Source organism: Rhodothermales bacterium (assembly GCA_034439735.1).
In the GTDB taxonomy this organism is placed as follows: domain Bacteria; phylum Bacteroidota; class Rhodothermia; order Rhodothermales; family JAHQVL01; genus JAWKNW01.
In genome coordinates, this window is the sequence record JAWXAX010000067.1 from 1 (window position 1) to 44,200 (window position 44,200).

Sequence of the window (44,200 nt, forward strand, 5' to 3'; positions counted from 1 at the left end):
ATTCGCGCCTCCAGGAGCTCGCCGAAGCCTCCGTCGAGGAACAGATGGTGGGGTTGCAGGCCGTAGTGGATTTTGAGTGGAGCCGCCGGCGCGCCGGCGCGGGACCGTTCAGCATGTCGACCGATGACTACCTGAAGCAGAAAGACTTCGTCCCGTTCAGCAACTTCTGGCGCGCCTTTCCGGATACGCTCCAGAGTTTCGTGCGGGAGTCGGAGTCCTACCGCGACCTCGTCCGCCAGGGCCTCTCCGAAACCGCCGCATTCGACTCGCTCTTCGGGAACGAGGAGTACATGGCGGCCCTCAAGCAGGACAAGTCGCGCCTCGAGGCCGGCATGGTCTCGATCGACCCCCGCAACGGCTACGTCAAAGCCTGGGTGGGCGGCCGCAACCTCGCGGACGACTGGTACGACCACGTGGCCAAGGCCCGCCGGCAGCCGGGTTCGACCTTTAAACCCTTCGTCTACATCGCCGCCATCGACAACGGCTACTCGCCGCAGCATACGTTTAAAGACACGCTGTTCTACTGGTCGGATGGCTTCGGCAACGAATGGAGCCCGACCAACTCGGACGGCGGCTACTCCAACCGATGGATGACGCTCCGCGAGGGGCTCAAGTACTCGCTGAATACGATCACGGGGCAACTCGTCCTCCAGGTGGGCGCCCCGACCGTGGCCGATTACGCCCGCTGGATGGGTATCAAGAGCCCGCTCAACGAAGTGCCCTCCCTGGCCCTGGGCACCAGCAACGTCACCCTCCTCGAGTTGACGACCGCCTACAGCACCCTGGCGAACGGCGGCCTCTACTACGAACCCACCGTCGTCACGCGCATCGAAGACCAGCTCGGCAACGTCCTGTACGAGGCGCGCCCGCAGCCCAACGAGGCGTTGAGCGACCAGACGGCCTACAAGGTGATCGATATGATGCGCGAGGTCGTCCAAACCGGCGGCACGGGCGCGCGTATCCGGTTCCAGTACCAGTTGTACGACTACGACTTCGCCGGCAAAACAGGCACCACGCAGAATAGCGCCGATGGCTGGTTCATGCTCATGCACCCCGAGCTGGTCACCGGCGCCTGGGTCGGCTGGAACGACCAGCGGGTCACCTTTCGGACCAACTGGTGGGGCCAGGGCGCCCATAATGCGCTGTTCCTGGTGGGCAGCTACACCAAACGAGTCGCGGAAGACGGCCGCCTGAGCAAGGAAAAATTCCCGCTGCCGCTCGATTACGGCAGTGGCTCGTCAGGTGATTCCCAACCCCCCCAGCGTGATGATCGACGCGTCATCTGGTGACCCCATCAGCCTGTCAGACAGTGAATCGCGCTTACCGTGAAGCTACTCCATACGGCGGATATTCACTTTGGAAGCAATAGCTTTGGGCGCATCGACCCGGAATCGGGTTTGAACACGCGGCTATTGGATTTCAAACGCTCGTTCGACTTCATGGTCCAGCGCGCCATCGAGGAGAACATCGACCTGTTTCTTTTTTGCGGAGACGCCTACCGAACGGCCGACCCAACGCCCACCCAGCAACGGACGTTCGCCGAGTGCCTCCGCCCCCTGTCCGAGCACGGCATCCCGATCGTCATGATCGTCGGCAATCACGATCACCCGGTGTCGTTCGGGAAGGCTTCCGCGCTGGACATATACCCGTATCTTCAGGGCGACATCCAGGTGTTCCGCCGCGCCGGCTGGTCGACGATCCAGACCAAAGCCGGCCCGCTGCAACTGATCGCCCTACCCTGGCCCATTCGGAGCATGCTGCTCGCCCGCGAGGCGTTCCGCAAAAAATCCCCCACCGAGATTCGCGCCTACATCGAGCAGGTGTATGTCGAGCTGCTCGAAGCGTGCCTCCAGGAGGTCGACCCGGCCCTCCCGACGGTGCTCGCGGCGCACCTGACGGTGCAGGGCGCGGAGATGGCCGGCTCGGAGCAAACGAGCCTGATCGCCCACGAGCCCAAATTCACGGTCAGCCAGCTCGCGCGCCCGCCGATCGACTATGTCGCCCTGGGCCATATCCATCGTTTTCAGGACCGCAACGAAGGCCATACGCCGCCCGTCGTCTACTGCGGCAGCATCGAGTGTATCTCGTTTAAAGAGTGGGACCAGCCAAAAGGCTTCGTACTCGTCGACATCGATTCCGGCCCAAACGGAAAATCGACCCGGTATGCCTACGCCGAGACGCCCTACCGACGCTTCGTCGCCGTGAGCGTCGATGCGCGCGACGAGTTAGATCCAACACGTGTCATCCTCGACGCGATCGAGGCCCAGGCTATCGACGATGCCGTCGTGCGCATCCGGTACCGGGTAGGCGAGGCTAACGCATCTCTGGTGGATATGGACCGGCTGCGCGGCGCCCTGAGCCCGGCCTACGCCATCGCCGCCATCGAGCGTATCGTGGATCCGATCGAGCGCGAACGGCGAACGGTCGTGACACGCGAATCCTCGATTGAGGACGCTATGAGACAGTATATTGCTCAACACACACACCTGTCGGAAATCCAGGACGACCTCCTCGAACGCGGCCTCGCGCTGGAGAACGGCCTGGCGCTTAACCGCCAGAATCACGACTGACCACGCGACGCTGCCGGCGCCCCGTCGCGTCGCACCCAACCAAGCCGGAAGCATCAACCCTCATTTCGACCATGAATCCCGAGGAGATTTTTGTCACTCCCCCCCGAAAAGAAGGTATCGCGGTTGAGGCCGAGACCTTCCCCGTCTGGCCGTTCGTCGAAGCCGCGCTCAGTCTCATTGAAGCTGACGAAGTCACGCGCGATGCCGCGCGGGCCGCGCTCGTCTGCAGCGACGGCTGCGTGGTGCTCGCCAACTACCTGAACAGCGAGGCGAAGCGCGTCCCTAAAATGGACTACCGATTCAAGGTCCCCCTCCTCGTCTATGCCGCAGACATGGGGCGAAAAGACGGGCGGGCCGACTCGTTCTACGACCCGGACGAGGGCGCCCTCTACTTCGAGACCGACGAAAGCCAGTTCTCCTTCCACGTCTTTAAAGACTGGACGGTGGCCTGGGACGAGGTGGCGGACGAGGTGGTGAAGGGGTATGGATGGAGCGGGGTGGAGAACCAGACCTGGGCGCTGGACATCCTGCTGACGTACCTGCAGCTGGACCTTGGCTCCTACAACCCGCCCGCCGACGAGGTGGAATAGCCGGCGCTTACCCGCCCATCGGGTGGCGACCTCCGGGGTCTTCGTTCACGCTGCCACACCAGCCGTGGAAACCGGCCTGTGTCCAACGCGTCGCCGAGATCCGCGCTGCCTCAGCCGATTCGAACACTCCGAAAACAGCCGAGCCCGATCCCGACATGGCGGCGTAGCCGGCGCCATCTTCGCGTAGCCCATCCCGCACGCTTTGCAGGACCGGGTATCGTTCGAAGACAGGCGCCTCGAAATCGTTCACCAGATCGCAACGCCACCGGTCGAGGTCGTTGCTCGCCACGAGGGTGCGGAGGTCCGGCCGAGCCGTCTCATTCGGGACGATCCAGCGGTAGGCGTCGGCCGTGCTTACGGCCACGTCGGGCTTGACGACCACAAACGTGAAAGGGGATCGATACGGCGCGCCGGCCGCATCCACAAGCGGCGCGAGGCGTTCGCCGCGGCCGGTCCCGTAGGCCGCGGTCGGCCCGAGGAAAAACGGTACGTCGGAGCCCAGCCGGGTGGCCAGTGCGTGCAGGGAAGACGCCTCGAGGCCGAGATTCCACAGGGCATCAAGCAGGACCAGCGTCGCCGCGGCGTCACTCGAGCCGCCGCCCAGGCCGGCGCCGTAGGGCACGGTCTTTTCAAGATGGATGGCGGCGCTCGGGAGGAGGCCGGCATGGTCGGCGAGCAGGCGGGCGGCTCGGACGCACAGATTGGATTCGTCGATGGGCAGCGCGGGGTCCGAACACGAAAAGCGCAGCGAATCATCCGGCGACACCTGCAAGACATCCGCCCAGCCGATCCTCAGGAACACCGTTTCGAGGTCGTGGTAGCCGTCGCCGCGCCGGCGAAGCACGTGCAGGCCGAGGTTGATCTTGGCGGGAGCGGAACGGGAGAGCGTCACGGGATCAGGATCAGGAATCTTTGCGCAGTAGAGACCGTTATCGTACCTTCCGCGTTTCAGGTTCCATTTCGCGACGAAGATCCTTCGTAGCCATCCTTACCGTCCCGCTTATACACAGAAGCTACGACTCGGCCGGCCCCACCGCCACAACGGCATGACGCGCCCGCCCTGTATCCCCCTGGATGTAGAACCCGATTCGCATACTGATGTCGAAGCAGAAGGTCTTATTGCCGTTCCTGGCGTTTTTGATGGGAGCCCTCGTTACGATCGGCGAAGCGCGGGCCCAGGGAGTACGCGGAGGCGCCATCACTAACCGGTTGCAGGTACTGGATCGGATCGGCGCGGCGGGCCCTCCCACACGCGCCACACAGTTGCGGGAGCAACTGGGCGGCGGCGGCCTGGCTATGCTGGCGCTCGAAGGAGCCATCGACGAGGCCACGTATATACTGGGGCCCGGCGATCAACTCTCGCTCATCATCGGGGGCGCCGTGCCCATTCAGGTGGCTGTGCCGATCTCGGCGGACGGCTATCTGATTCTGGCCGAGGCCGGCGCCATCCGGGCGGCCGACCGTTCGCTGGTCGATGTACGCGACGAGGCCCTCCGCACCCTGAATACCTATTACCGGAATGTGCCGGTGATGCTCAACTTGCTGGCGCCACGCAGCTTTTACATCCACATCTCCGGCGCCATTCCAGAGCCCGGTCGTTACCTGATGTTACCGCTGGGACGGCTGGACGACGCCGTGCAACTCGCCTATGCCGCCCGGGCCTCGGCGCAGCCGGACCCCGGTGAGAACGGGGCGCTGAAAATCGCCGGCTCGGCGGCCTCGGAGCGGCCCGCGCTCCAATCCACCTTTCGGCCTTCGCTGCGAAATATCGAGATCGTCCATCGCGATGGCGAGATCGAGTCGATCGACCTCCTGCGTTATTATGTCGAGGGCGACATGGCCCACAACCCGCATCTGCGGGATGGCGACATGATCCGCCTGCCGGCGTACGACCGCACCCGCGAAACCATCCGCGTGACGGGCGACATCGCCTCCGACGCCTTCATCGAGTTCCGCGACGGTGACACCGTGATGGACATCCTGCGGCTGGCGGCTGGCGATCTGGAAGGCAATACGCTGGGCGAGGTGCGCCTGACGCGCCGGGCGCCGGACGGCAGCGCCGACACCCGTGTCGTGGATGTGGGCGCGCAGCTTGCCGGCACGCAGGAGGCAATTCTGGTTGAAGCCGGGGATCATGTCAATGTCGTCCCTCGCGAGATCGAACAGGCGGCCATCTACGGCTTTGTCCAGTACCCCGGTACCTACCCGATCCAGAGCGCCAGTACGACGGTGCGCGAGCTGCTGGCGACGGCCGGCGGCCTCAAGCCCGAGGCCAGCGTCCGCGCGGCGTATATCGAGCGCCGGCAGTCGCAAACCTTCAAGGGCGACGGGCAGGCGAGCGACCTCGACTTTTTCGGACGCGCCTACTTCCAGCAGTCGCTCCGCGAAAACCGGCTGTCGATCAGCCTCGAAGACGCCCTCGCACCGGACGCACCGGAGGTGGTGCTGTACACCGGCGACGTGATCGTTTTCCCGAGGGATGAACAGACCGTCTACCTGACGGGTAACGTCGTTCAGCCCGGGTATCTGCCCTTTGTCGAGGGCCAGACGGCGGATTACTACATCGCGCGCGCCGGCGGGCAGGCGCCGCTGTCGACGGGCGTATACGTGTTCGAGGCCGGCACCGGCGAAGTGCATACCACCGGCAGCGTGATCGTGCGCCCGGGCGACACCATTTTTGTGAACCGCGTGCCGACCAGCGACAACCCCGAGGTGCAGGCGCTCATCCTGAGCGACCAGGCGTCGCGCCGGCAGGCCGGCATCGCGCGGACGCAGACCGTGATCACCGGTATCACCGCGCTGGTGAGCGTCATTAACACCTATCTGCTGATCCGCGACCGGCTGAATAACTGAGCGGAGCAAGACAACGCACGGATGGAGACGAAACTCAAAAATACCGTTTTCGAGGACCCCTCGACTCAACCTGGCGAGGAGCGTGCGGTATCGGATGTCGTGTGGCATCTTCTGGGCACGCTGATTCGTTGGCGGCGCACGATCCTCCTGGTCACGATCGGCGTGGCGGTAGCCTCCGTGGCGATAAGCCTCACCCTGCCGAAGTGGTATCTGAGCACCACCCGGTTGTTGGCGCCCGAGTCCGCCAGCGCGAGTCCAATCTCGTCGGCCATGCTGCGCAACCTCTCGTCTGCCGCCGCCACGTTTCTGGGGGGCGGCGAAGGGGGCGATTTCGAGCGCTACATCACGATTATGAGCAGCCGGTCGGTGATGGAAAAAGTGGTCACGGAGTTCGACCTGATCGAGGTGTACGAGACACGCGAGAGTGTCGGCCCGGTTGAAGACGCCCTGGAGTTCCTCGCCGGCAACGTAGTCTTTGGGATCGATGCCGAATTCGGATTCCTATCGGTGAGCGTACTCGACCAGGACCCGCAACGGGCGGCTGACATGGCCAATTTCATCGTGGCCGAGTTGAATCAGATGAATATGATGCTTTCGGCGCAAGATGCGTCGAACTTCCGCCGGTTTGTCGAACGCCGGTACCATGAGACCATCGCCGCGCTGGATTCCTTGAAACACGCGACCCAGGCGTTCCAGGAGCGGTACGGCGTGTACAACATCGAGACCCAGGCCTCGGCGTTTATGGAGCAGATGGCGTCGATTCGGAGCGAGGAGATGCTGTACGACATCCAGTACCAGGCCCTCCTGAGCCAGTATGGCCCGGACAACCCCCAGGTGCAGGTTACGCGCAATTCACTGGAGGCCGCGCGGCGCAAGTGGAGGGAGGCGATGGCCGGCAGCGAGGCCATCCTTCCGATCCCTCAGAGTGAAGTGCCGGACGTCATGCGTCAGTACCTCGAGTTGGAGCAAGAAGGGTATATCCAGAAGAGCATACTCGAAGTGGTAGCGCCGATGTATGACCAGGCGCGTTTCCAGGAAGAGCGTGAGTTTGCCTCGGTGCAGGTGGTGGACCCCGCGGTGCCGGCCGTCCGCAAAGCCAAACCTAAGCGGGCGTCGATTGTGCTAGGCGCCACGTTTTCGGCGTTTCTGATTGTCGCCCTCTTTGCGCTGGTGTACGAATGGTGGCAGACCGCCGCCCCGTCGATTGCGCACAACCTGCGCCGAGCGACCGAACGCAGCTCCGAACGCTCCTAAACTCCTTCCGGCGTTGGCACACGTACCGGCCATCTTCCTTGAACCGCAGGCGTTTCGAACCCGTGGCAATCGTATGTTGATTGCGGGATTCGTAGGTGCGTTACTGCTGCTGCTCGCCGTCGTACGGGTCGCGCCGGAGATGGTCAAGTACACCCCGGCTCTGGTGTTTGGCGCCGTAGCCTTTCTGGCCGCCTGGGTTCAACCATCCGTTCGATTTGCCGTGCTGATAGCCGGCTTCGTCGCCCTGACCGACTATGTGCCGGGTATCCAGCTCGCCGAAGTGGCGTACGGGCTTTTCTTCCTCGCCTATCTGGCGCACTGGGGCTACGCGAAGGTGTTGATCGAGCACCGGAAGATCCTCGAGACGCCGGCGGATTTCGGAGTGCTCACCCTGCTGGTTGTGGTCATCTGCTACGTACCCATATCCCTCCTTTTTGGTGCGAATACCGCGGCGCTCGTGGGCGAGCTTTCGGCTTTTGTGTTGTTTGCGATCTATTTCCCGGCCAAAGACGCCATGGTTCGTTTGCGGTATGGGCCGGCCATCGTACTGGGGTGTGTCCTGTTCATCGGTGTGTTTGTTTCTATCCGGAATATCCTTGAGTACAAGACCTTGCTGCTGCATGCGACGCAGGCATGGCAGGTAGCCAAAGGACGTGTCGTCACAAACGACAACATTCTGATGGTCGTCTGCCTCTACAGTCTCACACTGTTTTCCTTCGCGCGGCACGGCATCGCCCGGCTGGGATTACTCGGGTTGTTTCTGATGTTTTTTGCCGCGTTGATCCTTACGCAGAGCCGTGGATACTGGCTCGGTTTTATGCTTGGCGGCCTCATTTTACTGGTCTGGTTGCCGCCGGCGCAGCGGCGCAGACTCATGTTGCTGGCGTTCGGGGCACTGCTTGCCGGCGGCTCGCTGGCGTTCCTGTTTTTCAGCAATGAAGTGGCTGTTGTTATCGCCGGCTTGCTCGATCGGCTCTTTTCCCTCCTGACGGCTACCTCGACCGATATCTCCCTCGTGAATCGCTTTCGGGAAACGGCCGCCGTGTGGGAAATGATCAAAGTAAATCCCGTCCTCGGGTATGGCATGGGCGTCGCCTATCCGTTCTTCGATATCGCACACATGGCCACCGAGACGGACTCGTTTGTCCACAACGGCTATGTAAGCATGTGGTACCGATACGGTCTGCCGGGACTGGGGCTGGTGTTGTGGATCTGGTTTTCTTCCATCCGAAGCGGCATTCGTGCGTTCCGCTTCCGCCATGCGGCGATGACCACCCGGCTGTGCGGACTCGCGAGTGCCGTGACGTTGAGCGCTTTTCTACTCACCACCAACACCTCGAACCCGTTCTACTTAAACGACACGCTGTTCATCTTCGGGTTCTTGCTTGCCGTCTCGCAAGGCGCGCTTTTACGGATTCGTTCTAACGCAGAGGCCCTATGAGCGTGATGTGCCCCTCGTGCGGAAACGCGGCTGTCACCCTCCGCGGACCCATCAGTCCGAGTTATCTTTTCGCCGGCCAGGAGCTGCCCAAATTACTACCTGGAGGCGGGTTGTACGACTGCGGGGTGTGTGCGTTGGCGTTCCGTTTCCCGACACCCCCAAAGGAAAGGTTGGACGCGTTATACCGCACCTGCTCGATCGCCCAGTGGCAATACGACCCCTCGGGACGGTTTGACTGGGTGCTCACGCACCGGCATCTGGAATCCCGGCTGGGAAGTGGGTCGGTTCTGGATATTGGATGTTTCGACGGTGCGTTCCACGAATACCTGGGGTCGACATGGAAGGGCTACGGGATCGAGATCAATCTGGACGCCCGGGCTCGGGCGGTCGAACGCGGCATCACCCTCCTGGGCGACAACGTGACCGATCTGGAGCACGTCACCGGTGAGTTCGACGCAGTTGTTGCGTTCGATGTGTTGGAGCATGTGGTTGATCCGCGCGCCCTCCTCGGGCAGATGGCCGCCCGTACGCGCCCAGGTGGTACCGTGGCCATCGCCTCCGGCAATACGGATGCGCCTTCCTGGAAACTCATGGGCAGCCGGTACTGGTATTGCACGATCCCCGAGCACATGGCTTTTTTGAGCGAGACCTGGTGTCGCCGCGCCGGCATTCACTTCGGACTCGAACTGGTGACGATGGAGCGGTATTGCCACGAGCGCGTACGGGCGCCCCGGCATGTCGTGCACGAACTGGCGTCGAATCTGCTCTATCGTTTCTTCCCCGGTGTATTCGCGTTCCTGCGCTCGGCCGGCGTTGGCGATAAGGATGCCTCGGCCCATGAAGCGCTCAAACATTACCCGCCGACCTGGACGACCGCCCGCGACCACGTGGTAGCGGTCTATAAAAAACCATGATCGAAAAACGCCGGGTGAACCTCAATGCGGCCGCCTCTGCGCTGCAAGTGCTCATCGGGGGCGTCACGCTCTTTCTACTGTATCGTTATTTGCTCCAGGAACTCGGTGAGGCCAGCGTCGGCGTGTGGTCCCTGGTGTTAGCCACGACGTCCGCCGCCAGCATTGCCAACCTGGGTCTGGCGTCGAGCACTATCAAGTTCGTCTCACAACACCTCGCGCGACAGAACCGGCCGTACGCCGTCTCGATCGTCGAAACGGCTACAGTGACGGTAGCCGGCGTGCTCGCCGTGACCCTACTGGCGGCCTACCCCCTGTTAGTGCGTGTGTTACCGCTCCTCATCGACGACCCGAGTTATCTGGCGGCCGGCATCGATCTGGTGCCGTATGCGTTAATCTCGTTCTGGGTGACGTCGGTAACCGGCGTCCTGCAATCCAGCATCGATGGGTGTCAGCGGGTCGACCTGCGCAGTTACTCGGTGGCCGCCGGCAGCGTGATCTACCTGGCCATGGCGTATGCCCTGGTGCCGGGGAGCGGACTCATCGGCCTGGCATACGCCCAGCTTATACACGCGGCCTGGCTGTGGATCTCGGCCTATGGAATCCTGAGGAGGCTGCTGCCGGAGCTGGCCTGGGTCCGGTGGACCTGGCGAAAGGAGCCTTTCCGTGAGATGCTTTCCTATACGCTAAAATTCCAGGTGATCTCACTTTCCCAGCTGTTGCTCGAGCCCGTGACCAAATCCTTCGTATCGCGATTCGGTGGACTGGAAACGCTCGCCTATGTGGAACTGGCCCATCGCATGGTCTTTCAGTTTCGATCACTCGTCGCCACCGCGCATCGGGCGATCGTCCCGACGATCGCCCATCTGACGGAGACCGCGCCGGCCTATCTGCGCAAACTGTACGTCGCGTCGTTCCGGCTCCTGACGTATATCATCGTCGGCGTGATGCCCCTGCTGATTTCCCTGTCGCCATGGATATCGCGGCTCTGGATCCAGGAGGTAGAGCCCGTATTCGTCATCAGCGCCGGCGTATTGTACGTCGGGTGGTTTTTAAATCTGATGGCCAACCCGGCCTATTTCGCCAATCTGGGCAGCGGGGCCCTGTACTGGAATGTCGTTGCGCACCTTGGCATGGGGGCGTTTAATGTGCTGGCCGGGTATGTTTTGGGATCGATGTACGGCTGGTTGGCCGTCGTAATCGTACTGGCCGTATCGATCATCGGAGGTAGCGCGGTTATTGCGATTGCGTACCAGCGTGAGCAGGGCATCCGTCCGGGCGAGTTGATCGACGGACCGACCCTCTTGCTGATTCTTGCGGCCGCGGCCGGCAGTGCCGCGGCGCTGGGTGTCGACCGCTGGGCTTCGCCCCATGTGGGTTATCTGGGGCAAGGGATCGCGGTCGGAGGGGTGTATGTAGCCATCGTCGCACTGCCCCTGCTTCGACATCCTGTGCTGAAGGACATTCAGCGGTGGTTCCGCCGGAGCGGCCAACCGCCCGCGACGGCATGACCGAGACGAGCCCAATGACGCGTCCCCACCTCATGGTATTCGACGTAGCAACCGGCGGGCATCACGGCATGTTCGTCCAGCACCTGGTGGAAGCCTGGCTGGCGCGAGAACAGGAGCGCCAGCTGGTACTCGTCGTCGCACCCCACTTTCTGGACGTCCACCGCGAGCTGGCCGGAGTGATCGCTCGTGCGCCGGCGCATCTTGTCCGTGTAGAAGCCATCGATGGCCCCATCCCTTCCCCTGGCGTCTCGCCGGCTGATCTGATCAGATACGACCTGTCCCAGGGCGCGATTTTCCGTCGCTTCGTGGACCGCGTACAGCCGAAGTGGTGCCTGTTGATGCAGTTCGATTTCCTGCAGCTACATCTCATCCTGGGCAAGTCCCCGCTTCACCGTCCACGCATAGCCGGCATCTATTTCCGCCCCTCTTTTCACTACGCCGCGCTGACGGGTATGCGGCCTTCGTGGCGGGAGCGGCTGAACGATGCGCGGAAACGCCTGACCCTGAAACGGGCGCTCCACAATCCGTTGTTCGACACGCTCTTCTCCCTGGACCCGTTTGTCGTCCCGGAAATCGATTCCTGGCAAACGGGTACGACGGTGCTGGCTCTACCCGATGGCTATACGCCTCCGGTCCAGGCTCCCGTAGCTGTTTCCCATAGCATCGATTCTGGCCGGCAGATCGTCCTGACCTACGGCTCACTTGCCGAGCGAAAGGGGATATTCTCCGTGCTTGAAGCCCTGCCCCATGTACCCGACACCCTGCAGCGCCGCCTCGCCGTCGTATTCGCCGGCCGGGTCCACGAACCGGACAGCGCGGCATTTCGTGGAGCGATCGCACGGGCCGAACGCACCTCGCACGTACAAATCGTCGTCGATGACCGCTTCTTGCCAGAACCTGAACTGGCGGCCTGGATCGATGCGGCGGCGCTGCTCCTGGTGGCGTATCGTCACCATATCGGCTCCAGTAATGTGCTGATCCGGGCGGCGGCGGCCGGCAAACCCGTGGTTGGATCCGATTATGGCCTTGTAGGCGAGCAGATTCGCCGGCACCGGCTTGGGCTGGCCGTAAACGCCAACGACCCGGCCTCCCTCGCCGCCGCGCTGACCGACATGCTGGAGACGCCAGGTCGTCATTTCGACCCCGCCGAAGCCTCGCGCTTCTCGGAGGCCAATACCGCCACCGCGTTTGCAGAAACCATCCTGAATCGATTAACGTAGCCCCACGCGCAATTATACTCCTGGCCCATGACCGCTTATCCCTTTTATTCGCCGCTTACGGACACTTACTGATGGCTGCTCCGCCCATCTTCTACTTCGCCCGCATGCTCCCGGCCTACCGGCATGCCGTCATGGAGCGCCTGAACGAACGCCTCGACGGCCGGCTCGTGGTGGTCTACGGGCAGCCGCCGGCCGGCAATCCTGTCCTTAGCAAGGAGGTCGAAGGATCGTTCCGGCGCGTGGTGCGGCGTAACCTCTGGTTTCGGGACACCACTCTCCACGCGCAATACTTCAAGGATGTCTTTTCGACCTTCGGCGATCCCGCGGTGGTCATCGCCGAAGAATCCCCCCGATCCATCACCCTGCCGTGGCTGCTGCGGTATGCCCGCCACCGCGGCGCGGCGCGGGTCCTCTGGGGGATGTTTTTTTCGATGAAACGATCCCTCGAAAAACCGAATCTCTTCGACCGCTACCGCCTCACCATGGCCCGAAACGTCGAAGCCTGCATCTGCTACAGCCGGCTCACGCGAGACCACCTCGCGCAGGCCGTCCCCGAAGAGCGGCTCTTCCTGGCGCAAAACACTCTCGACACCGACACGCTCTTCGCGCTCCGACGCACGCTCGAAGCCGAAGGGCGAGACGCCGTCCGACGCCGGCTTGGACTCGACGCAGACCGCCCCGTCTATGTCTACATGGCCCAGCTGATCGCCGACAAGGGCCCCCGCGCCCTGCTCGACATCTTTGCCCGGCTGCGCCGTGACGGGCCGGCGACGCTGTTCGTGATCGGCGGCGGCCCGCAGGAAGCGCCGATGAAACGACAGGCCGAGCGTCTGGGCCTGAAAGACATCTATTTTCTGGGCGCGATGCCCCATTTCGAGGCATCCGCCCCCTATCTTTTTGCGGCGGACGCGTTGTTGATGCCGGGCTATGTCGGCCTCGTCATCAACCACGCCTTCGCGATGGGGCTCCCGATCGTCGCCCCCGAGCCGCCCGAGGATCGGCTCTTCCATGCCCCCGAGATCGAGTCGCTCGTGCACGGTCAAAACGGGATGATGCCCCCCTGGAACGACGTGGACGCCTTTGTCGGCGCGACACGGCATGTCATCGCCCATCGAGCCGATTTTTCGCGGCATGCGATCGACTATGCCGAACGCCACCTTACCCTGGACCAGATGGTCGATGGGATGGTGGACGCGATTCGTTACGCCGAGGCGCATCGCCCATGAACCGAATACAACGACCCATCCATCGCCTCTGTGTGCAGTGGACCCGGCTTGGGCCCTACCATCTCGCACGCCTGGCCGCCTCGCACGCGGCGGGTGAAGCCAGCGGGCGCCGCGTGATCGCGCTCGAAACGGCCGGCGGAGATACCACCTATGCGTGGCAACAAGAACGCGGCGAGACGCCTTACCCTCGCGAAGTGATTTTTCCCGACCGGAACTATGAAGAGCTGGATTCCGCCTCCATCCACCGGGGGGTGACCGTCGCGCTCGATCGTATCGACCCCGACGCCGTCGCCATCACGAGCTACAGCACGCCCGACGCGCGCGCCTGCCTGCTCTGGTGCCGGCGCCACGGCCGGCCGGCCATCCTCATGACCGAAACCAAGGAGGACGACGCCGACCGCATCTCCTGGCGAGAGGTCGTCAAACAATCGCTCGTCGGGCTCTACGACGCCGCGCTCGTGGGTGGCGCGCCGCAGCGCGCGTACCTCGAGAAGCTCGGCATGCCGGCCAAGGCCATTTTCCTCGGCTTCGACGCCGTCGACAACCGCTTTTTCGCCGACGGGGCCGATGCGGCGCGCGCCTCGCCGGAGTCCTGCCGGCACCTGGCCGGCCTCGCGGACCCTTCCCCGTTTTTCCTGGCATCCAACCGCTTTATCCCGCGAAAAAATTTAGGCCGGCTCATCGAGGCCTATGGCCAGTATCGCCGGCAGGAGGCAGCGCCCTGGCGGCTCCTCCTGCTGGGCGATGGACAAGAACGGCCGGCGCTGGAAGCGCTTGTTCGTGCGCTGGGCATCGAAGGCGTCGAATTCTGTGGATTCCAGCAGATAAACGCCTTGCCGGCGTATTACGGGCGTGCCGGCGCCTTCATCCACCCCGCGCTCGTGGAGCAATGGGGCCTTGTCGTCAACGAGGCGATGGCGGCCGGCCTGCCCGTGCTGGTTTCCGAGCGCGCCGGCTGCGCGCCGGACCTGGTCCGCCAGGGGGTCAACGGATTTACGTTCGACCCCCTGAATACCGCCGAACTGGCCCGCCTCCTGGGCGTTATCTCCAGGTCCGCGCACGATCGTGCCGGCTGGGGGGCGGCGTCCCGCGTCATTGTCGCAGAGTGGTCACCCGGGCGGTTCGCGTCCGGGCTCTGGGCGGCCGCCGATGCGGCGGCGCTTCGACGCACGGCGGGAGCGCCCCTCAGCCTTGCGCTCCTCTGGACCATTCAGCGCCTCGGCCGGCGCGTTCACTCGTTCCACTCCCTGCGCGACTGATGCGCCTCCTCGTCCACGACTACGGCGGCTACGCCTTCCCCTACCAGCTCAGCCTGGAGCTCGCCCGACGAGGCCACTTCGTGTGCCACGCCTACTGCGCCGACCTCGTCACCACCCCTCCGGGGGTGCCCGAAGAGGCCGACGAGCCCATCAACCTGTCCGTCGAACCGATCTCCCTCGGCGCGCCCCTCCAGAAATACGACTTCTTCACGCGCTGGCGGCAGGAGCGGGCCTATGGCCGGCTCATCGCCCGACAAGCGCTCGAATTCGGGCCGGACGTGGTGCTCTCCGCCAATACCCCCCTCGATGCCCAGCGCCGCCTCCTGACCGTCTGCGCCCGCGAGGGCGTCCCGTTTGTGTTCTGGCTCCAGGATCTCCTGGGCGTCGCGGCGCACCGTATCCTGCGCGAACGCATCCCCGTGATCGGCGCACTCATCGGAAGCCATTACCTGCGGATGGAGCGCCGGCTGCTGCGCCAGAGCCAGGCCGTCGTCGCCATCACGCCGGCGTTCCAGACGCTCCTGGGCGACTGGGGCATCCCCCGGAAAACGACGCATGTCATCGGAAACTGGGCGCCGCTGGACCGGCTGCCGGTCGGTGAAAAAACGAACGCATGGAGCGAAGAAGCCGGCCTGGAATCGACGTTCAACTTCCTCTACGCCGGCACGCTGGGGATGAAGCACAACCCGGAACGCCTGCTGGAACTCGCCCGCGCGTTCGCCGATCAACCGGAGGTCCGCATCCTCGTTGCCTCCCAGGCGCAGGGCGCCGGCTGGATCCAGGGTCGAGCCGCCGCCGAAGGCCTCGGCAACGTGGTGGTTCTCCCCTACCAGTCGGTTGATGCCCTCCCGGCCATGCTCGCCGCGGCGGATGTACTCGTGGCGCTGCTCGAACCAGACGCCGGCCTGTTTTCGGTGCCGTCGAAGGTCCTGGCCTATCTTTGCGCGGAACGCGCGTTGCTGCTTGCCGTACCCGGCGACAACGCCGCCGCCCGGATCGTGCGAGAGTCCGACGCCGGCCTCGTCGTGGAGCCGTCGGACGCCGCCGGCTTCGTCGATGCCGCGAAGCGCCTCTATGCCGACTCAGCCCTGCGCGTGGAGATGGGCCGGCGCGCCCGCGCCCACGCCGAGAAGGCCTTCTCGATCGATGCTATCGCCACCCGGTTTGAGGAGATCCTCGAGCAATCGAACGCCGCCCCAGCGGCCGGCGCCCCATGACCCGCATCGCTGTCGCCGGATACTTCCCGCCCCCGATCACGGGGCAAACGATGGCCACCGAACGCCTCGCCGCGTTGCTCGAAGACGTGTTTCGGGTGGATCGGATCGCCCTCAACGAGGGGCACGACGAGCAGGTTGAAACGAGGCCAGGGATACGTCTGGGTAAGATCCGCGGCTACCTCCACGCCGGCCGCCAGCTGCGGGCCGCGTTTCGAGCTACTCCTCCGGATGTCCTGCTGTGGCCGGCCGTGTCGCCCAAACTGCTTGGCCATATACGCGACCTCATGGCGGTGATGCCGGCCTTGCCGCTGGCGGCACGCCGATACGGAGTGGTCCACTGGGGCAATTTCGCCACGCTCTTCGAATCCCCCCTCACCCGGTTCACGGCCCGCCGGCTTGTCCGGGCGCTCGACGGCTTCGTCTTTCTGAATCCGTCCCTCGCGGAACGCTGCGCCGCATGGATCCCCGCGCACAAACGATTCGCGATTCCGAACACGATCGACGACACACTCTGTTTCAGCGACGCGGAGATCGCCGGCAAGCAAGAAGACCGCCGGCGCCACGAACGGCCCCTGCGCCTCTTGTTTCTGAGCAACATGATTCCATCGAAGGGGTACGACGACGTGGTCGAAGCCACGGCGCTCCTTCATGCACGCGAAATCCCAGTGGAACTGCGGCTTGCAGGGCGCTGGATCGACGGCGCGGATCGGCGCGCGTTCGAGACGCGCACCGCCGGCGAACTGGCGTCGTGTGTTACGCACCTGGGGCCACTGACCGACCGAAACGCCATACGCGCGCTCCATCAATGGGCGGATGTGTTCGTATTCCCCACCTATTATCCTACCGAGGCCCAGCCGCTGGCGTTGCTCGAAGCCATGAGTGCCGGCACCCCCATCGTCACGACGGCGCACGCCGGCATCCCCGACATGCTGGCGGCCGGCCGCGAGGCGCTTTTTGTCCCGCCCCGCGACCCCGAGGCCATCGCCGGCGCGGTCATGGACGTTCAAGATGCCGAACCATGGCAGCGCCACTCGGAGGCTGTTCGCCGGCGGTTCCTGGCGGATTTCAGCCCGGAGGCCGTCCGCCGACAGTGGACGGCGCTGGTGGCCGGCGCCGCGCCCGACTCCCATTAACACCCCGCAGCCACCATGGCGCAGTTGCTCCAACGCCCCCCCTCCACGCTGACCGCCGCGATCCGCCTCGGCTGGCTGGCGGGCGTGCTCTTGTGGGTCGCGCTTCCTGCCCGTGCGCAGTCGTGGACCTACGAGGCCGGCATCAGCGCCACGGCCGCCACCGAACGGACGCTTCCTTTCTGGCTCGCTACTAATCGGTATGGGACTGTGGATCCCACAAGCGCCAATGCCCTGGCGAGCGGCCGTGTGGGGTACGCCCGCCGTCTGTCCGACCGGGTCGACTACACCGTGGGCGCCCGGGTGCTGGCCCGCGCATCGGACAACGCCGCTTTTTATCTGCATGAGCTCTTCGGGCATGTGCGCTACGCGGACCTCTTGCTGAGCGCCGGCTTGTTCGAAGACCAGTACGGCATGGTCGATACCCGGCTGTCCCTCGGCTCCATGATCTGGAGCCGCAACACCACCCCCATGCCCAAGATCGTCGTGCAGACGAAGGGGTTCATTACCGTCCCCCGAACGCGCGAATTCCTGGCCGTACGCGCGCGGTTTGGGCACGGCTGGTTTCCCCGGAGCGCCTTTGTCGACCGCGCCCTGCTGCACGAGAAGTACCTGTATCTTCGCCTGTTTTCGGAAGAGTCGCCCGTGCGGTTGTTTGGGGGCGTAATCCACAACGTCGTCTGGGGCGGCGTGCACCCCGTCGAGGGAGACCTCGCAACCGGGGCGATCGATTTCGTGCGCGTGGTGATGGCCCGCGCCGGCGACGACCTCCAGTTCGAGGCGGATAATTCGCTGGGCAACACGGTCGCGGCCTACGACACCCGGGCGGAGATCGATCTCGATCGCGTCGATATCGCCGTCTATCGTCAGTTTTATATCGAAACCGGCTCCTCGCTCCTGTTCAGGAACGCGATCGACGGCCTCTGGGGGCTCCGCCTGGATTTTAAGCAGCCCATCGGTCCGTTCGATGCGGTGCTGTGGGAACACGCCAACACAAAAAAGCAGAGCCAGCGAGCCGGCACGACCGACACCCGGGGCCGGGATACCTATTACAATAACGCCCTTTACCGGGATGGCTGGACGTACCGGGGCCGGACGATCGGCCTGCCCCTGTTGCGTACCGATGGTGTCCGCCCGGGCGTCATCAACAACATCCTGGTCGCCCACCACGTCGGGGTGTCCGGCCATCTGAGCCCCTCGTTTCCCGTTCTTCTGATGGCCACGTACAGCCGAAACTACGGCGCCGGCAACATCTGCGCGGATGCCGCGTGCCTGAATGGAACATCCGAGATCACCGACCGGCGTGACCAGCTCGCGCTGCTCGTTCAGCTGAGCGCCCGGCCGCTGCGCGAGAAAAACCTGTACGTGGATGCCGCCGTGGCGGCCGATGTCGGCCCCTTTGCACCCGAGAGTTTCGGCCTTTCGATGGGCGTGCGCTGGACGGGCGTGTTGAACCACAGCCGGCCGGCCTCGCGATTGTAACCTTCGTTTTTACTGGCGCGTACCTCCTGCACATACCGGCCAACCGGAAACCGTTCATGGTGGGCGAGATCGTATCGAGCCCTTACACGCGTTCAACCCTATGACGCCTTTTTACCGCATTCCCACCCTCTGCCTCCTCGCCCTCATCCTGTATGTGTCTCCCGTGCGGGCGCAGGAGGTTGATACTACCGCCACCGATTACGCCGCGGAGCGGCACCTCATCCAGTCCACCCTGGGCACCCTGGTCAAGGTCATCAAAACCGCGACCTTCCGCGATGAGGACACCGGCGTCGGCGACCGGCTCCAGAACCTTGCCCGGCAATTGAGCACCATTTCGGCCTCGATCCCCGCCGGCGAAGCAACGGCCGGCCTGGCGCCGGATGACCATCAGGCCGTCCTGTCGCCAGCCTCGACGACCGCACAACCCCTCGCGTTGGACGATCTCCAGACCCTCGAAAGCGCCCTGAACGACCTCTACGCCCAGGTCCGTGAGCTGCGCGCCACGCTGGAGGCCGACGAAGACTATGCCCTTGCCGAGCAAATGGCCGTCATCGAAGACGGGCTCGATCGGGCTGTCGTACAGACGCGCCGGATCGTGCGCCGGCAGACGCAGGCCACGCTGGCGGCCAACGAAGTGATCGACACCCCTGCGGCTGAACAGGAAGCAACCGATGAGCAGGGAGAAGAAGCCCCGCCGGCACGCGCCGGATGGCTCCGCCCGGGTATCTATGAGGAGGGTGAACGCACCGCAACGATCGACGATGAGGACGATGACGTAGACGTCCACATGGCCATCAACGACGTCCGCCGCGAGGTGGACGAGGCCCACACCACGGCGGCCCATGTCGCCCGCACCGGTAGCCGCACCACCTACCGCTACCGCAACGAACCGTTTGACCGCTACGACGAGGCCGAGGCGTTTGTCGGCGAATTCTACAACCGTTGGCCATACCGCGAAACCGGCCTCTATCGACCCATCCCCCCCATTCGCTACAATCGCGTGGAAGGCCTCGTCCTGGGCGGACGTATGTTGCCGTTGGAATGGGGAGATTTCGAGCAAGCCAGGATTTACGGCCAGGGCGGCTACGCGTTTGAGCTGAAGGATCTGCGGTATGAAGTGGGCGCCGAATTCGCCCCCTTCTACCGGGGCAACGAGGACTTCGCGTTTAAAATCGGCGGGTCGTATCGGCAGAACACGGGCACGAACGACCTCTGGAAGATCAGCTGGGTGGAGAATACGCTCGCGGCCATGTTGTTTGAGTACGACTACATGGATTATTACGAAGTGGAGGGCTACACCCTCTACGCCATGCAGCGCCTGACGCCGTTTGCGCAGCTCAGCGCCGGCTATCGCGCGGAGGACTACAACAGCCTGTCGAACAACACCTCGTGGTCGCTGTTTGGCTCGCGCGACTTCCGATTCAACCCATCTATCGACGCCGGCCGCATGGAATCCTACGTCTTCGCCCTCGAAGGCGGGCTGCTGGCGCATCTGTCCACCTACCCGCGTGGCATAGCCTATCGGATGGAAGTCGAAACCGGAAAATTTGAAGGGGAGACATTCAATCGCTATATGGCCGACACGCGGTTCTACATCCCCACGGGCTACCAGAGCACCCTGGCGCTCCGCCTCCGCGGCGGCATGGCGTCCGACGACGCCCCGTTCCAGAAGCTCTTCTCGCTCGGCGGCGTGGGCTCGGTGCGCGGGTACCCGCAAAATGGTTATGTAGGCTCCCGGATGCTCCTGGCGAATGCGGAATTCACCATCGCGCGCATCGCTCCGCTGAGCGACATTTTCGACGACGTGCAGGTGTTCGGCTTCGGCGATGCAGGCTGGATGAACACCGTCGCCGGCACCAACACCGTCGATCTCGAAAACCTCTTCACCTCCGCCGGCTTCGGGATGAGTTTCGCCGACCGCACCATCCGCCTCGAACTGGCCTGGCCGCTCACCAACCTGCCCGGCGTGGACCGCGAACCGATGCTGTGGCTCCGGCTGACGCCGTCGTTCTGAAAATGGTTTATGGTTCGAGGTCCTTTCCCTTTAACCTTAAGAAACTGTTAAGATTTGCGTATTGCATAAGGAGCAAGTCATCCCCGCGCAGGCGGGGACCCAGAAAAATGCCAGTCTGAGGGCTGGGTCCCCGCCTTCGCGGGGATGACAATGCCTTTGATTGTGGAAATCCCAACAGTCTCTAAACTACGAACCTTAAACCCCCGTAGAGCCGAACCCGCCGGCGCCGCGCTCGGTGTTCTCGAGCGAATCGGTCGGGTCCCAGAAGACGCGTGCGTGGCGGGTGATGATCATCTGCGCGATCCGTTCGCCGCGGTTGATGACGAAGTCGGCCGCGCCGTGGTTGATCAGGATGACCTTGCACTCGCCGCGGTAGTCGCTGTCGATCGTGCCCGGGCTATTCAACACCGTGACGCCGTGTTTCGCGGCAAGACCGCTACGGGGGCGAACCTGGGCCTCGTACCCCGGGGGAAGGGCGATCTGGAGACCGGTTGGGATCAGTGCATAGGCACCAGCTTTCAGCGTAAACGGGGCATCCGCCGGTACGGCCGCGCGGAGGTCCATGCCGGCGCTCTGAGGCGTGGCATATTCGGGCAGATCGAGGCCTTCGGCGTGGGGGAGTTGCTGGATGGCTACGCGGAGGGTGTCGGGCATGTCGGGCAGGTTGGAAGGCAAGGTTGATTTAGCGTGGAGCAGTAAAACGCGACCGCAGGTACTCCTCGTCGATCGTCACCCCATCCGCTTCGAGTTTGAGCCAGGGCCAGAGCCCGCGCGGCAGCGCCGGCCTGAGGGCTACCATCGCGAAGGAGTTACACTGGCGCGGGGCAACTTTCGTGGCCGCCCAGAGGAACGGCCGGGCCAGATGCAGGACGATGTACTTGAGGCGGTTCTTTTTCATCGCCGCCTGGCTAAACGGCAGGTTGAAGCCATAAAAATAGGCGAAGGTATGCCGGCCCTCGGGCGCGTAGGACGCGATCGTCTTTTCAAATTCCCGCTCCGTCCAGCGGTAGATGTAGTTCGGGATCGCCGTGTTGTTCACCCCGCCGTAGCGAAAATCGTTGCCTACCACGGCCTCGAGTTCGTAATCCGGCGTAAGCCCCAGTTGGGCCGCAAGGCGCATGAGCAGGCTATCGCGCGACTCGACGACCACGATGCCTCGCTGGCCCACCCGGTACATTTCCAGCAACGCGCGATGGGGGGCGTCGCAGTGGTGCAGGCCGTCGGCGACAAACACGATGTCGAACGCGCCATCCGCATAGGACAGCGACTGCACGTCCTGATACTCCCAGCGATACGGGGCAAAGGCGTCCGGCGTCATGCGCTCGTCGAGGTTCGATAACGTGACATTCCGGAAACCCAGTTCGGAAAACACGTCGCGCTCCGCCTCGCCGGCGCATACGGCCAGGATCGCGTAGTCTTTCGAGAGCACACCCCGCGCCAGCAGCCGATTTACCACATCGCGCACAAAATCTCTTCGCATACACTCATTGGGCTGGCCTCCGTCCGACGGTAGGTTACGGCTTCTGGAGGCTGGCCGAATCGTTGAAGAAGGGCGCCCAGGTTTCGGGAGACGGTTTAGGGGTCAGGAGGCTTACGCCGAAAAGCATCAGGACGGACGACGCGACGGCCGGGTAGGTCACCTCCTGGAGGAATGGGCTCCAATTGGCGTAATACGGCTGGTTGGATAAATAAAACGTCCACACCATCGTCACCGCGCTCCCGGCGACAATGCTTGCCACGGCACCCTGCCAGGTGGCCCGTTTCCAGAGGAAGGCGGCCAACAAGGAGGGCGTGATGGCGGCGCCGTAAATCAGGTAGGCCGTATACGCAGCATCAAGGATCGTTGGGAACTGCTCGACGAGCAGGAAGGCAACAAACCCGAGCAACAGCACCCAGCCTCGGCCCATAAGCACGACCGCCTTTTCGCTCATGTTCGGGCTGATGAAGCGCTGGACGACATCGCGCGTGAGGTTGGTCGCCGGCACAAGCAGAAACGAATCCGCCGTCGAGACGATCACCGCCATCATTGTCGCTACCAGAATCATCCCCAGAAACATGGGAAAGACCTGGCGCGCCGCGGCCGGGATGATATTCTCCGTCGCCGCTCGCCCCGTGGCGTAGAGATCCGTGATGAGCCCCTGGTCCACCGCCAGGCTGCCCGTAAGCCCAAAAAATTGGATGGACGTCTCAAGAAACACGACGCCGATCACCCAGAAGAAGACTGCCTTCTGCGCCTGCCCACCGTCCTGCGCGCTGAAGATGCGCTGATACATGTTGGCGTCGCCGAGCAGCAGCAACATGGTGGGGATCAGAAACGAGATCGCGATGATCGGGCCGGAGTTGACATTAGTGCGTTCCTCGGACCAGTTGCCAAACAGCGACCACTTGCCGGCTTCCTTCGCCGCGCCGATCACCTCGTCCACCCCGCCGACAGCGACGATCAGAAACATCATCCCCAGGAAAATACCCACCAGCATCAGCACCCCGTTGACGACATCGGTATAAACGACCGACAACATGCCCGCGAGCACGGTGTACAGAATGGCGAACACCGCCGTGATGATGATGCCGGTTTCGACGGTCACCAGCCCGTCGGTCATAATCTGAAGCACGCGGCCGCCGCCCTTGAACTGGTAGGAGACGATGGTGATATAGGCCACGACGGTGATGAGCGTCGCCAGCACCCGCGAGACCTTGCCGTAGCGCGCCTCGAAGATGTCCGGCACCGTGACCTGGCCGAAGTTGCGTATACGTTTCGCGATGAAGTACACCAGGACGATGCCGGCCCAGGCGCCGGCGCTATGCCACAACCCCGCGAGGCCGTTGCGATATCCCAGGCCGGCGCCGCCAAACAACGAGCCATTGCCCATCCATGTCGCCAGGAGCGTGCCCACCAGGATGTACCAGGGCAACGAGCGGCCGGCGACCATGAAGTCCGCACTGGTTTTCACCACCCGGCTTTTGTAGTAGCCGACGAGGATAAGCGCCACGAGATAGACCAGCGTGGCAAGGATATAGGGATTGCTTAATAATGCCAGCATGTATACTCCAGCTGATGCGATGAGAAGGCCGTCGATTCCCCCCGTTCGTCCCATGACGCCACGCCGCGGTTCGTGCAACAGCCCTTCCGGGTTGGCGCGCAATCTACAATCCAAAATCGATTTTTCCGCGAACAAACCGCCCCAGACATCGTTGGGCCGTATATTTCACCCTCTTTTCCAAGCCCGAGCGGACGTACCTTCACCCCATGGAAACACCCCGATCCAACCAGAAAACGACTGTTGACTTCCACGGAGAACGCACCCACACCTGTGGCGCGCTTCGCGAAGATCAGGTGGGCCAACAGGTCACGATCAAAGGGTGGGTAGATACTCGACGCGACCTCGGAGGGGTGATCTTCATCGACCTCCGGGACCGCCATGGCCTCACGCAGGCCGTCCTTTCGCCGCAGGACAACCCCGAAGCGTATGTCGTGGCCGAACGCTTGCGCACCGAAGACGTGATCTCGATCCAGGGCGTCGTACGGCCGCGTTCGGAGGATACGGTCAATGCGCGTCTGCCGACGGGCACGGTGGAAGTGCGTGTATCCAGCCTGATTCCGCTCAACCGATCCGAGCCGATCCCCTTCCAGGTGTCCGCCCATGAGGAAAAGCGAAAGCTGGCGAACGAAGAATTGCGGCTTCGCTACCGGTATCTGGACCTCCGCCGGCCCGAGCTCCAGCGTAACCTCATCATTCGCCACCGGCTCTGCCAGGTCGTCCGCCGCGTGTTCGACAGCCACGGCTTCCTGGAGATCGAAACGCCGGTGCTGATGAAGTCGACCCCGGAAGGAGCCCGGGACTTTCTCGTGCCGAGCCGGCTGCACCCCGGCCAGTTCTACGCCCTCCCGCAGTCGCCCCAGACCTATAAGCAGATTCTGATGGTGGCCGGCTTCGACCGCTACTTCCAGATCGTGAAGTGCTTCCGCGACGAAGACCTCCGCGCCGACCGCCAGCCGGAGTTCACCCAGGTGGACGTCGAGATCACGTTCGCCACCGAGGCCATCGTCCAGCGCATCATCGAAGAGGTGATCACGACGGTCTGGCGCGAGATCAAAGGGGTCGAACTGGTCACGCCGTTCCAGCGCATGCCCTACGCCGAGGCCATGTCCCGGTACGGCAGCGACAAACCGGACCTCCGCTTCGGGCTCGAACTCCACGACCTCAGCTCTGCGTTTCAGGGCTCGGGCTTTCGTGTGTTTGAAAGTGTGCTGGAAACGGGCGGCAAGATCGTCGGTATCCGCGTTCCGGGCGAGGGCGACCGAGGCCGCGGCGCTATGGACCGGCTCGACAAGGAGTTCGTCCGCAAGCGGCTGGGCGCCGGCGGGCTCGTCTACTTCAAGCTCCCGTCCGACGGCTCGGAGACGTTTGCATCGGTGAAGTCCGACGTGCTCCCGACGGCTTCGGTCGAGGCCGCGCTTTCCCTGATTGGAGCGGAGAAGGGCGACCTGGTGCTCGTCCTCGCCGGCGCGGCCCCGAAGGTCTACGAACAAATGGGCGCCCTGCGCCTGCACATGGCCCGCGAACTCAACCTACTCCCCGAAGGCGACCAGGGGCCCTGGGCCTTTCTGTGGGTGACGGAGTTTCCGCTCCTGGAGTGGTCGGAGGAAGACAAGCGGTACGCCGCCATGCACCACCCGTTCACTTCGCCGCATCCCGACGACATGGACACCATGTTCGACAACCCCGGCGCCACGCGCGCCCGGGCCTACGACCTCGTGCTCAACGGTAGCGAGGTGGGCGGCGGGTCTATCCGTATCCACAACCGCGAAATCCAGCAGCAGATGTTCCGCCTGCTGAACATCGACGAAGTGGAAGCCGAACGGCGCTTCGGCTTTCTGCTCGGCGCCTTCACCTACGGCGCCCCGCCCCACGGCGGCATCGCCTTGGGCCTGGACCGCCTCACGATGCTCCTCTCCGGCACCGATAACATCCGCGACGTCATCGCTTTCCCCAAAACCCAGACGGGCCAGGAATTGATGGTGTCATCCCCGGACGAGGTCGACGATAAGCAGCTCAAGGAACTGCATATCCGGGTGGCGCTGCCGGAAATCAAGGAAAAAGGAAAAACATAAAAAGGAAAAAGGAAAAACATAAAAAGGCAAAAGGAAAAACATAAAAAGGCAAAAGAGAACAGAAAGGCCCACTCCGTTTTGCCTTTTACACTTTACCTTTTGCCTTTATTTCGCCTTTATTTCGCCTTTATTTCGCCAGCATCGCCGTCTTCGTCGCGGTAAACGTCTCGCCGATGGCTCGGATGATGTACAGGCCATTGGGCAGTTCGCCGGCGTCGAAGGTGTAGCGATAGGCCCGTTCCCCGTCCAGGACGGCGTCTTCGAGTAGGGCGATCTGTTGTCCGATCACATTATAGACCGCCAACCGGACGTGCTGAGGGGTGGCGACGGTGAGCGTGAACTGGGTCTGTGGATTAAACGGGTTCGGGTAGGAGGGGCTCAGGTGGAAGGGCTGATCGAGCCCCAGGCGAACGACCACTTCCGGGCTGTAGGTCATGAACCCGTCGAAGTCGATCTGCTTCAGCCGAAAGCGATGCCGGCCGGGCGGCAGGGTAGTCACCCGGTGGCTGTAGGCCTTCAGCCCGGAGCGTGTGCCGCCGCCGGCGACGAAGCCGATCACCTCGAATCGATCCCCCGCCGCGTACTGCACCTCGAAGCCGGCGTTGTTCACTTCAGAGAGCGTCTCCCACGCCAGCACCACATCCCCATCGTGCACCCGGGCATCAAAAGAAACCAGCTCGACGGGCAAGATCGTCGACTCCAGCGCCCGATCGACCCGCACCCGGGCGGTGGTGACTTCATTGCGGTCGTCGAGCACGGGCACGCCCGTCTCGGCGAGGTTGGCGAGGATCTGGTCGATGGGCGCTTCCGGCTCGCGCCCTTTCAGGATCGCCCAGGCGCCGGCCACGTGCGGCGCCGCGAACGACGTCCCATTCCCCGAGGCAAAACCGCCGCCGGGAGTAGACGTCGTGATGTTCTCGCCGGGTGCCAGCAGGTCCAAAAAGGAGGCACTGCTCGAAAAGATCGATACCCCATCGATCAGCGACGTCGCTCCGACGCTCACGCTGCTGGACACACACGCCGGCGCTACCATCCCGTCGCTCATCCCACTATTGCCCGAGGCCGCCACCACGGCGATGCCCTTTTGCGCGAGCATGTCGATGGCTGATTTCATGGCCGGATTCAGCAGGTCGCAACTCTCCTCCGAGGTATAATGCCCTCCGCCGAGGCTCAGGTTGACGGCCGCGATCGGGAGGGTATCCGACAGGTCGTATACGTGTTCGAGCGCCGCGATCTGATCAGACACCCACGAGCGGACGCAGGGCTCCGCGCCACAGTAATTCTCGAAGCGAGAAAAGACCTGAATGGCCAGCAGTTCGGCATCCCGCGCCACGCCCGAGAAGAGCTCGCCCCGGCCGGCGACGATGCCGGCCACCCGCGTGCCATGGTCGCAGCCGGCTATCGACGCGTCGCAGTTCGAAGCCGCGCCGGCGCCTATTTGCTCGTCCGTGCCATCCGCACAGAGCGATACCGAGGCGAAGCTGCTCGTCGCGCTGGCATAACCCGTCGAGAAACAGGCCTCGGCCACAACTTTGCCCGCGAGAAACGGGTGCGAGCTGTCTACCCCCGTATCGATGACCGCCACGACCTGGCCAACGCCGGATCCGCCCATGTCCCATGCCTTGTCCGCCCCTATCGTAGGCACGCTCTGGTCCAGCAATGGTTCATAGATGGCGTCTTCCTGGATGGACATAACGAGCGGCGAGGCGCGGAGTGCGTCGATCCCGGCGGCGTCGACCTCGAGGGCGGCGACGGGGAGCCGGCGAAAACCGCGGCGTTCGCGGATACCAGGAAGCGATGCGAGCAGCCGCTCGCGGTCCTCCCGAATGGACTCCTCGCGCTCCATGGGGGATTGTTTTCCCGACGCCGGCGTTTCGGCGTACGTGACGAGGACGGGAAGCGAACCGCGCGATACCGCGGCGGCCCGTAGGGCATCAAATGCGTTCGATTGCAGGGAAGAACGAAGCGGCGCGACGCCGGTGGGGCCGGATTGCGCGAGTGCGGGGCCGGTCTTGCCAGCAAGACCGATAACCAGCAGCGCTACGCCACCCAGTATCCTGGAGAGGGCGAGCATGCGATGGGGAGCTAGTACCGTGGACGAAGGTGGGGTGAGGGGCGGGCGCGGGTTGGGGTGCGCCGATGGGCCCTACCGAAACAATCGTCTGCTCCGAAGCGCGCTTAACGCGGGCATCGCATAAAACGCTGGCATCGTATAAAACAAAGAGCCTCCGAGGTCGATGACCCCGGAGGCGGTAATAAATACTCCCTGTATTCTATTGAGCGGTGTCGCCCGGCTTACTTCGAGAGCACGACGGCCTGGGCGCTCGAGAAGAACTCGCCCGTGGCCTGGATGAAGTAACGGCCGCTGGGCAGATTGTTGGCTTCGAAGCGGAAGAGATGTGCTTCCTGGGCTTCGAGCGAGCCTTCATGCAGGAGGGCGACCTGGCGGCCGATCATGTCGTAGACCGCGAGGCGGACGTGCTGCTGGCGACCCACGGTCAGCGAAAACTGAGTCTGCGGGTTGAAGGGATTCGGAGCGGCCGGCGCGAAGGCGAACATGCCGTCGAGCGCGAGTTCAGCCGTCGCGACATCGCTGTAGGCGAAGGCGCCGTCGAAGTCGATCTGCTTGAGGCGGAAGCTGTGCACCCCGGCGGCGACGTTTGTCACGCGGTAGCTGTAGGACTGCGCATCGTTCGTCGTGCCGAAGCCCGAGACAAACCCGAGCGTCTGGTAGCTATCGCCCACGAGCTGCTGCACTTCGAAGCCGGCGTTATTCGTCTCGCTGGCCGTTTCCCAGGCCAGGACGACATCCGACCCATCGACGAGCGCATCGAAGGCCGTCAGTTCGACCGGCAGCACCCCGTCCGGGATGTTCGTGTAGATGATCGTCATCAGCAACTTGCCGACGATCGGGTCGCCCGATCCGTCGTCGGGGATGACCGTGTTACCGGCGCCGGCCATCGGCACGTTCACGATGCTTCCATTGATCACATCCTTCAAGACACCCGTGGCGTAGGGTGGCAGGTTCCAGGAGATGGTGACATCGCCGTTGTCAAACTGGTCCTTGCGGAATTCGATGGTATGGACGGCCGTAATGTTCGATCCGTCGCCAAAGCGGTAGTCGGCCAGGGTATAGGACGAATTGGTCCGCTGGAAGCGGGCTTCCATGCCCAGGGTCCACGGCGGCAGGTTGTTGACTTCACGCAGGCCGGCTTCTTCGTCATGCCCTTCGGTGGCGCGCACATCGAGGCCGAAGTTGATCGTCGTGCTATGAAGCGGAGTGGAAAGCGTGATCACCAGGTCCACCTGGGGCGGATCATTCGGGCCGGGCTGGGCAGACGCCGAGAACGTGAAACCAAAGAAAATGAGGGCGAGGAAAAGATATTTAGACATGGTGGTCATCTTGGATAGACAAAGGCAGCGCGTGGGCTACCGATCGTCGGGGGGAGCAGGGTGAGGAATTTCCTAAGCCTCAAGTGGCGCTTCGAAGCCGGCGTTCGGTGGATAGATACCGAGTGGTTTTGCCGGGCAAAAACGCCGCTAAAGACAAGGTGATGAAGTATACGGCAGCCATTCGCGCAAGCTGTAGCGAAATGGCGCATCTGGTCGGGAGCTTTTGCTCCGCCGGCATGCGGCGTTTCTATTCGCCGCTATCCCTCTTTCGTACAGGGGTATCGAGCCGAGGCGTACTCCGCGTAGCTTTTTACCATTCGTAGCACCCAGAAACCGTGCGGATTTTGAGGCTCCGGCGGACCCCAACCGGCTCACGATACGGGCGGCGCGCTGGAGCGAACCAAACCACCATCGATGCGTACGAAGGGCGCCGTTGCAGCGCCGCCTTCTTCAAGCGAATTTAGCCAGATGCGCGTTGCAGTGGCCGGCGAGGGCCTGTATTTTGGGTCCCCTGCTCATAGATCCCGTAGCTCAGCTGGCAGAGCATCTGACTTTTAATCAGAGGGTCGCAGGTTCGAGCCCTGCCGGGATCACAAAAACTGGTTGCAGGTTACAGGTGGCCAGGTTGCAGCTTAGGCGGTCCGATGCCTCATAACAACCTGTCTCCTGCAACCTGTCTCTTGCAACTCTTCTGCCCGGGTGGCGAAATTGGTAGACGCGCCATCTTGAGGGGGTGGTGACCGAAAGGTCATGCTGGTTCGATTCCAGTCCCGGGCACAGGCAGACCCGAGGGGTGTAAACCTCTCGGGTTTTTTATTGGGCCGGACTTCGTGGGCCGCATCTCACGAGAAATCCTGGGCGGTCAATCCTGGTAGAGGCGACGGGTAGAGCGCGTGCCCGGCAGAAAGGCAAGCAGCGCCATAAAGACGCAGAAGAACACGAGGGCCGCGGCGGCTAATTCGATCGGTTCTATCATGGCGGTGGCTGGGGTTGGCGCGAGGGATCAGGTAGGGTATCACGTGAGCCAACGGCGCATGTTTCGGCTAGAGTGTGGCCAAAAGGCGCTGCAACAAAACGAGTATGGATCTGCGACACGCCCGTGACATCTCACGGTTATGAAGAGCCTTTTTTCTCACAGTGAGACACAAAAAAGTCGGCGGTGTGGCCCTATCAACACGTCCAACGGCATCCAGGGAATTGGCACGATACTCGTCTGCAGCCGCGCGTACTTGTCAGTACCCGTCCGATCTTCGGCACATCACATCCGCGACGCGCGCGATCAAACGCACGGGTCGCGCCGGCGGGAGAAGCAATCGTGAGCCATCGGCGCGCGCAGTCTTGTAAGACATTTATGACACTTTGCGCACATTCTCGGAATGTATCCGATTATATTTATGGCTCCCCTTCCCCACTGGCTACTCTTCCACTCCAATTTGTTGGGATTTATGCGACAGAGCAGTACAAATTCATGGGGCACCGCTGTAAGTCTGGCCGTGGCTATACTGGCTTTCCTCTTTATCTTTCTCTCCGTAGCCATTCTTGGCCTCGGGGGATGATGGGTAGAAGTTGACGCAAAACGCGCGTGCATGCCGTGCTCCAGATGCGACGGAGCGATAGAAATCCCTCATTTCATTCGACACTCGGTTTCATCCGGAGCACGGCTGCCATGTATATAGGGCGGGCCCTCCCCACTCGTCGTGTCAGTCGGACGCTCGATCGATCCCCTGAACCTCCTCCCAGCGCTTCGGCACGTGGCCTCCCAGATCCCGAATGCGTGTCTTGATCGACTCGATCCGCTTCCGTTGATCGGCATTCTGGCCTTTATCCGAACGCATCATATCCAACGCCTCGATATACTGATCGAGCGCGCGTTCGCGGTGACCTTTCGTCGAGTCTTTTTCTGCGCTTTCGAGCAGGAAACCGCTCAGGTTTTGCTCGACCCTTTGGCGCAGCATCACGGCATTGGCTTCGCCGAGTTGAACACGGTAGGTCTCGATGGCTTCGATGACGCGGTTCAACTGCTCGACCTTCGGCGGGCGCTCGCCTGCGCCGTCGCCGGCATCCGACCCGACGGCATTTAGCAGCCCTTCGATGTGTTCCTGGGCGAACTTCCGCTCGGTCACATACATGCGCGCGACCCACTCCTGCGGCGACGGTTTTAAGGAGAGCAGCCCCTTTTCGTAGAACGGCACAAGCTCTCGAAGGTGGCGAATCGCGTCCTGGCTGCGGGCGAGGCGAACGTCCAGGTCGCGCGAGCGGCGCATTGTGGCCAGGTGTTCATTCAACGCGCGCATGGATGTGACGATGCGCGCTTTAACCGTGCCATCGCATTTCTGGCAAAGCCCTTCCCGCGAAAGCGAGAGGAACCATCCCTTATTTCCACACCACGTACATTGGCGCATAGCCCCAGCCCATTAAAATCCGGCCAATTAAGAGACCGATTAAGAGCCTACCGAGAGATCTAGCTGCATCCGAGGATGCCGGAACGATACGTCCTGTGCCTGTCGCAACACCCCCTGACACTTCCATCACGCCGGAAACGGGCCGGCACTTACTTCTAGCCTGCACCGTCTCTGGACCAGCGCTCTGCGCGGCACATATTGGCTCTCTTACTACTCACGTTACAGGACACAGTTGCATCATGGGCGGAGCAATCTGCCGACCGAATTCCCCGATGAACCGGCACCATTGTTGCCGATTAATTTATATCGTCCCAAACTGAAACGGGGCGATAGGCCCTACGGTGCGTTGTCCCGCGCCTGCTGCACATCTGGCTACTCCAGGGGCCGCTTTCTCACCAACAGACGATCCGCCGGCCCCTGTTTTCAGGGTGCCTTTTTTGCTTCTGCCCCAGGATCAGTAACCTGAATCCGCCATGTTTACCCCCTTGCGTACCCTGGCAAGGCGTACATCGGCCGATGTACCCAGCCCGGCACGTGTTCTTGTAGTCGACCCGCACCCAATCATTGGCGACGCGGTACGTGTGCTCCTGAATCCAACCGCTGACCTCGCATTTGCAGGGTTCGCTTCCACGGCGCGGGAGGCTCACCGTGCGGTGGCGCGCACCGCGCCGCACGTGGTGCTCCTTGAACTCTCGTTGGAAGACGGGTACGGGCTCGACCTCGCCGTTCAACTGCTCATCCACCATCCCGAACTTCGCATCCTCATCTACACGATGTATGCGGAACACGTTTTTGCCGAGCGAGCAATCGAGGTAGGGGCCGCCGGCTACCTTATGAAGCGCGTCGAACCACACGAATTACTTGAGGGCATCCGCCGCGTGCTTCGCCAGGAGACCTACCTCAGCCAGGCCGCCACCGCCCGCCTCCTCAACAAAATCACCCGTCGCCCCACGCGCGACCGTAGCCATACCCTCGAACGCCTCACCCAGCGCGAACTTGCGGTGCTGCTCATGCTCGGCGAAGGCTCGACCCCTCACGATATCGCCCATCGCCTCAATCTGGATCGGAAAACGGTCGAAACCCATCGGCGCCGCGTCAAAGAAAAACTCGGCTTTGAGAGCGTTTCGTCCCTCCTCCATTACGCCACCAACTGGCGCCACGCGCAGGGCGCCCTCGAACCACCACTCGAAACGACCTTATCCTGAACCCACTCTCATTTGACGTAATTACGGGATAGGATCCACTATAAAAATGCGTTATGATATCGATGACCGGCGTACCGCCGGATGTTCTCATCCCTATCGACCGCTCTGAAAAAACCAGATCCACTCCCCGACCCGCCGGGCCCGGCGCCCCCTGAAGCGCCCGAGCCGCCCGAGATGCCCGCGCCGCCCCTGCGTCGCTGGGCGCGTCCCGATCCGGACTGGAGCCGGACGGATCCCCGGTATCAGAACAAGGATCCCCGCTGGGCGACCACCGACCCCAAGTTCGCCAGTAAAGATCCGAAGTTTGAGAAGAGCGACGAAAGGTGGTCCCGTATCGATCCCAACTGGAAAATCGAGAAGAAGCCAGGGGATTGACCAAAAAAACACGGCCGGCGAAGGATTGCTCGCCGGCCGGGCCGTGGTGGAAAACGGTACTGAGGGGCCCTGCCCTAGCTCTGATACATCAGCTCTTCCGTTTTAACCCGGCGCTGCAATCGCGCATACAGCTCCCATAACGCGGTTTTTGAAGCGTCGGACGCCAGCATCGAAGTGGCTTCCTCATATCCGATCCAGCGGTAATCCGCTTGCGGATCGTTTGGCTGGATGGACTCGGAATCGACTTCGACGCCGAAGCAATACTGGGGCAGCACGAACCGTCCGTTCGCGATCGTGTAATGCCCGGCGAACTGCGAGGCCGGCACGGCATTCACGCAATCAAGCACCATGAATCGCTCCTCGCCGACATCCAACCCCGCTTCCTGCCCGCTTTTGCGCCTCGCGGCCTCGATGGGGGTCTCGAGTTCCTGGCCCTTGCCCGAAATACCTTGCCAGCTGTCTTTCTCCGGCCGCTGAAACACGGCGAATTTTACATCCTGATCCACGACACGATACGGGAAGACGAGCACTTGAAAGGGTGTACGAGTCATAGTTCGTATCCTCGGTTGATTAGCATGACGAGAGATGAGGGGATGAAGATAATGTTAAGAAGAATTAATGCAGGACAAACATCAAGGGCAACAGCACACTGTGAAAAAGTGCACCCTATCCAACTTTTCTACGATCAATCGATCCGCCAGTCGAGCATGCGCTCCTGGTCAAACAGGAAACGCCCCTGAAACGGTCGGCCGCTCAGGAGATACGGCATCCAGATCCGATCATCCTCCCACATTTCTTCGTAGGGGATCGCGTCCATATCGGTCCAGAGCGGGACTGCCTCATCGGTTTCTGTAGGCTCGCCGATGAGTCCCCCGGCGCGGAAGACATGGACGTGGATCGAGTAGCCGTCGACAAACTGAAACCTCAGTTCGCCGCCTTTCTCCAGGGTCGTGGGGGTGACGAGCAGTTCTTCCTGGACCTCGCGGATGGCGCCCTCATGCGGGGCCTCGCCGAACTCGAGCCGGCCGCCCGGGCCGTTGATTTTCCCTGCACCGAGGCCTCTTTTTTTGCGGATCAACAAGACCTTCCCGTCCTGCACGACAAACAGCAACGTCGCCGGATCCACGGGCCGCCAGACGTTCCAGTCGATGTCCGCCAGAGTGGTGGCCGCGAGGACCAGCTCGGCCCTCAACGCGTCGAGACGGTCGTGAATGTCGTGCGGCAGGGCCGTATCAGGGTTGCGCAGCACTTCGGCGTACAGGGCGTGGGCATGTTGAAGCCAGCGTTGCGCCTCCGCGCGCCCGGCTTCCCCCCGCTCGAGCAGCACCAGCTGACCCCGCTCGTTCAGCAAATCCGCCAGCGCCAGCGCCTTCTCCCCACTCCATCCGCCGAGCTCCCGACACCGGGCCAGCAACGCGATCCGGTGGAGCGCGTCGAGCCCGCCGGCATCGAGACCGAGCAGATCCCGTAACGCCTCGTCGATCTCCCGGCGCGCTTCGTCGTACGCATGCATGCTTTTATGAAACAGGACGCGCGCCAGGACCTGGACGAGTTGCTGGATCTGCCGCAGTATGGTGTCGCGGGAAAACATATCAGGGAGAGGGATCGGTTGGAGGTGCCGGCCGGCGCAGCGCCCGCGCCACGCCATACAGACTTATGAGCACCCAGAAGGCCTCGACGATAAATGCGGACAGATTAAACGCATAATGGAGCGAAACCAGCACACCCGCCGCTCCCGCGGCATTGATGGCGGAGTATGCCAGGCTGTCGCTGCGGAGCCGGCCGATCTGCAGCAACGCATACGCCACCAGAATCGCCGCAACGCCGGCCAGCCCTACGATATCGTACCACGCATGTGAAATCGTCATCCCTCCTCGTAATCATGCCAGGCATCCGGTTAATGCGCCCCTCAGGGCCCCTTAACCCTTGAACCTTGAACCTAAAACCGTTAGAATAGGTGCCGGCCGCCCACGAAAGCAAGCCGGCCCCACGACCCGGCCCTCACCCCTCGCCTCTCACGTCTCATGCGTTTCGTTTCGATAGTGTTCTTGCTCCTGGTAACCATCGTAGCGGCCTGTGCGCAGAAACCGTCCAGATATCCTGACCCACTTTCGCCGGAGGATGCCCTCGCTTCCTTCGAACTCGTCGAGGGGTTCACGGTGTCCGTCTTTGCCGCCGAGCCGGCCGTGGCGGACCCTGTCGAACTCGTGTTCGATGAACGCGGCCGTGCCTGGGTGGTGGAGATGCCGGACTACCCCGACAAGCCGGCGCTCGGCCAGGGCCGTAGCCGCATCGTACTCCTCACCGACACCGACGGCGACGGCCGGGCCGACCGCCGCACCGTATTTGCCGACAACCTCTCCGAAGCCACCAGTGTCCTCCCCTGGAAAAATGGCCTGATCGTCACCGCCGCGCCGGACATCCTTTACCTGGTCGACTCGGACGGCGACGACCGCGCGGACAGTCGTGACATCCTCTTCACGGGTTTCTTCGAGAACAATTCGGAAGCCCAGATCACCAATCTGAGGCTCAACCCGGACGGCTGGATCTACGCCGCCAACTTCGGGCAGGCCGGCACCATCACCTCGCCGCTGCTCCCCGGCGTCATGGTGCATGTCCAGGGCGCTGATTTCCGCTTTCGGCTGGACCCGCCCCGCTTCGAGCCGGCCGCCGGCCCCACCCAGTTTGGCCAGGCCGTCGACGCCTGGGGAAACCGATTCGGCACCCACAACACGCAGCACATCAACCAGTTCGTCATCCCCTGGCACTACCTGCACCGACACCCGCACCTGCGGTCCGCCGCCAGCATCGTGAACATCTCCGACCACGACCTGCGGATGTACCAGCGCACGCCGGCCCCCTACTGGCGCGCCACACGCACCGCCCGCCGGCAACAACAATACGACGAAGCCGGCTCGGGCCGCGTCGAATACGCCGCCGATCATTTCACCGGCTCCTCCGGGGGCACCGTGTACGATGGCGACCTGTTCCCCGAACGGTACCGCGGGGCGGTGTTCACCGGCGACGTCGCCGGCAACCTGGTCCACCGAGACTCGCTGGGCGAAAAGGCCGGCAGCCCGGAGTTTATCGCCAAGCGCCCGTTCGACGAACAGGAGCGGGAGTTTATGGCCTCGACGGACCCCTGGTTCCGGCCGGCCCACTTCACCATCGGCCCCGATGGCGCGCTGTATATCGTGGACATGTACCGCCAACACATTGAAACACCGGTGTCGATTCCGGAGGACTTGAAGGAGGATATGGACTTCTACGCCGGCGAGGACCGCGGCCGGCTCTTCCGCATTGCCCCGACCGGCGCCGCCCCGACACCATTCGTCTCGCTCCACGACGCCTCGACGGCCAACCTCGTCGCCGAGCTGGCGCACCCGAACGGCTGGCGCCGGCGTACGGCGCAGCGGCTGCTCCTCGAACGCGACGATCCCGCGGCCATCGACCCCCTTCGCGCCACCCTGGCCGGCCACGACGCGCCGGCACGTCTCCTAGCGCTTTATTTGCTCGACGCCCTCGACGCCCTCCGCGAGACTGATATCCGCGCCACTTTCCAGGATGCCGAAGCGGGGATCCGCATCCACGCCCTCCGGTTGTCGGAGGCGTATCCGGCGCTCGCTTCCGATGCCCTGGCCCTGCTCGAGGACCCTACTCCCCGGGTGGCGATGCAGGCCGCGCTCTCGGCCGGCGATCGCACGGGCCGGACCGTCACGGATGCGCTGGCCGGCTTCGTGGAACGCCATGCCGGCGACCGCTGGATGCGCCTCGCCGTCGTCAGCGCCCCCCCCGGCGCTTCACACAGCATGCTGGCCGCCCTGGAACGCCGCGGCTTTTTCAACGTGCAGGACCCCGCACGCGCGGCGTTCCTGCAAGAAACCGCCAGCGTGCTTACGGCCCGCAGCGATGCGGATGAGCTGAATCGGTTCATCGACTTCCTGGTGGATCACCCGGAGCCGTTCTGGCTCGCCGCCGGCTTCACGGGGATGAAGGAAGGCCACAAAGCCGGAACCACCCTCCCACTCAACGACCGCGCCGCAGACAACTTGCAGGCATTTATCCGCTCATCCTCCGAGATCGTTCAACAACTCGCCGGCGACATCCTGGCGCTCACCCCGACGCGCTGAACCCATGGCAGCCACCGCCCAGAATCCCTCTCGCCGCCGCTTTCTAGCCACGATTGCCGGCGGAGCCACCCTGGCCGGCTGCCGACCCGAAGCCGCGCCGGCCGACCCTTGCATGGACGTCCGCTCCCTCTCTGACGCCGACCGCCAGACGCGAACCGCCACCAATTACGTGGCCCAAACCGCGCTCCCGGATCAGCGCTGCGACACCTGTCAGTTCTGGTTGCCCCCAACCCCGGGTTCAACCTGCGGGGGCTGCGTGGTGGTGAAAGGCACGATCCACCCCGAAGGACATTGCACGTCGTGGGCCCCCGTGGCAGTCGGTTAGGGAGTTACCGGGACCAGGCGAAGCGCATTCCCCGCAAGGATCTTCGTGAGCACGTCGACCGGAAGGTTGAGGTGGGTGAGCAGATCGTACATCCGGTTGTCGAAGGCGTCGCGGCCGAAGAAGAGGCGGTCCTGATAGTCGATCATAAACTGGCGCGTAAACGCGAGGTCGCGAGAGAGGGCCGTATGGGCCGAGCCGGCGGAGAGGTCGCAGTTCAGGTTCGGGTAACGATCGAGGTATTGGAGGAGCAGGCCTTTGCGCACCACCGGTTTGCCGGCGGGGTATTGCTCCGTGGCCACGTCCGCGTCTTCCGAAATTTCACGCCAGAATCCCGGGGCGTGCCCCAGAAACTGCGTTCCGGGGCAGAGGCGCAGCGCCGGCTCCATCGTCTCCAGATCGCCCCCATACCACCATTGCCGGTCGGCGGGTACCGCGTGACGGGGGAACGTCACATCCAGATGGAAGATAACGGGCAGGCCGAGTTCGCCGGCGTAATGAAAGAGGCGCAGGGCATCCGGATCGTCGTAACGCATGCGGAGCTTGAATTCCCCAAACACCCGCACACGATGGATGTCGACCGCCGCCTTTAGTTTCGCGTGGGCATACGGATCGCGGGGATCGACGGTCGTCCCCGGAATAAACCGATCGGGGTACCGCTCGGCGAGTTCGATGACATCGGCGAAGGTGATGCCAACACCGGTAGGGTTGTTGGTGGCGTAGTAGTTCGGGGAGATCTCGCGCTCAGGCGCTTCCCAGCTAATGAGCCACGCCATATCGATGCCGGCGGCGTCCATGTTCTCGATCGTCCGCGCTCCGTTGAATCCGAGCCAGCGCGGGTGGCAGTGTACATCGATGACGCGCGGGGACGCGCGGGGTATCGAGAGCGGCCAAACGGCGCCAAGAAGAGCGGCGCTGCCAAGGTGTAGAAACGAACGGCGATTATACGCCGGCGCGGTATCCGGGCTACTCATGAGCAAGTGGAATCAGCCTGGTTCCAGGGGGGGATTTACTTCCAGCCAGCGTTTCGCGGACTCGCGATCCCTCAGGATCACGACCGGTTCGGGGGCGCCGACCATCACGTGGATCGTCTTTAGGAGGACGTAGTCGACTTGCCTCCTCAAAGACACAGCCGCGCCGGGGCAATCCCTGAGGAGTGGCTGCATCTCCCTCTTGATAAAGGCCACGATGGCCAGCAGCGACTTGTAATCCACATCGAGCATATGGATCTCCACGCCGTCCCACATGTGCCGATAGGTGAGGTGAGCCCGACTCAACTCCACCATCCGGCCTATCGCCTCCAGTATGTCTTCTCCATCCACTTCGCCGAAGAAGGCGATCGTAATGACGTGGTGATCGTGATCTACCGCATGCCAAAAGCTCATAGGGTCGCGCGCAATGATTCAGGCAAAGCAGTGCCGGGTACGAGGCCGGACAAAGCGGGAGCACGTTCCAGAGGGCGCGGTGAAGGAAGGGCCGCGTGAGCAGGGAGGCGACGGCTGTTTACACGCTTGAATATAGCGGTGCAGAACACACCATCAAGTAACGCAAGTGCGCTAAAATAAGACAATGTTGCGGTGCAAATCGGACATGCACGCGGGAGTCGTGCGGATCATGGCGGGATTGCGCAGGTGATGACCGCTTCCAGAAAGGCATTCGGGTTCTCCCATGGCACGCGGTGGGCTGCCCCGGGGATGATTTCGTGGCGGGCGCCCGGGATGGCCGCGACAGCGCTTTGGGCCGAGCGCGTAAAGACGGGGTCGTCGGCACCTGTCAACCACAACGTTGGGACGTCGATCGTGCGCCCCAGATCGGGCAGCAGATCGCGTTGGCGGCCCTTCGAGTAGGCGGTGAACATCCGCGCGATGGGCTGGCGCTCCCGAGGTACTGTGTGATCGTGGCAGAGCGCCGGCCGCCCGCCGAATACGGGCTGGGCATTCCAGTCCTCCATCACCCGGTCGATGGGTTCCTCAAGGAAACGCCGGGCCCAGACGGCGTCCGTCTCACGTCGACGAACGCGGGCCTCCTCGTCGGCAAGGCCCGTGTCCGCGCCGACGAGGATGGCGCCATTCCATAGTGTCGGATCCGCGAGGAGGGCGTGCAGCGCGAGGCGGGCTCCGAGCGAATACCCCAGCACCACGCGTGCATGGGGCTCGCCTGCCACACGAACCGAAGTGGTGAACGCCTCCGCCCACGCCTCCATCGAGTCCGCCAGTGTGGCATATAAATCCACCAGGTGGACCTTCAGGCCAGCCGCTAAGAATCGTGGAACGAAAGCCTTCCACACGGCCGGCGTCTGCAGATTGCCGTGGATAAGCCAGAGATCGGGCGCAGGCGAGGACAAGCCGGGCAACGGGATCAGGATTTAACGGCTACGCTCACGCGCGACATCACATCCCCCTGGCGGATGGCTTCCACGATATCCTGCCCCTTCACCACCTTGCCAAACACCGTGTGTTTGCCGTTGAGGTGCGGCTGCGGGCTGTGTGTGATAAAAAACTGGCTGCCGTTGGTATTCGGGCCCGCGTTGGCCATGCTGATCACCCCGGTTTCATGGCGGAGCGGATTGCCCTTCGTCTCGTCCTCGAACTGATACCCCGGGCCGCCGCGCCCCGTCCCGGTGGGGTCGCCCGTCTGGATCATGAAATTGGGGATGACCCGGTGAAAGGTGACGCCGTCGTAAAACCCTTCGCCGGCCAGGAATGCAAAGTTATTAACCGTTTTCGGGGCGTTTTCGGCGTAGAGTTCGAGTTCTATCGTGCCGCGATTTGTCACGATCGTAGCCGTGTAGGCGGCCTTAGGATCGATCTGGACCGCCGGCGGCGTTTTCCACTGTTGGTTGCTCATACGTAAATAGAAATTGATTGGGGGAAGGGTGCAAACGTACGGAATCGGGTACGCTGCGCCAAGTGCAGCGCGGAAAAGAGCGCGACTTCAGCAGCCGAGATCCAGCCTCGCGGCCGGATCGTTGGCCGGCGTGCACTGGCCTGAGGGCAGGTTGGCCGGCGCATAACGGGCCAGGGCAGGGTCGTGCAACGCGTCCGTGAGGAACAGCGTCAGGTCCACGATCTCCTGGTCCGTCAGGTCCAGCGGCCGAAAGAACACCGGGGCACGCTCCACCGGCAGGTCGACGGCGGGGATCGCGTCATTATAATACTCAACCACCTCACGCAGCGACGTAAACGACCCGCCGTGGCCATAAAAAGGGCTGTCTTTGAGGTTGTACAACTGGGGGACTTTGAATTTGAATTCGTCGTCCACCTGCCCCGTAAACCCACCGCGACCCAGGGACGACACGTCATCGCCGAGCACGCCGGCGCCTTCCAAGTCGGGCATCCCCAGCGCATAAAACGCCATCTGGTTGAGAGCGGGGCCCGTGTGGCAGGTCTCGCAGCCGGCCTTGTCGAAGAAGAGGATCGCACCGCGTTTCTCGGCGTCGCTCATAGCGTCCGTCTCGCCGCGGAGCCACCGCTGAAACGGCGCCTGGTCCGCCATGAGGGTGCGCTCGTACGCGGCGATAGCCAGCCCCATGGACTCGACCGTGACGGGCTGCCCGGGAAAGGCCTGCTCCCAGAGGTCGGCATAGGCGTCATTGGATTCTACAATCGACTGCGACAGGTCGTCCATCCGGTGTTTCGTCAGAGCCGCGATGGCCTGGGTTTCGAGGCCGTCGTACCCCAGCCTGTTGACTTCGTGGAAGGGGTCGCCCTCCCACGCTGCTTCGGTACCCCGGTTTGGGCCGCGGGCGCCGGAATCGCCGGCCCAGCCCATGACATCCTGAAACGCACTATTGAGGACCGACGGGGAGCGGATGCCCTGCACGTCGAGATCGGGCACGCCATAGGCCATATTGCGCGTCCGTCCTTCGCCATTTTGTCCCCACCCGGAACCGCCCTCTCCGATGGCCTGGCGCCGGCCCGCCGCGAAGCCCGCGCCGGCGTGATGGCAGGTGGCGCACGCGTAGGTGCCCGCTCCCGCCGGGTTGCGCCATGTGGTCGCCAGCGCGGTTTCGTGGAACAACAACTGGCCGAGTTCGACCTTCTGGGCCGTGATCGGGTTGGCGGGATCCTGCGGTATCGAGGCGTACTCGTCGCCCGCCGGCAGCACGAAGTTGTCGAGACGGCGCTGCCCTCCGATCGTGATGATCTCCGTGAGGGTGGCATCCAGATCGATATCCGTGGGCGGTTCGGACGACGTGGCGTCGCAGCCGGCCAGCCATGCGCTCGAAACGAGCATGCAGGCCATTCCGATCGCAGCGAGACGGTGGTTCATGATAGGCCGGAAGTCGCTTGTTCCGATCAGCTGGTGGGGAGATCCTGCGCGAGGTCGTGGATTTCAAGCACCCGGACTTCCGACCACGCGCTCACGCCCAGCGGGTTCACCGAACGGACGCGCCACCAGTAAATGTAGGTCGGCACCAGTTCGCGGATGAGCACGCGCTCCCCGCGGATACCATCGAGATCGGCCGAACGTCGTAAGAAGTTTTCTTCCAGGGATACCTGGATGTGGTAGGTACTGGCGCCAGCCACATCATCCCACTCAAAATAGATGTCGCTAGGCATGTCCCCGACGCCCGAGAGTGGCGAAATGAGCTGTGGGATTGCGGGTGGAAGGGCCGCGGAGGCCGGCTTGAACTGGCGCGTCTCCGACCAGTCGCTGTATCCCGAACCGTTGGAGGAGCGGATCCGCCAATAATATATCGCCCCGACTTCGAGATCCCGTACAATGTACTGGATGCTGTTCAGGGCTTCGTCGTCGACAATTAGTGCGCTAAACGAAGGATCGGACGCGACCTGAAGGTGATACGTCTCCGCTTCGGTAGCCGAATTCCACTGGAGTTCGAGCACGTCGGGCTCGCTCGCGGAGCCGTTCACGGGAGCGACGAGGGTGGGTACTTCGGGGAGTTGGGCCGTATCCACGACGCCGCAGCCGGCGAGCACATGAACGAGGCTGAGGGCGACCATCACGAAGCGCGCGGCAGGGGAGCAAACGCGCTGTATGGCAGGATTCTTCATGGTATGTACTGGGTAATCCGTAGTGGTATTCGACACCGTGGGTACTTCGGGTGGGAAGATACGGCACGCGCAGACGTTTATTCCAGGTCTATTCGCGTTGCACTTCATTGATGCAACTGGTAAGATATGCCCGGCGGACCTTCCCGTTCCCGCCGTCTCTCATCCTACGGTTCAACACTCCGATGACGCTGCTTCATGCTCGCGCTGTTGCGCTTTCCAACCTCGCCCGAATCGGCTCGACATGCTGGCTGGCCACCACCCTCCTCTTCGCCGGCTGCCAGTCCGGTCGGCCGAACGATGTCGGTCCCCGGAAAATCGAAGTGCTTTTTCTGGGTCACGACAGCCGTCACCACGACAGCGAAGCCTACGCCCCGATGCTGGCCTCGGCGCTCGCGCTGGAAGGCATCCATATCAACTACACGAGCGATCCGGCGGACCTGAACCCGCAGACGCTGGCGCTTTACGACGCACTCATCCTGTACGCCAACCACGATTCGATCGCCCCCAGCCAGGAAAAAGCATTGCTCGACTTCGTAGCGTCGGGCAAGGGGTTCGTGCCCATCCATAGCGCCTCCTACTGTTTCCGCAATTCGGACGACTTCGTCGCGCTCGTCGGCGCCCAGTTCAAATCCCACGAAACAGGCACGTTCACCGCGGAAACGATCGCCGCCGACCACCCGATCGTCGCCGGCCTGGCGCCGTTCGAGACCTGGGACGAAACGTACGTCCACGACCTCCATAACCCCGATCGCACGGTGCTTCAGGAGCGCGTGGAGGGCGACCACCGTGAGCCCTGGACGTGGACGCGGACACACGGCGACGGACGCGTCTTCTACACGGCCTACGGACATGACGAACGGACGTGGTCTAACCCCGGCTTCCACGACCTCGTCAAGCGCGGCATCCTCTGGGCCGTCGGCGACGACCTGGCCGGCCGCTGGGAGCAGCTCTCCTTACAACCCCTTACGTACGTCCCCCACGACAGCATCCCGAACTACGAAAAGCGGGATCCACCGCTCGACTTCCAGCACCCCCTCGCGCCCGAATCGTCCATGGCCTACATCCAGGTGCCGCCTGAATTTGAGCTGCAGCTGTTCGCCGCCGAGCCGGACATCCTCAAGCCGATCGCCATGGCCTGGGACGAACGCGGCCGGCTCTGGGTCATCGAAACGCAGGATTACCCGAATACCGTCAACCCCGACCACACCGGCACCGACCGCATCAAGATCCTGGAAGATACCGACGGCGACGGCCGCGCCGACCGCTTCACGATCTTCGCCGACAGCCTCAACATCCCCACAAGCCTCACCTTCGCCAACGACGGCGTGATCGTCTCGATGGCGCCCCACTTCCTCTTTCTGAAAGATACCGACCGCGACCACCGGGCGGACCTCCGCGAGGTGATCCTCCCCGGATGGGGCACCTTCGACACCCACGCGGGCCCGTCGAACCCGTAGCGCAGGTTCGACGGGCCCGCGTGGGTGTCGCAGGTGCCCCATCCGGTGAGGATCACCTCGCGGAGGTCCGCCGGGTCGTCGCCGCCGGTATCTTTCAGAAAGAGGAAGGG

The 44,200-nt window shown here is 63.0% G+C and carries 37 protein-coding genes and 2 tRNA genes; 23 read left to right on the forward strand and 16 right to left on the reverse strand.

The genetic code is table 11. The annotated features are described in order from the left end of the window. From SH809_04680 to SH809_04690, 3 genes are all read left to right on the forward strand, one after another. The coding region (locus SH809_04680; GenBank protein MDZ4698983.1) for a penicillin-binding transpeptidase domain-containing protein at positions 1 to 1,289 on the forward strand (1,289 nt) is incomplete at its 5' end. Between the two features lie 36 nt (positions 1,290 to 1,325). Continuing rightward, positions 1,326 to 2,570, forward strand: coding sequence for an exonuclease SbcCD subunit D (locus tag SH809_04685; protein MDZ4698984.1), 1,245 nt, complete (start codon positions 1,326 to 1,328; stop codon positions 2,568 to 2,570). A gap of 71 nt (positions 2,571 to 2,641) precedes the next feature. Further along, complete coding sequence (locus SH809_04690; protein ID MDZ4698985.1) at positions 2,642 to 3,160, forward strand: hypothetical protein; 519 nt, start codon at positions 2,642 to 2,644, stop codon at positions 3,158 to 3,160. 7 nt (positions 3,161 to 3,167) lie between these two features. Here the strand turns inward: SH809_04690 and ispE are convergent, their stop codons facing one another. Then, positions 3,168 to 4,052 (reverse strand): 4-(cytidine 5'-diphospho)-2-C-methyl-D-erythritol kinase, encoded by an 885-nt coding sequence (ispE, locus tag SH809_04695; GenBank protein ID MDZ4698986.1) that lies wholly within the window; start codon positions 4,050 to 4,052, stop codon positions 3,168 to 3,170. A gap of 206 nt (positions 4,053 to 4,258) precedes the next feature. Between ispE and SH809_04700 the strand changes: the two genes are divergently transcribed. The 12 genes from SH809_04700 to SH809_04755 all read left to right on the forward strand — a co-directional run bounded on the left by SH809_04700 (position 4,259) and on the right by SH809_04755 (position 20,678). Beyond that, complete coding sequence (locus tag SH809_04700; GenBank protein ID MDZ4698987.1) at positions 4,259 to 6,013, forward strand: SLBB domain-containing protein; 1,755 nt, start codon at positions 4,259 to 4,261, stop codon at positions 6,011 to 6,013. A 21-nt stretch (positions 6,014 to 6,034) separates the two neighbouring features. Continuing rightward, positions 6,035 to 7,267, forward strand: a complete 1,233-nt coding sequence (locus SH809_04705) for a Wzz/FepE/Etk N-terminal domain-containing protein (protein MDZ4698988.1) — start codon at positions 6,035 to 6,037, stop codon at positions 7,265 to 7,267. 73 nt (positions 7,268 to 7,340) lie between these two features. After that, positions 7,341 to 8,708 (forward strand): O-antigen ligase family protein, encoded by a 1,368-nt coding sequence (locus SH809_04710; GenBank protein MDZ4698989.1) that lies wholly within the window; start codon positions 7,341 to 7,343, stop codon positions 8,706 to 8,708. Further along, positions 8,705 to 9,622, forward strand: coding sequence for a class I SAM-dependent methyltransferase (locus SH809_04715; GenBank protein ID MDZ4698990.1), 918 nt, complete (start codon positions 8,705 to 8,707; stop codon positions 9,620 to 9,622). Before SH809_04710 ends, SH809_04715 begins: the two co-directional genes overlap by 4 nt. After that, positions 9,619 to 11,130 (forward strand): oligosaccharide flippase family protein, encoded by a 1,512-nt coding sequence (locus SH809_04720; protein ID MDZ4698991.1) that lies wholly within the window; start codon positions 9,619 to 9,621, stop codon positions 11,128 to 11,130. The genes SH809_04715 and SH809_04720 overlap by 4 nt, the downstream gene beginning before the upstream one ends. Positions 11,131 to 11,144: 14 nt before the next feature. Continuing rightward, positions 11,145 to 12,350: a glycosyltransferase gene (locus SH809_04725; GenBank protein MDZ4698992.1), complete on the forward strand. Its 1,206-nt coding sequence runs from the start codon at positions 11,145 to 11,147 to the stop codon at positions 12,348 to 12,350. Positions 12,351 to 12,421: 71 nt separating this feature from the next. After that, the gene (locus SH809_04730; protein ID MDZ4698993.1) at positions 12,422 to 13,576 is read left to right on the forward strand and encodes a glycosyltransferase family 4 protein; all 1,155 of its coding nucleotides are present in this window, start codon (positions 12,422 to 12,424) and stop codon (positions 13,574 to 13,576) included. Beyond that, positions 13,573 to 14,835: a glycosyltransferase gene (locus SH809_04735; GenBank protein MDZ4698994.1), complete on the forward strand. Its 1,263-nt coding sequence runs from the start codon at positions 13,573 to 13,575 to the stop codon at positions 14,833 to 14,835. Before SH809_04730 ends, SH809_04735 begins: the two co-directional genes overlap by 4 nt. Next, the gene (locus SH809_04740) at positions 14,835 to 16,052 is read left to right on the forward strand and encodes a glycosyltransferase family 4 protein (GenBank protein MDZ4698995.1); all 1,218 of its coding nucleotides are present in this window, start codon (positions 14,835 to 14,837) and stop codon (positions 16,050 to 16,052) included. Before SH809_04735 ends, SH809_04740 begins: the two co-directional genes overlap by 1 nt. Then, the gene (locus SH809_04745) at positions 16,049 to 17,185 is read left to right on the forward strand and encodes a glycosyltransferase family 4 protein (GenBank protein MDZ4698996.1); all 1,137 of its coding nucleotides are present in this window, start codon (positions 16,049 to 16,051) and stop codon (positions 17,183 to 17,185) included. Before SH809_04740 ends, SH809_04745 begins: the two co-directional genes overlap by 4 nt. Positions 17,186 to 17,200: 15 nt before the next feature. Beyond that, positions 17,201 to 18,664, forward strand: a complete 1,464-nt coding sequence (locus SH809_04750) for a capsule assembly Wzi family protein (protein ID MDZ4698997.1) — start codon at positions 17,201 to 17,203, stop codon at positions 18,662 to 18,664. Between the two features lie 100 nt (positions 18,665 to 18,764). After that, on the forward strand, positions 18,765 to 20,678 hold the full coding sequence (locus SH809_04755) for a DUF5686 family protein (protein ID MDZ4698998.1): 1,914 nt from the start codon (positions 18,765 to 18,767) through the stop codon (positions 20,676 to 20,678). 195 nt (positions 20,679 to 20,873) lie between these two features. Here the strand turns inward: SH809_04755 and dut are convergent, their stop codons facing one another. Genes dut through SH809_04770 form a run of 3 tightly spaced genes read right to left on the reverse strand, consistent with a single transcriptional unit; the run spans position 20,874 to position 23,719 of the window. After that, positions 20,874 to 21,332, reverse strand: a complete 459-nt coding sequence (dut, locus tag SH809_04760) for a dUTP diphosphatase (protein MDZ4698999.1) — start codon at positions 21,330 to 21,332, stop codon at positions 20,874 to 20,876. A 28-nt stretch (positions 21,333 to 21,360) separates the two neighbouring features. Then, positions 21,361 to 22,158 (reverse strand): methyltransferase domain-containing protein, encoded by a 798-nt coding sequence (locus tag SH809_04765; protein MDZ4699000.1) that lies wholly within the window; start codon positions 22,156 to 22,158, stop codon positions 21,361 to 21,363. A gap of 34 nt (positions 22,159 to 22,192) precedes the next feature. Then, entirely contained in the window at positions 22,193 to 23,719 is a 1,527-nt protein-coding gene (locus SH809_04770) for a sodium:solute symporter family protein (protein MDZ4699001.1), read from the reverse strand. Positions 23,720 to 23,925: 206 nt separating this feature from the next. Between SH809_04770 and aspS the strand changes: the two genes are divergently transcribed. After that, entirely contained in the window at positions 23,926 to 25,791 is a 1,866-nt protein-coding gene (gene aspS, locus SH809_04775; GenBank protein MDZ4699002.1) for an aspartate--tRNA ligase, read from the forward strand. Between the two features lie 127 nt (positions 25,792 to 25,918). On the opposite strand, the gene SH809_04780 is transcribed toward aspS, so the two are convergent. Together SH809_04780 and SH809_04785 are read right to left on the reverse strand one after the other, a co-directional pair. Continuing rightward, on the reverse strand, positions 25,919 to 27,865 hold the full coding sequence (locus SH809_04780; GenBank protein MDZ4699003.1) for a S8 family serine peptidase: 1,947 nt from the start codon (positions 27,863 to 27,865) through the stop codon (positions 25,919 to 25,921). Between the two features lie 221 nt (positions 27,866 to 28,086). Then, positions 28,087 to 29,184 (reverse strand): hypothetical protein, encoded by a 1,098-nt coding sequence (locus SH809_04785; protein ID MDZ4699004.1) that lies wholly within the window; start codon positions 29,182 to 29,184, stop codon positions 28,087 to 28,089. A gap of 520 nt (positions 29,185 to 29,704) precedes the next feature. Here SH809_04785 and SH809_04790 point away from each other — a divergent pair. Then, positions 29,705 to 29,777 (forward strand) — tRNA-Lys (locus SH809_04790). Positions 29,778 to 29,877: 100 nt separating this feature from the next. Continuing rightward, positions 29,878 to 29,961, forward strand: a tRNA-Leu gene (locus SH809_04795). 923 nt (positions 29,962 to 30,884) lie between these two features. Here SH809_04795 and SH809_04800 read toward each other — a convergent pair. Then, positions 30,885 to 31,448 carry a hypothetical protein gene (locus tag SH809_04800; protein MDZ4699005.1) on the reverse strand — a complete coding sequence of 188 codons (564 nt, stop codon included), beginning with the start codon at positions 31,446 to 31,448 and terminating at the stop codon, positions 30,885 to 30,887. A 611-nt stretch (positions 31,449 to 32,059) separates the two neighbouring features. On the opposite strand from SH809_04800, the gene SH809_04805 reads away from it, so the two are divergent. Next, positions 32,060 to 32,791 carry a response regulator transcription factor gene (locus SH809_04805; GenBank protein ID MDZ4699006.1) on the forward strand — a complete coding sequence of 244 codons (732 nt, stop codon included), beginning with the start codon at positions 32,060 to 32,062 and terminating at the stop codon, positions 32,789 to 32,791. Positions 32,792 to 32,872: 81 nt separating this feature from the next. Then, positions 32,873 to 33,166: a hypothetical protein gene (locus tag SH809_04810; protein ID MDZ4699007.1), complete on the forward strand. Its 294-nt coding sequence runs from the start codon at positions 32,873 to 32,875 to the stop codon at positions 33,164 to 33,166. 74 nt (positions 33,167 to 33,240) lie between these two features. Here the strand turns inward: SH809_04810 and SH809_04815 are convergent, their stop codons facing one another. The 3 genes from SH809_04815 to SH809_04825 all read right to left on the reverse strand — a co-directional run bounded on the left by SH809_04815 (position 33,241) and on the right by SH809_04825 (position 35,034). Further along, positions 33,241 to 33,717 (reverse strand): NUDIX domain-containing protein, encoded by a 477-nt coding sequence (locus SH809_04815; GenBank protein ID MDZ4699008.1) that lies wholly within the window; start codon positions 33,715 to 33,717, stop codon positions 33,241 to 33,243. A gap of 134 nt (positions 33,718 to 33,851) precedes the next feature. After that, the gene (locus SH809_04820; protein MDZ4699009.1) at positions 33,852 to 34,757 is read right to left on the reverse strand and encodes an NUDIX domain-containing protein; all 906 of its coding nucleotides are present in this window, start codon (positions 34,755 to 34,757) and stop codon (positions 33,852 to 33,854) included. Position 34,758: 1 nt separating this feature from the next. After that, on the reverse strand, positions 34,759 to 35,034 hold the full coding sequence (locus SH809_04825; protein ID MDZ4699010.1) for a hypothetical protein: 276 nt from the start codon (positions 35,032 to 35,034) through the stop codon (positions 34,759 to 34,761). Positions 35,035 to 35,190: 156 nt separating this feature from the next. Here SH809_04825 and SH809_04830 point away from each other — a divergent pair, with 156 nt between their 5' ends. Together SH809_04830 and SH809_04835 are read left to right on the forward strand one after the other, a co-directional pair. Continuing rightward, complete coding sequence (locus tag SH809_04830) at positions 35,191 to 37,296, forward strand: PVC-type heme-binding CxxCH protein (protein ID MDZ4699011.1); 2,106 nt, start codon at positions 35,191 to 35,193, stop codon at positions 37,294 to 37,296. A 4-nt stretch (positions 37,297 to 37,300) separates the two neighbouring features. Then, positions 37,301 to 37,621 carry a high-potential iron-sulfur protein gene (locus SH809_04835; GenBank protein MDZ4699012.1) on the forward strand — a complete coding sequence of 107 codons (321 nt, stop codon included), beginning with the start codon at positions 37,301 to 37,303 and terminating at the stop codon, positions 37,619 to 37,621. Here SH809_04835 and SH809_04840 read toward each other — a convergent pair. The 6 genes from SH809_04840 to SH809_04865 form a co-directional block, all read right to left on the reverse strand. Next, the gene (locus SH809_04840; protein MDZ4699013.1) at positions 37,618 to 38,592 is read right to left on the reverse strand and encodes an amidohydrolase family protein; all 975 of its coding nucleotides are present in this window, start codon (positions 38,590 to 38,592) and stop codon (positions 37,618 to 37,620) included. The two genes, SH809_04835 and SH809_04840, sit on opposite strands and share 4 nt — an antisense overlap. Positions 38,593 to 38,604: 12 nt before the next feature. Beyond that, positions 38,605 to 39,003 carry a hypothetical protein gene (locus SH809_04845; protein MDZ4699014.1) on the reverse strand — a complete coding sequence of 133 codons (399 nt, stop codon included), beginning with the start codon at positions 39,001 to 39,003 and terminating at the stop codon, positions 38,605 to 38,607. Between the two features lie 227 nt (positions 39,004 to 39,230). Further along, entirely contained in the window at positions 39,231 to 39,971 is a 741-nt protein-coding gene (locus SH809_04850; GenBank protein MDZ4699015.1) for an alpha/beta fold hydrolase, read from the reverse strand. A gap of 5 nt (positions 39,972 to 39,976) precedes the next feature. Further along, complete coding sequence (locus tag SH809_04855) at positions 39,977 to 40,465, reverse strand: peptidylprolyl isomerase (GenBank protein MDZ4699016.1); 489 nt, start codon at positions 40,463 to 40,465, stop codon at positions 39,977 to 39,979. 87 nt (positions 40,466 to 40,552) lie between these two features. Next, positions 40,553 to 41,890 carry a cytochrome c peroxidase gene (locus tag SH809_04860; GenBank protein MDZ4699017.1) on the reverse strand — a complete coding sequence of 446 codons (1,338 nt, stop codon included), beginning with the start codon at positions 41,888 to 41,890 and terminating at the stop codon, positions 40,553 to 40,555. 26 nt (positions 41,891 to 41,916) lie between these two features. After that, complete coding sequence (locus SH809_04865) at positions 41,917 to 42,633, reverse strand: fibronectin type III domain-containing protein (GenBank protein MDZ4699018.1); 717 nt, start codon at positions 42,631 to 42,633, stop codon at positions 41,917 to 41,919. A gap of 182 nt (positions 42,634 to 42,815) precedes the next feature. Between SH809_04865 and SH809_04870 the strand changes: the two genes are divergently transcribed. Beyond that, entirely contained in the window at positions 42,816 to 44,090 is a 1,275-nt protein-coding gene (locus tag SH809_04870) for a PVC-type heme-binding CxxCH protein (protein ID MDZ4699019.1), read from the forward strand. Positions 44,091 to 44,200: the final 110 nt, after the last annotated feature.

Excerpts from the sequence above, each read along its gene's own strand:
- SH809_04690 (MDZ4698985.1), top strand. The coding sequence starts at position 2,642 with ATGAATCCCGAGGAGATTTTTGTCACTCCCCCCCGAAAAGAAGGTATC.
- SH809_04700 (MDZ4698987.1), top strand. The coding sequence starts at position 4,259 with ATGTCGAAGCAGAAGGTCTTATTGCCGTTCCTGGCGTTTTTGATGGGA.
- SH809_04705 (MDZ4698988.1), top strand. The coding sequence starts at position 6,035 with ATGGAGACGAAACTCAAAAATACCGTTTTCGAGGACCCCTCGACTCAA.
- SH809_04710 (MDZ4698989.1), top strand. The coding sequence starts at position 7,341 with ATGTTGATTGCGGGATTCGTAGGTGCGTTACTGCTGCTGCTCGCCGTC.
- SH809_04715 (MDZ4698990.1), top strand. The coding sequence starts at position 8,705 with ATGAGCGTGATGTGCCCCTCGTGCGGAAACGCGGCTGTCACCCTCCGC.
- SH809_04720 (MDZ4698991.1), top strand. The coding sequence starts at position 9,619 with ATGATCGAAAAACGCCGGGTGAACCTCAATGCGGCCGCCTCTGCGCTG.
- SH809_04725 (MDZ4698992.1), top strand. The coding sequence starts at position 11,145 with ATGACGCGTCCCCACCTCATGGTATTCGACGTAGCAACCGGCGGGCAT.
- SH809_04730 (MDZ4698993.1), top strand. The coding sequence starts at position 12,422 with ATGGCTGCTCCGCCCATCTTCTACTTCGCCCGCATGCTCCCGGCCTAC.
- SH809_04735 (MDZ4698994.1), top strand. The coding sequence starts at position 13,573 with ATGAACCGAATACAACGACCCATCCATCGCCTCTGTGTGCAGTGGACC.
- SH809_04740 (MDZ4698995.1), top strand. The coding sequence starts at position 14,835 with ATGCGCCTCCTCGTCCACGACTACGGCGGCTACGCCTTCCCCTACCAG.
- SH809_04745 (MDZ4698996.1), top strand. The coding sequence starts at position 16,049 with ATGACCCGCATCGCTGTCGCCGGATACTTCCCGCCCCCGATCACGGGG.
- SH809_04750 (MDZ4698997.1), top strand. The coding sequence starts at position 17,201 with ATGGCGCAGTTGCTCCAACGCCCCCCCTCCACGCTGACCGCCGCGATC.
- SH809_04755 (MDZ4698998.1), top strand. The coding sequence starts at position 18,765 with ATGACGCCTTTTTACCGCATTCCCACCCTCTGCCTCCTCGCCCTCATC.
- dut (MDZ4698999.1), bottom strand. The coding sequence starts at position 21,332 with ATGCCCGACACCCTCCGCGTAGCCATCCAGCAACTCCCCCACGCCGAA.
- SH809_04765 (MDZ4699000.1), bottom strand. The coding sequence starts at position 22,158 with ATGCGAAGAGATTTTGTGCGCGATGTGGTAAATCGGCTGCTGGCGCGG.
- SH809_04770 (MDZ4699001.1), bottom strand. The coding sequence starts at position 23,719 with ATGCTGGCATTATTAAGCAATCCCTATATCCTTGCCACGCTGGTCTAT.
- aspS (MDZ4699002.1), top strand. The coding sequence starts at position 23,926 with ATGGAAACACCCCGATCCAACCAGAAAACGACTGTTGACTTCCACGGA.
- SH809_04780 (MDZ4699003.1), bottom strand. The coding sequence starts at position 27,865 with ATGCTCGCCCTCTCCAGGATACTGGGTGGCGTAGCGCTGCTGGTTATC.
- SH809_04785 (MDZ4699004.1), bottom strand. The coding sequence starts at position 29,184 with ATGTCTAAATATCTTTTCCTCGCCCTCATTTTCTTTGGTTTCACGTTC.
- SH809_04800 (MDZ4699005.1), bottom strand. The coding sequence starts at position 31,448 with ATGCGCCGCTCGCGCGACCTGGACGTTCGCCTCGCCCGCAGCCAGGAC.
- SH809_04805 (MDZ4699006.1), top strand. The coding sequence starts at position 32,060 with ATGTTTACCCCCTTGCGTACCCTGGCAAGGCGTACATCGGCCGATGTA.
- SH809_04810 (MDZ4699007.1), top strand. The coding sequence starts at position 32,873 with ATGTTCTCATCCCTATCGACCGCTCTGAAAAAACCAGATCCACTCCCC.
- SH809_04815 (MDZ4699008.1), bottom strand. The coding sequence starts at position 33,717 with ATGACTCGTACACCCTTTCAAGTGCTCGTCTTCCCGTATCGTGTCGTG.
- SH809_04820 (MDZ4699009.1), bottom strand. The coding sequence starts at position 34,757 with ATGTTTTCCCGCGACACCATACTGCGGCAGATCCAGCAACTCGTCCAG.
- SH809_04825 (MDZ4699010.1), bottom strand. The coding sequence starts at position 35,034 with ATGACGATTTCACATGCGTGGTACGATATCGTAGGGCTGGCCGGCGTT.
- SH809_04830 (MDZ4699011.1), top strand. The coding sequence starts at position 35,191 with ATGCGTTTCGTTTCGATAGTGTTCTTGCTCCTGGTAACCATCGTAGCG.
- SH809_04835 (MDZ4699012.1), top strand. The coding sequence starts at position 37,301 with ATGGCAGCCACCGCCCAGAATCCCTCTCGCCGCCGCTTTCTAGCCACG.
- SH809_04840 (MDZ4699013.1), bottom strand. The coding sequence starts at position 38,592 with ATGAGTAGCCCGGATACCGCGCCGGCGTATAATCGCCGTTCGTTTCTA.
- SH809_04845 (MDZ4699014.1), bottom strand. The coding sequence starts at position 39,003 with ATGAGCTTTTGGCATGCGGTAGATCACGATCACCACGTCATTACGATC.
- SH809_04855 (MDZ4699016.1), bottom strand. The coding sequence starts at position 40,465 with ATGAGCAACCAACAGTGGAAAACGCCGCCGGCGGTCCAGATCGATCCT.
- SH809_04860 (MDZ4699017.1), bottom strand. The coding sequence starts at position 41,890 with ATGAACCACCGTCTCGCTGCGATCGGAATGGCCTGCATGCTCGTTTCG.
- SH809_04865 (MDZ4699018.1), bottom strand. The coding sequence starts at position 42,633 with ATGAAGAATCCTGCCATACAGCGCGTTTGCTCCCCTGCCGCGCGCTTC.
- SH809_04870 (MDZ4699019.1), top strand. The coding sequence starts at position 42,816 with ATGACGCTGCTTCATGCTCGCGCTGTTGCGCTTTCCAACCTCGCCCGA.